Raw genomic sequence first — 57,671 nt, 5'->3', positions numbered from 1 at the left:
TACTAGTATATCCGTGACGATGTTATTATTAACGCTTATAGATGCTTTTGCAGATTTATATAACAATAGGATCAAGGCCGTTACAAAAAATGCACCGCTTAGCTTATATTTTCAAATATTAAAAATTATTGTCATAGTTATTGCAGCAATGGTAACTATTTCATATATATTAAATATTTCGCTTAGTACATTCTTAACAAGTTTAGGTGCAGCCGCAGCTCTTTTAACATTTGTTTTCAAAGATACCGTTTTAGGATTACTTGCAAGCTTGCAACTAACTACTCAAGAAATTATTAATATTGGAGACTGGGTACGTATAGGCGAAATTGAAGGAACAGTTGAAAAAATTACTATTTCCGTAGTAACAATTAGGAATTTTGACCAATCTATTTCTACAGTTCCTACTTACAGTGTTTTAAATTCTAACGTAACTAATTATAGAGGAATTAGTGAATCAGGAGCAAGAAGGGTAAAGAGAGTATTTAATATTAATATGGCAACTATTAACTTCTGTGATGCTACTATTTTAAAAGAACTAAAAAAATCTCCTTATATATCAAAGGATGTAATAGATAAAATAACTCTTGATAAAGAAGAGAAAGATTTAACCAACATTAAACTATTCAAATTATATATTCAGGAATATCTAAAAAATAATCCAGCAGTTTATACCGAAGGATTTACTTTTCTAGTAAGACAGCTTGAACCTACGATTAATGGGTTGCCTATAGAAATATATATCTTTGTTAAAGAAGTGAATTTAGTAGGTTATGAAAATATACAAGATAATATTTCTGAACATTTAATTTCTATACTTCCTGAATTTAAATTAAAAATATTTCAGAATGTAGGAGTGGTATAATATATCTGAAGTTAAATTTGTATCCAAGATAATGGTATGGACCTACCCTATATACGGAATCGATAAAAAATGTTATCGTTCTAGAGTAGGAAATTAATCCTAGATAACAATAAGGAGGTCCACAAATGGAAGTTAGCACAATTGGCATAGACATTGCAAAAAGAATTTTCCAAATTCATGGAGTAGATAAAAACGGGAAGACAGTATTAAAGAAAAAATTAATGAGGGATCAAGTATTAGGTTTTATGGTTAATCTGCCAAAATGTTTAGTAGGTATAGAAGCTTGTGGCGGGGCTAGTTATTGGGCAAGGGAGATAGTAAAATTAGGGCATGAAGTTAGGTTAATAGCACCGCAATTTGTAAAACCATATGTAAAAACTAATAAAAACGATCAAGCTGACGCAGAAGCAATTTGTGAAGCAGTGACAAGACCAAATATGAGATTTGTACCAATCAAGAGTATAGAGCAACAAGATATTTTTATCAATTCATCGGGTGAGAGCTAGATTAGTAAAAAACCGTACTGCACTAGCCAATGAGATTAGAGGCTTGTTGCATGAATTTGGTTTAATCATTCCCCAAGGGATAAATAAAGTTATCAGTACATTAACAGAGATTTTAGATAGTGGAGCTTTAAGCCAACTTAGCTATCAAACGTTTAGCGAGTTGAAAGAAGAATTTATAGATAATAATAAAAAAATAACAGAGTTAGAAAAACGATTAAAAATAATAGCTGGTGAATTGGATAAATACAAACAATTAACAGTTATACCTGGTATAGGTTTAATTACCGCTACGGCATTAATAGCAGTGATAGGTAATGCTAAATATTTTGAAAACGGCAGACAATTCAGCATGGCTTGGCTTGGTACCAAGACAGTATTCAAGCGGAGGTAAAGAAAAATTATTAGGTATTAGTAAGAGAGGTGATATTTACTTACGTACTTTATTAATTCAAGGAGCAAGGGCGGTTCTAAATGCTAAGCGAAGAGTTACAACTGAAGTACAAAAGACTAATAAAGATTTTAGTAAATTTACTGACTGGATGTTTAATTTATTAGAACGACGTGGACATAATAGAACTACTGTTGCAGTAGCAAATAAACTGGCACGGGTAGTATTTGCAGTATTACACACCGGTAATGATTATGATGAAACTAAAGTTTGTAGCTAATAAATTAATAATGCTTAGTTAAATATTAATAACGAATATAGGATAATATAGAGATTCTAACCTTGAATATGCGTGAGACGATAATATTGATGGTAAATAAGACAAACCTTAACCTACAAAAAAACTGAGGGCATCCAAGGCTCTAATGAAGTCGACAAGATGATAAGTTAAAAGTTTGTAGGTAGCGGATTCCATCAGGGCTATAGGGTTATTGATTTACTAGCTATAAGCCGGATACATGGCTGCATTTGATTTTTTTACTATATTATTTTTTTCTTGCATTGCGGGATAGGTCCATACATGGAATCTTGGATACTCACTACTTTTGAAAGAAAAGAAGTATATATACTACTTGATTATTTTCTCTAAATGCTTTAAAACTTAAAGCTTTAAAAATATGAAAATTTAAGACCTAGGAATGAATAATAATATAATTAATTTAATAGCCGCTATTATACTGTCTTTAAGTATAATTTTCGGTTGGCAATATTTTGTTGTAAAACCTGAACAAAAAAAACAGCAACAGCAAATAGCAGTGCAGAAAGCAGAAAATTTAAAGAAACAACAGTTAAAAGCTTTAGTAGAACCTGCAACTGATATTGTTGTTCAAGAAGAAAGTCAAGTACAGCGTATTAAAATAGAATCTGAATCACTCACCGGTTCTATTTCATTAAAAGGACTTAGATTTGACGATTTAATATTAAAGAAATATAAGCAAGATTTATCTAACAATAGTCCTGAAGTGAGATTATTTTCACCGGCTAATACAGAAAATGCATATTTTGCTGAAATTGGTTTAGTTAGTAATTTATCTAGTGTAAAACTCCCTAACAACGATACTATATGGAATAGTGATAGTGAAATATTAAGCCCTGAAAAACCTGTTAATTTATTTTGGGTTAATGAAGACGGAGTTAAATTTTTAGTTACTATTACTGTCGATGAAAACTATTTATTTACTATAGGACAAACCATAGTTAATAATAGTGATAAAGAACTTCCTGTGCAATCTTACGGTTTAATAAACCGTAAATATATTGCCGTAGAGAAAGCAGTGAATATATTACATCAAGGACCTATCGGGTGTATAGACGAGAATCTTAAAGAATATTCGTATGATGATATTAAAGATAAGAAAAGTGAAAAATTTGCAGCAAGTAAGGTTGACTGGATAGGAATTACCGATAAATATTGGTTATCTTCCTTGATTCCGGATAAATCAAGTAATTACAGCTCGAATTTTAATTATGCTCTTAAGCAAGGGACTGAAAGATATCAGGTAGATTTTATTTCACCGGTACAAATAATAAAGCCCGGTGAAAATTTCTCCATTAAAAGCAGAATTTTTGCAGGAGCAAAAAAAGTAGATTTGCTTGATAAATATGAAAAGCAATATGATATTAAATTATTTGATAGAGCTATTGATTTCGGCTGGTTTTATATAATTACCAAACCGGTTTTCTACGCCATGAATTTTTTCTATGGCTATGTCGGTAATTTCGGTGTTAGTATATTAATTGTTACGGTTATAATTAAGCTATTAATGTTTACTTTAGCCAATAAGTCTTATCGTTCGATGAAAAAAATGAAAAATTTACAGCCGGAAATCGATAGGATAAAAGATTTATACAGTGATGATAAAGCACGTTTAAATCAAGAAATAATGGCTTTATATAAAAAAGAAAAAGTAAATCCGGTAGCGGGTTGTTTACCTATACTTGTTCAAATTCCGGTATTTTTCTCTATCTATAAAGTATTGTATGTAACTATTGAAATGCGGCAAGCACCGTTTTACGGCTGGATTAAAGACTTATCTGCCCCTGACCCTACTACTATTTTTAATTTATTCGGCTTATTACCGTTCTCGCCGCCATCATTTTTAATGATTGGAGCATGGCCTATTTTAATGGCTATTACTATGTTCTTACAGCAAAAAATGAGTCCTGAACCTGCAGATCCGATGCAAGCTCAAGTAATGAAATTTATGCCACTAATTTTTTTATTTATGTTTAGTAGTTTTCCTGTTGGGCTTTTAATATATTGGTCTTGGAATAATATTCTATCCATAATTCAACAATATTATATTAATAAATTTAATTAATTAATGAGAATAGATAAAAATTTACCTAATTATCTAACTATTGCTCGAATAATGGTAATTCCGGTTATTATACTGGCATTTTATATAAATAATTCACTTGCACGTAAACTTGGAGCATTATTATTTGTTTTAGCTAGTATTACGGATTTTTTTGACGGTTATATTGCAAGAAAATATAATTTAGTTACGAGCTTTGGCAAGATATTTGATCCTATAGCAGATAAGCTACTAGTAGGTTGCGTTATTATAATGCTACTAAAAAAAGATAACGTAGATGAGATACCTTGTCTATTAATTTTAGCACGAGAATTTTTAGTTAGCGGTCTTCGGGAATTTTTAGTTTTAGTAAAGGTTAGTGTGCCTGTATCGAGACTCGCTAAAGTAAAAACGTTTTTACAAATGTTTGCTTTATCGATATTGATACTAGGCTCCAAAGGTTCAGGAATTATTTATTTAGATATAGTAGGGGAAATAATTTTATGGATTGCCGCTTTTTTAACAATCATTACAGGTTATTCTTATTTTAAAGCATGTAAGAAATATTTTTAAATAGGAGAATTTTATGATATATGTAAAATATATAATTTTAGGGTTTATTATGGTGTCTAGTTTAAATCTTTACGCTGCTAACAATGATATAATTGCCAATAAGAAAGTTGTAAAGGTAGAAGTAAGTAATGAACATTTAAAAACATTAAATGAAGCTTCTACTCTTTTAATTAGTTGTGTAGATTTTAGATTAATAGATGAAACAGATAAATTAATGAAGCAATTAGGGTTAGAAGATAATTTTGATAAAGTATCACTGCCCGGTGCATCGCTTGCCCTCGTTAACAACAAATATACTTATTGGGGAAAAACAATAGAAGATACTATCGAGATTTTACAAGAATTACATAACATCAAACAAATTGTTTTTCTTGATCATAGAGAATGTGGAGCTTATAAAATACTTATAGGTCAGGAACAGCTAAATACCAAGGAAAAAGAAACGGCAGCACATGCAGAAATTTTAAACAAGGCCCGTGATATAATAAAAGAAAAATTCCCCCAATTAAAAGTTTATACTTTTTTAATGGGTCTTGATGGTGTAGTAGAGCAGATTTATGAAATACCTAGCTAAAAGCGGAGTTGTTGTATGACTCGCTCTTATGTCATTCCTACGAAAGCAGGAATCTAGGCTTCACCACTGTCACCCTGTGGCTTGACCTATATATAGTACCGGGCAGTTTTTAAAAAACTCTCGATGTCATCCCCGCGAAAGCGGGGATCCAGGCTAAAAAATCTTAATTTTAAAGATTTTTTATTATATCATTTTTTCAAGGTAAAACTTTAAAAAAGCTTTAAAGTACTGGATTCCCGCTTTTGCGGGAATGACATAGGAACAGGTTTTATCTACCCATACCATACAACTACAAGTTCACAAAAATAACAGATTTTATTTTGTATCTGTATCCTTATTATCTTTAGAATTAGCAGTATTATTTGGAGAGTCGTCTTCTGTAGGTAGTTTAGAGATGGATAGTTTTTGTTTATATTTTTGCTGCTCTGCTAAAAAATTTTGAGCCTCTTTGGAAAGGCTATTATATAGTTCACGTTTCTTCTTATTAATATCGACTATTTCTACTCTATATTCTTGTATTTCCTTGCGTACTTCCGGTTTTATAGTACCGGCATAAGCAGAAAAATCATCTATAATTTTTTGTGTTGTAGCGTCGTTGGTTTTTGCTGCATCTTTTTTTGAGTCGTCAGAAGTTGTACTATTGGCAAAGCAGCTTGTACTAAGTAAAATAGCTATTCCAAATATTATTTTTTTTATCATATAAACCTTAAGCCTTATTCTTAATAAGTGATATTGTTGTGTGGATACCTATGTCATTCCCGCAAGGCATTGTTGCGTAGACTGGTAAAACCTACTGTGTCACCCCGTGGCTTGCTAACTAGGTCCGTAAAAACAATAAAAAATACTAATAATTTTAGTATTTTAACTGGATACCGTGGTCAAGCCACGGTATGACAGAGGTAAAACTGATCCACGCAACAACACTTTCCCGCGAAAGCGGGAATGACATAAGAACCACGCCTATGCTTGTACGCAATGATGACTACGGTATCTACGCAAAAACTTCTTAATAAGTAGACCATTTTTAAGTCTAATAGTCAATGAAAAGATATAATAGAAATTATTTGTATTTTATTGTTTGGTGAGTATAAATATACTAATAGTTGGGAATAAATATAAAATTATGAAAAATATACAATATTATAATAATAATGCTCAAGAGTTTTATAACAGAACAATCAATGCAGATTTATCTGATAATTATAAAGAATTTATTAGCTATTTGCCGAATAAAGCTCATATTCTAGATGCTGGTTGCGGAGTTGGTCGTGATACAAAATATTTTTTAAGTCAAGGCTACTAAGTTACTGCTTTTGACGGTTCAACCGAAATGGTGAAATTAGCCACAAAAGAAACCGGAATAAACGTACTGCACTCAACTTTTCAAGATATCGATTTTAAGGAGTCGTTTGATGGTGTTTGGGCTCAAGCAACTCTCCTTCATGTACCTTATAATGAAACAACCAATGTTTATAAAAAAATTCACGCTGCATTAAAGCCAGAAGGAATTTTTTATGCTTCTTACGGATATGGTTCAGATATTATACAACGTGATGCTCGCGATTTTTACAATATGAATGAAGATACAATAAAACCTTATTTTGGTGGGCTGTTTGATATAGTTAAAATATGGACGGAAAAGAGTAAGAGATTCTCTCCAAGTAAAGAAGCATTATGGTTAAATTTTATTGTAAAAAAAAGTAAAACAATATGATTAGATTAGTTTATTTATTTCTTGCTTTAATAATCAGTTTTAAAATATACGCAAAGGAACATGAAGGCTTAACCTATAATCGTTATGAGCAAGATAAGCATGTTATTCATGTGTTAACTATTGATCCTAAGAATTTTGAGTTAAAACTAGTTAAAGCTCACAATCAGGTTATAGGCAGAGAAACAGTAGACGCTATAGCACGCCGCACTAATGCAGTTGCTGCTATTAATGCCGGATTCTTTGAGATTGCAGGTAGCGATGACGGTAGACCTAGCCTTACCTTAATGGTTGACGGTAAGCTATTTAGTCTTAGAAAACAACTACAAAGCTTGCTAATTATAGCTCAGGACAATATTCAAATTACCAAGGCTAGTGCAAAAATTTCTGTAGATATAGGAGATAAATCGATTATTCCAAATCAAGTTAATTATTTTTCAAATCCAAAAGATATTACCTTCTATAATGATGTGTGGGCATCTACTACATTAACTCCATAACTAATAAGGAAATCTTGATTGATCAGAATTTGATTATTATGGACATAAGCAATCATGGTGATAATCAAATTCCGCAAAAAGGTTTTGTAGTATCTTTTCCAAAAGAAATAAGTTTGCCGATAGTAAAAATAGGGGATGATGTAAAGCTAAATTTAGAATTTATCGATAAAGACGGTAAGCCTATAAATTTAAGCAAAACTGCTTCAGTAGTAACCGGTATTCCCATATTGGTTCAAAACGGTAAAAATGTTATAGATAATCCAAAGCAAAATAATCCGGCTCATGCTCGTACTGCTTTAGGAGTGCGTAATGACGGTACTATAGTTATAGTTGTAGCCGAGCATATTTATAAGCAACACATAAAAGACCTTAAACTTGCACAAGTTAGATCAATTCTACAAAAAGAGAAAGGTATAACTTTTGAAAAATTAACAATTCCCGAAGCGTTAAAAATTTTAGAAAAACATCTTGTTAATGATACTGTGATAGGGCTAACTAAAACAGAGCTTGCAGATTATATGTTAAACCTTGGATGTGAATCGGCAATCAATTTGGACGGCGGCGGCTCTTCCACGTTATTTATGGGCGGAAAAATTATAAATAATGTTACAGGCGATGAAGATGAAGCTTTAGGCGAACATACAATACGTCCCGTATCCGATGCAATAGTTATTATACCAAATAATATAGACTGAATTTATGCGTTTCCTAATTATAACTTTATTTTTAACACAAACAGCTATAGCAAGGGATTGCTCGTTACCGAATCAGTGGCATAAATTATGTTCCATCTTAAACTTACGAGTAAAGCAAACTGCTCGAAAAATGAAATTACAAGAATCGAGTGTAAAAAGCTTAGAGAAATTTTTAAATGCTACTAATTATAATTTTGTATATTTACCTATTTTACAAAATAACTTGCCGAAAACTACCTTAGAGTTATTAATAGCGATCAATAAAAGTGGCTTAGACATAAAAGAAGCCGATTTAATGGCAAAATATCTACAGGAATTAGTAGGATTTTATAATTTCCAAAATGTTGCAGCATTTGATGAAAATACTTCTCATATTATAGGGCGGCAGTGGCATGAGATTGATTATTCAGGCGAAGGCATGACTTGGCAAGGTCGAAAAGCCAAATATGCTCGTTACGGTATAACAGATTTCAAATCTGTAGATTGCCTGAAAAAGTTTTTTAAAGTAGAATCAAAGCTGCCGTATTTTACAAAAATATATAAGCCTCAAATATTAAAGAAATAGGCATTATTGCTGTGTAGATGTATATGCCGTCATTGCGAGAAGCCGTAGGGGTTGTTGTGTGGATCGTTTTATGTCATTCCCGCGTAGGCGGGAATCCAGCGTAAAGCGAGATAAATCGAGCTTTTAATTTCAAAAATTTGCTGTATTTATACTTTTTTTTCTGGATTCCCGCCTACGCGGGAATGACATACTAAATTTTAGCTAAAATGATATTTATAAAGCTTAGAGAACTCAGACAAGCCTAAGATTTTATATTTTCCTGCTCCATAGCTTTTTTACGTTTTTCTAAATATTTTTCTTTTGTCATTATTTTTTCGGGAGCTACATAATCTAAAAATACTTTTCCGTTTAGATGATCGATTTCATGCTGGATAACTCTTGCTAAAAATCCTTCTGCGATGCCTTGGATTTGATTTCCATTTATATCATATGCGTGATAATGAATCTTTTTGAATCTTGCAACTGGACCTGTAGCATTTTCAACAGAAAAGCATCCTTCGTAATCTTCATGTTTATCAATACCTATCGGTTTATATGAGGGATTAATCCATATAGTTTTAGGTATTGTATCCGTAAGGTCAGGACGCCATTTTTTTAACTCTTCATTTTCATGTACTGCAAATATTATTATACATTTTGATATGCCTATTTGCGGTGCGGCAAGCCCTGCACAATTTTCTTCTTGATCATATTTCTTCTCTAATATAGATACATCACGTAAGTCTTCTGCAGATAAAGGGAAATCTAAAGTTTTTGCCTTTATTCTAATAGTTTTATCTTCTGAACTATTTAAGGTTTGAACATTCAAAGTTACATATTGCGGTAATGAAATATTATTTTCATTTTTCATATTACTTTTACAACCTGTTATGAAAATTATAGCAGTTAATAATAGAGCTATTTTTAATTTGGACATATATTTTATGGGAATTATATATTTGTATAACCTATATTTTCTTTTTATTTACCCAAGATGTAAATTCAGACATACTAAAAACTTCTATTAAATTACTGCCAACTTGAGCCTTTAGCCATTTCAAGGCTTCTTTTTTATATCCATTACCATCAATTATTATTATAGTATCGTAAATTCCTTGTTCTTTTATGTTTAACACAAGATAAGGATATTTTTCATCAACTGAACCTCCTGATTGTTGCCACTTAGATTCTATTACTAGGCAATTGGGGTGACGTTCTGGATGATATAATATAAAATCGCATTTCCATTTAGTACCATAAATACTTTTGCCAACTTCAAACTGTCTAGTATAATAGGCTGTTTAAGGATCTTAGCTGCACTAAATCTTTTATTAGGTACAAAACAATACCCTTCTCTTTTTAGTCGATCCTGTATAAAAATCTCAAGTTCGTTTCCAGTTTTATTAGCTTATAAAATTTCAATTTGTTTTACCATTGTACTAATAATTTCTTATTAAAACTTCATTAGTTCTTTGCCTACTGTCGGATTTACAATTTATGCTTCTTGGTGCATTTACTATATCTATACTAAAAGACTTATATAAGTTCTTTATAAAATCGCTATCTGAATTTGAAAGCATAAAATATACACCGTTCTTATGTAATTCTCTGCATTTTTCATAAAGCTTAATCTGATCTGCTTCTGTAAAGTCAAGCTTTGTATATTTTGTAAATGAAGTATGATTAATAGGTTGATATGGCGGGTCTATATAAACGAAATCTTTAGGCTTAGGCGAAATATTGCCGAAATCCTGATATATTATTTCAGCATTTTGCAAAGCTTTACTACACGCAATTATATTATTCTCATCAAGAATATTAGGATTAATATAAGCTCCCATCGGGACATTGAATTCTCCTTTGCTATTTACTCTATAAAGACCATTATAACAGGTCTTGTTAAGGTATATGAAACGTGCTGCTATCTCAATAGGGTTATCGCTATTTGCGTTCTTTCTAACAGCATAATAATAATCTTGAGAGTGATTAGCTTTATGCTTAGCTAATAGCTCAATTAATGCTCGAGCTTCATCCTTAATCACCTTGTATGTAATAATCAAATCTAAGTTTATATCTGATATAATAGTTTTGTCCGGAACGAGTGCAAAAAAAGTGCTCCTCCTCCTACAAAAGGCTCATAATAATTATTGTAACTAGCGGGTAAGCGTAAGCACAACTCTTTGATAAGGCTTCTTTTTCCCCCTGCCCATTTTATAAATGGTTTAGGGATTGTATCTTGAAGCAAGTATTGAAAAGAGTATAGAGTAGAAAATAAGGAGTGATACCGTTTAACTGGATGGATCATAAAAGATCGAAGGAATCTAGGTACACACCTCATAATCTACAAAGTGTTGTAGTACGAACGGTAGGATGGTCCTGAAGAGATCGAATTTATAATCCTGTAATCGCACTTTGAACAACGTTAACAAGGTATCAGAAATGACAGAAGAAAACAAGTTATTTATAGGTATAGATGTATCAAAAGCAACATTAGATATATCTATGAATAAAAAACATTATAAAATTAAAAATACAGATGAAGCAATAACTGATTTTATAAAATCAGTTATTGCTTCTAATAAAATTAAGCTTTGTGTATTAGAATCGACGGGAGGTTATGAGCGTCTTGTAATGAAGAAGCTTCAAGAGTGGGATATTGCGGTACATAGAACACACCCAAATAAGGTATATGCTTTTGCTAAAGCTAGTAACCATTTTGCAAAGACTGATAAATTAGATGCGATATTACTAGAGAAATACGCTATTTTTGTTTCTAATGAAGAAAAAGGCGATGCTATTCTTTCTGATTTACAGTGTGAATTGCAATCCCTAAGGCTAGTAGAAAAGAGCTTAGAAGAAGAGCTACATGCTAATCAATGTAGAGTTAAGATTTGCACGGGTAAGAGTAAAAAATATTTAGATAAACAAATAGAATTTATCAAAGAGCAACTTAAGAAAATTAAAGCTGATATTAATAAGTTGATAAAAGAAGATGAGGATTTAAGCTCTAAAAGCAAATTATTAACAAGTTATAAAGGCGTAGGAGAAAAGACTGCAAATACTTTATTAATAGACGTACCTGAACTTGGTAAGTTAAATAATAAAGAGATTGTAAGCTTAGTTGGGGTAGCACCTAAAACTAACCAAAGCGGTCAAAAAACTAAAATAGCTAAGATTAGCGGTGGTAGGTTTGGTGCTAGAAAAGCTTTATATATGGCGGCACTGGTTGCTATGCGATATAACTGTAAAATGAAGCAGTTATATGAACGTTTAATTGCTTCAGGCAAAAAAGCTAAAGTAGCTTTGGTTGCCGTCATGCGTAAAATTATTATTTGTTTAAATTCTATGCTAAAACATAACGAAATTTATCAAATTTAACGCTTTTTACTCTTGACTCTTAAGACGGTAGATTCCGTCTTCTTCAATCTCTGGAGAATTAATTTTTAACGGAGCTTGACCTATCATTGCTAAAGCCTCGTTAAAAGATAATTCTTCGTTTTTAACTACTTTGAGTTTGATACCGAACTACCAAGGGTTTATAAGATAAATAATGAAAAATCTTTTGGTTGCCGCAATGTAGACAATAAGCTCCGTTAGCCTAACGTATATAAGTAAAATAATCTATGCACTTTTATTCAGTTAGGTAATTTTTCTAATAAATCAACAACACTTTTAAAATCTAACACTTAACTATACTCGTACAGTATTATATCGAAAAAATTTAGGTTATACAAATATATAACTGCCTAATTTTATTGTAATAATTTATAAATAGAAAATTATAGATAGAAATTAAAATCAAGTAAATAAATTATCATATTTCTTTTATACATCTCAGAGTTAATACATTTTATTTAATTTCCTTTGAGAAAAAATCAATAGGTTTGACTTTTCTAACATATTCTAGTATAATATTTATCTTCAAAATAAATAGAAAAATTTAATTTATGAGTACTCCCAAAAGTGACAATTATCTCTCGGAACTAAGAAAGGTAATTTGGCCTATAGAAAGATATGAAAATAAGAAGTTTCTTCCTATGGCGTTTATGATGTTCTGTATTTTATTAAACTACTCAACGCTTCGTTCAATTAAAGACGGATTTGTAGTAACGGATATAGGGGCAGAAGCAATAAGTTTCTTAAAAACATACATAGTACTACCTTCTGCCGTAATCGCTATGGTAATTTATGTTAAGCTCTGCGATATTTTAAAGCAAGAAAACGTATTTTATGTTATTACTTCATTTTTCTTAGGGTATTTTGCGTTATTTGCGTTTGTTCTTTACCCCTACCCTGATTTAGTTCATCCTGATCCTGAAACCATAGAATCTTTAAGTTTAGCTTACCCTAATTTTAAATGGTTTATAAGAATAGTTGGGAAATGGAGCTTTGCATCTTTTTATACTATGGCAGAGCTTTGGGGAACAATGATGCTAAGTTTATTATTTTGGCAGTTTGCTAACCAAATTACTAAAACCGATGAAGCTAAACGTTTTTACTCAATGTTTGGTTTACTTGCTAATTTAGCATTGCCTGTAACATCCGTGATTATTGGATATTTCTTGCATAAAAAAACTCAAATAGTTGCAGAACATCTAAAATTTGTGCCTTTATTTGTTATAATGATAACAAGTAGCTTTTTGATAATATTAACATATAGATGGATGAATAGAAACGTTCTAACCGATCCTAGACTTTATGATCCGGCATTAGTAAAAGAAAAGAAAGCTAAAGCTAAAATGTCATTAATAGACAGTTTTAAAATGATCTTTACCTCTAAGTATGTAGGTTATATTGCATTGTTACTTATTGCTTATGGTATTTCAGTAAACTTAGTTGAAGGCGTTTGGAAATCCAAAGTAAAAGAATTGTATCCGACGAAAGAGGCTTATACTATATATATGGGTAAGTTCCAATTTTATCAGGGTTGGGTTGCAATTGCTTTCATGCTTATAGGTAGTAATATTTTAAGAAAAGTATCATGGTTAGCTGCAGCTATGATAACTCCATTAATGATGTTAATTACTGGTGCAGCGTTTTTTGCATTTATCTTTTTTGATAGTGTTATTGCTATGTATTTAACAGGTATTCTTGCTTCAGGTCCTTTAGCACTTGCTGTTATGATCGGTATGATTCAAAATGTTTTAAGTAAAGGTGTAAAATATTCTTTATTTGATGCCACTAAAAACATGGCATATATTCCGCTTGATAAGGATTTACGAGTAAAAGGACAGGCTGCTGTTGAAGTTATCGGAGGAAGATTCGGTAAATCGGGTGGTGCTATTATTCAATCCACATTCTTTATTTTATTTCCCGCATTCGGTTTTGTTGAGGCAACACCATGTTTTGCTTCTATATTCTTTGTAATAGTAATATTATGGATATATGCCGTTAAAGGTTTAAATAAAGAGTATCAAGTTTTGGTAAATAAAACTGAAAAATAGAGTTTGTTAAAATAAAAAAGCAAGTTTCTAAGAAACTTGCTTTTTTATAGTCGGAGAGTTTATAATATGATAGATACAAAACCCAAAATTAAAACTCCAAGGTCGCCATATGTAAAAAAATATAATAGTTGGCGAATAAGGATTTTGTATTCTATTATTATAGGTTATGCGACTTTTTATTTTTGTCGTCAGAATTTTAATATAGCAACACCTGCTATAAGAGAATATTTTGGGGTTACTAAAACACAAATTGGTTGGATATTAACTGCTTCATCTATTATGTATGGAGTTAGTAAAGCTTGTAACGGGTTTATTAGCGATAAAGTTAATGCTCGGATATTTATGGTTTTGGGTCTTTTATTTGTTGGGGTCATTACTATTCTAATAGGTTTTGCAGATTCTTTATGGCTTATAGGAATTTTATGGATAGCCAGTAACTGGTTTCAATCTATGGGTTGGCCTCCTGCAACAAAAATGCTTACTCACTGGTTCGCTTCAAAAGAACTTGGAACTAAATGGGCTATGGGTGCAACTTCTAATCAAATAGGTGGTGCCCTTGCTATGATAAGCTGCGGTTATTTAATCGATAAATTTGATTGGAGAGCCGCTTTTTTCGTTCCCGGTGTAGTTGCTTGTGTAGTATCGCTTTTTTTATATAATAGGCTTCGTAATTCTCCAAAAGAAGTAGGTTTATCTACCGTAGAGGAATATAAAGAATATCCACCTGAAGCTATAGGGGATTATGAGAAGCTATTAACTCCTCAATTACTTAAAATGGTCTTTTGTAATAAGCTAATATGGTATGTTTGTTTAGCAAACATGTTTGTTTATATAATACGTTCCGGAGTAATTTATTGGGCTCCAACATTTTTAAAAGATTTACGTAATATAAGCCTTGCAAATGCAGGCTTACAAATCGGTTTATATGAAATGATAGGTATCCCAGGGGCATTAATAGCAGGTGTTTTATCTGATAAACTATTTCAAGGTCGTCGAGGTCCTGTTGCATCCATATGTATGGTATTGCTTAGCTTATTGTTAATCTTGTTTTGGAAAATTCCTATTCAAAGTGAATTATTAAGTATAGTAATTCTTTCTTTAATAGGCTTTTTTGTTTCAGGACCTCAGCTTCTTGTAGGTATAGCAGCTGCTGATTTTAGTACTCGTCAAGCTGTTGGTACGGCTAATGGATTATCAGGGTTATTTGGTTATTTAGGAGCGGCTATTGCGGGAGTCAGCATAGGATGGATTAGCGATAATTACGGTTGGAATGGGGTATTTATATTTTTCAGTATTTCTGCTCTTTTAGGAGGAGGGTTATTTGCTTTAACATGGAATCGTTCAGCTAAAAAATAAATTTAACAATTATATAAATAGGTTACAAAATGACAATACAATATACTTTTTCAATGATTAAGCCTGATGCTATCAAGAGGAATAAAATAGGACAAGTTGATACTTATTTGGAAAATGCAGGCTTAAAGATAGTAGCTCAGAAAATGAAATTTTTAACTAAATATGAAGCTGAGTGTTTCTACGATGAACATAGAGCAAGACCGTTTTTTAATAGCTTAGTTGAATATATTACTTCAGGAGCAGTAGTACTTCAAGTTCTTAAGGGGGAAGATGCTATAATTTTAAACCGTACCATTATGGGTGCAACTAATCCTGCTGAAGCTGAAGCAGGAACTATTAGAAAAGATTTAGGCGAATCAATTGAGGCTAATAGTATTCATGGTTCAGATAGTGAAAGCAGTGCGAAAAGAGAAATCGAATTTTTCTTTAACAAATCTGAAATTATAGAATAATTAATGCTAAAATATGACGTAATAGTTATAGGTGGTGGACATGCAGGCGTAGAAGCAGCAGCCGCTTCTGCACGTCTTGGAGCTTCTACTCTCTTAATTACGTTAAAACCGGAAAATTTAGGTGAAATGTCTTGCAATCCAGCAATTGGTGGAATTGCAAAAGGCACATTAGTTAAAGAAATCGACGCCCTTGATGGGCTAATGGGTTATGTTATAGATCAAGCCGGTATACATTATAAAATGCTGAATGAGACTAGAGGACCGGCAGTTTGGGGACCTAGAGCTCAAGCTGATCGAAAGCTTTATAAAAAAGCGATGTATCAAATATTAACAAATTACCCTAATCTAGATATACTATATGGAAAGGTGGAAGATATAGAAATTAAATCTTCTAAAGTTAAAGCGGTTATTTTAAATAACGATAGCAAAATTCCTTGTCAAAAAATTATATTAACTACTGGTACTTTTCTATCAGGTCTTATTCATATTGGACAAAAAAAAATTCCTGCCGGTAGAGTAGATGAAGAGCCTTCGTATGGATTATCAAATACACTAAAACAAATAGGTTTTAAACTGGCTCGTTTAAAAACAGGTACACCGCCTCGAGTTGACGGACGTACTATTGATTATAGTAAAACAGCTTTACAGCCCGGCGATAAAACTCCTCGTCCTTTTTCTGAATTAACAAGTGTTGTCAATGTTCCTCAGATAAATTGTTTTATTACAAAAACAACCTCAGAAACTCATGATATTATACGTGAGAACCTTAATAAATCCGCAATGTATTCAGGACAGATAGAAGGAATAGGACCGCGATATTGTCCTTCTATTGAAGATAAAATAGTCAGATTTAGTACAAAATCAGAACATCGTATATTTTTAGAACCTGAGGGGTTAGATGATTATACGATTTATCCAAACGGTATTTCTACTTCTTTGCCTGAAGATGTACAACATAAATTAATTAAAACAATACCAGGATTAGAAAATGTAAAGGTTTTACGTCCAGGTTATGCTATAGAATATGATTATGTTGATCCACGTGAAATAAGTGTTACGCTAGAGACAAAAAAAATAGCTGGATTGTATTTTGCCGGGCAAATTAACGGTACTACAGGATATGAGGAAGCCGCAGGGCAAGGTATAATAGCCGGTATAAATGCTGCTTTAGCAGTAAAAGATCAAGCACCGTTTATGTTAACAAGAGCAAACAGTTATATTGGAGTAATGATTGACGATTTAACAACATTTGGTACTATAGAACCTTATCGTATGTTTACTTCTCGCTCAGAATATAGATTATCTTTAAGAGCAGATAACGCTGATTTACGTTTAACGGAATTAGGGATAAACATTGGTGTTGTATCAGAAAAACGTAAAAAAATATTTACAAAAAAATATGAAGATATAGAAAAAACAAAATCATTATTAAATACTTTGTCTTTAACTACTAGTAAACTTGCTAAAATGGGTATACAGGTTGCACAGGATGGTACATATAAAACAGTATTAGATTTATTTAAAATACCTAGTTTTAATGTTGAACAAGCTATTAAAATTTTTCCTATGCTTAAAGAAACGCAAAATAATAATATTTTGCAATTACTCTATATTGAAGCAAAATATGCTTCATATTTAACTAGACAACACGCAGATATTAATTTATTTCAAAGTGAAGAGGCACAGTTAATACCTAAAAATATTGACTATTTTAAAATACCAAGTATATCATTAGAGATACAGGAAAAACTTTCTTCCCATAAACCTACTACTATTGGTGTAGCACGTCGAATTTCAGGGATTACACCTGCAGCAATTACGGCTATTATAATTTATTTAAAAACTAAATATAGTGATGGAAGTTCCACGTGAAATAATTGAAAAGTTAGAAATTTTTCAAAAGTTAGTTAAAAAATGGAATAAATCAATTAATCTTGTATCGGATAATACTATACATAATTTTTGGCAACGTCATATATTAGACTCATTACAATTAATGCAATATATTGATAATAAAGAAATACACTTGGTTGATATAGGAAGTGGGGCCGGTTTTCCCGGTATAGTATTATCTATAGCAGGGGTAGCAAAAGTAAGTTTAATAGAAGCTGATTTACGTAAATGTATATTTTTAGAAAAAGCATCAAAGATATCAAATAATAACATACAAATAATCAATCAAAGAATAGAAAAAGTAGAAATAGATTGTAGTATATTGACTTGTAGAGCTTTCTCTAAATTAAATACAATATTTAATTGTATAAAAAATATTTCAGTACAAGAAAAATTTTTATTATTAAAAGGAAAAAATTATTTAACAGAAATAGTAGAAGCTAAAGAGATGTGGTTATTTGATTATTTAATACATCAAAGTATTACTTGTGAAGAAGGGAAAATTCTAGAAGTTAGTAATTTAACAAAAATTATATGAGAGTAATTGCTATTGTTAATCAAAAAGGAGGGGTGGCTAAAACTACAACCACTGTAAATTTAGCTACAGCTTTTGCTGCTGTAAATAAAAAAATTTTAGTTATAGATCTTGATCCTCAAGGGAATAGTAGTACCGGTTTTGGAATTAGCCAGCAACAACGCAAAAATACTATATATCAAGTATTAACAAATTTAATAAAATTGAAAGATGCAATAATTTCTACAGACATACCAAATTTAGAAATAATTACTTCAAACACTAATCTATCTGCTGCTGAATTAGATTTAACAAAATTAAAGGACCGAGAATATATTTTAATGAAGCTATTGGAAGAAATAAAGATATTATATGATTATATAATTATTGATTGCCCTCCTTCATTAAATTTATTAACAGTAAACGCTTTAGTTGCAAGCGATGAAGTGTTGATTCCAATGCAATGTGATTTTTATTCATTAGAAGGATTAAGTCACTTGCTAAAAACAATTGAAATTGTAGAGAAAAAATTAAATCCTAAGATAAAGATTGCAGGTATATTATTTACAATGTATGATAAGCGTAATCGTTTAACTGAACAAGTAGAAGATGATGTTAGAAAATGCTTAGGAGAATTAGTATTTAAAACCGTTATCCCAAGAAATATTAAATTATCTGAAGCACCTTCATATGGAAAACCGGCTATTATATATGATTATAAATGTTCGGGAGCAGTTGCATATATAGAACTTACAAAAGAAATCTTAGAAAGATATGGCGAAAAATAAAGGACTAGGAAGAGGGTTATCTTCATTACTTGGGGAAGAAGTTATTTCTATAGAATCAGAAATAATACAAATAATAAATATTGATAAAATAAGGCCGAATGAGAATCAGCCTAGAAAAAACTTTGAATATGATAAAATAAAAGAATTAGCAGATTCTATATTGAATAATGGTTTATTACAGCCTATTATCGTTGATAATAATTTCCAAATTATAGCAGGAGAGCGACGCTGGCGTGCATGTAAATTAGCAAAAGTTTTAGAGATACCAGTAATTATAAAAAATTTAGATGCTAGAGAGAGTATGGAAATAGCATTAATTGAGAACATACAAAGAACTGATTTAACAGTTATGGAAGAAGCTCGTGGCTTTAAATATTTGGTAGAAAATTTTAATTATACGACAGAAAAATTAGCTGAAAGGCTTGGCAAAAGTCGTAGTCATATAGCTAATTTATTGAGGCTTAATAATTTGCCACAATCTATTCAAGATAAAGTAAATGAGAATATATTAAGCATGGGACAAGCTCGATGTTTAATAAATCATGAACATGCAGAAGTAATGGCCGATCATATTATAAGTAATGATTTAAATGTACGTCAAACAGAAGAGCTAGTAAGACAATGGTATAAAAATGAATATACGAAATCTCCTAACAATAATAACAAAATAGGAAAGCGTTTTTTAAAAGACAATGCTACCGATAATGATCTTGAATCATTAGTAAAAGTTTTATCAGAAAAATTTGGTATAAAAGTAACCATAGAAAATTATTCTTTAGGTGGGAAATTAATATTTCATTATAAAAATTTAGAAGAATTAGACTTGATATTATTAAAATTAAATTAAAAAAACTGTTAAAATGTAAAGTATATATACAGTATTTTATTTCTTAAGATAAATACCCAAACAAGAAAAATAATGATAGAAATTACAATGTCTAATTTTGAATTATATGATCATAGAGCAATAAATTCATACAATGCAGTAGTAAATATATTTATCGGTGTAAAATAATAATATAAGGAAATAAGTAATTTATGTCATATCAATATGTTTATGAAATGGTTGGTTTAAGCAAAATTATAAATGGTAAACGAATTTTAAAAGAAACAAATTTATCATTTTTACCAAAAGCTAAAATCGGTATAATAGGTCCAAATGGAGCAGGCAAATCGACTTTATTAAAAATAATGGCAGGTATTGATAAAGAGTTTGAAGGTAAAGCAACAGCTAAAATCGGTATAAAAGTAGGATATTTACCTCAAGAACCGTATCTTGATTATAGTAAAAATGTTTTTGATAATATCATAGAAGGTCTTCATGAAAAGAAAAAACTTATTGATGAATTTAATTATATAAGTAACAAATTTGCTGCTGAAATCACTGATGAAGAAATGCAAAAGCTTTTTGATAAACAAGCAGAATTGCAAGAAAAAATAGACAATTGTGATGGATGGAATCTAGAACGTGAAATAGAGATCGCAATGCTTGCTTTACGTTGCCCACCAAAAGAAGCAGATATTACAAAAATTTCCGGTGGAGAAAAAAGAAGAGTGGCTTTATGTAAATTGCTTTTAGAGAAACCTGATATGTTGTTACTTGATGAACCTACAAATCATTTGGATGCAGAATCAGTTTCTTGGCTTGAAGATTATTTAAAGCATTATGAAGGTACTGTAATAGTAATTACCCATGATCGTTATTTTTTAGATAATGTTACAGAATGGATATTAGAAATAGATCGTGGAAATTGTATACCGTGGGAATCAAATTATAGTTCTTGGCTTGAACAGAAGCAAAAAAAATTAGCTTTAGAAAGTAAAGAAGACGATGATAGAAAAAAACAATTGAATCGTGAACTTGAATGGATTCGTCAAACACCAAAAGCTAGACAATCAAAAAATAAAGCACGTATTACAGCATATCAAGAATTATTAAATAAACAACAAGAACAAAAAACTGATCCTACTCAAATAATTATACCTAACGGACCTCGTTTAGGGGATCTTGTTATTGAAGCAGAACATATAGCTAAAAAATTTAATAATAAAATATTATTATCAGATTTTAGTTTTAAAGTTCCACGTGGAGCTATTGTAGGAATTATTGGACCGAATGGAGCAGGTAAATCTACTTTGTTTAATATTATTACAGGTAAAATAACGCCGGATAGTGGTTCTATTAAAATTGGTCAAACGGTAAAATTAGGTTACGTTGATCAATCACGGGATCATTTAGATGATAATAAGACTATATGGGAAGAAATTTCAGAAGGTCTAGATGAATTACAACTTGGTAATAGAATAATTAAAAGTAGAGCTTATTGTGCAGCTTTTAATTTTAGAGGCGGTGCTCAACAAAAAAAAGTTGGACAACTTTCAGGTGGAGAACGTAACAGAGTACATTTGGCGAAATTACTAAAAGAAGGAGCAAATGTTATATTATTAGATGAGCCGTCTAATGATTTAGATATTGATACGTTAAGAGCACTTGAAGATGCTATTTTAGATTTTGCAGGTTGTGTATTAGTAATTAGTCATGATAGGTGGTTTTTAGATAGAATAGCCACTCATATTATATCATATGATAAAGAAAATAATGCTACATGGTTTGAAGGAAATTATCAAGATTACCATGAATATATGCTAAGTACTAATGGGGAAAGTATTTTAAATCCAAAATATAAACATAAGAAATTAATATAAATATGTCTTTAACACAAATATTATTAATTTTGTTTGTAGGAATATTGGTAACAAAACCGGATGATATTTTTATAATTATTAAAGAATTTAAAAAAATAAAAGCGTATTTAATTAATATTAAGTCGTCTATTATAAAAAATATAGATGAGCCGTTAGAAACAGAGCAGGTAAATTTTTATTTAAAAAAAATTATTAACCTAGAAGGTTATTATCATGGTAATTATGATTTAACGACAATAAAAGAAAAATATTATACGCTAATAATTAACAATTACTTAATAGAAAATGAATCAACACCTGATATAACAGAGAAACACTAATCCGTGCCTCGCTCAATTAATTAAATCTAAGAATTATGCAAAAAGTAGTAAAACTTAACAATATTAAAATAGGAAATGATTTACCGTTTATCCTAATTGCAGGACCTTGTCAGATTGAAAGCAAAGATCATACGTTGTTTATGGCAGAAAAACTTGTTAAATTAACTAGCAAACTTGAGATTCCATTTATTTATAAATCTTCTTTTGATAAAGCTAATAGAACTTCCGTAAATGGGATTAGAGGACTTGGTATTGAGAAAGGTTTAGAAATTTTATCAAAAGTAAAATCTGAATTCGATTGCCCTATTGTTACTGATGTTCATTCAGAGAGTCAATGTACTGAAACAGCCGAAGTAGCAGATATTTTACAAATTCCGGCGTTTCTATGTAGACAAACCGATTTGCTTCAAGCTGCAGCAAAAACAGGTAAAATAGTAAAAGTAAAAAAAGGACAGTTTTTAGCTCCGTGGGATATGAAAAATGTACAAACAAAACTAGAAGCTTTTGGGGTAAAAGATATATTATTTACAGAGCGTGGTGCATGTTTTGGTTATAATAATTTGGTATCTGATATGCGTAGCCTTGCAATAATGGCGGAGTTAAATGTACCTGTAGTTTTTGATGCGACGCATTCCGTTCAGCAGCCTGGAGGGCTAGGAGGTAGTACTGGCGGAGAAAGAAAATATGTAGAGCTGCTTGCAAAGGCAGCAACTGCTGTAGGTATCGCCGGTATGTATATGGAAGTACATCAAGATCCAGATAACGCTCCAAGTGATGGTCCATGTATGATTAAGTTGGATAATCTAGAGTCCATTCTTATCAAACTAAAAAAATATGATAAAATTACAAAAGAAAAATAATCTTAGAGATTATCTGTAAATAAATGTTAATTAGTAATTAAAGAGCTTTTTTAGCGAAAATTAATAAGATTTTTGCAGCAAAAAAGAATTAAATTATCGGTTAACATTTATTTACAGATAGCCTCTTAAACTTTACCTTTCAAAAAATATATAAAATATCCTCTATTAATTCAATTTAAAAATAGAAGTGATAATTTTTTAAAATATAAAAAATAGAACTTTCTTACCCTCAGAATTTCACCAATTCATCTTTAAATCCTTGTTGTAAATTTACTTATTCAGAAAACTTTTTTAAGTAGTGTTAATATTTATTTATTCAACTTACGGAGCAAAGTATGTTTTTATTTGGAGTAATATAAATTATTTTAGGTAAATATATATGTTTAGTTGGTGGGGGGGAGCCCCAAACAGGAACGAGGTTTAAAAAATATAAATGATTTTTTGACGGAGTATTTTAATAATATTTTGGAACAAAAAAACACTCCAAACTTAACTATTCTTGAAGAATGTAATATATTAATGAAATTACGTAATATTAAAGAGATATTAACTCCAAACACAAGCTTTATCTCTAAGTATGAATATAAAGATATTATAGCTTGGCTTTCTAATAATACTCGTTCTATATTTAATGAAATATTAGTAAAATCAAATAGCGGGCTTGCAGAGTTTATCCAGGTAACTGCTTTGGATTTTAGTAACTACCCCTTTATAACAGAAGATATACAATATATAGCAAATTATTTAAGAAATAATAAGACTATTGAGCGAGTATTTTTGGACAATTGCAGTATAAATGATAAGCAAACAAAAATTTTAGCCGAAATATTTAGGCTTAACAAAACAATAACTAAACTTTCTTTAGTAAGTAATAAAGCAATAACTAATATCGGAATAAAAACTTTATTAGAGATAAAACATAGTAAGCAACATAAGCTAACATAATTAGAAATCTCTCCTAATTTTAATGATAATTCAGAATTTCAGCTCATTTCCGAAATAGATATTTTAAATAAAAATTCTGTAAATACATATTTAAAGAAAACAAAAGCTCGAAACCTCGATTCTGAAATCAAAAATAAAAATTTACAACCTCTTAAAAATTACCATGAGTTGGAAAGGCCGTTCATAAAGAACGGTAATAAGCTTTTAAAATTAATTGCAGAAAGTCATAATGAAATTACTAAAACAGGAAATAGTATAAATAAACTAATTGTAATGGTAGGGATGAATGGAGTAGGCACTACTACTCTTAGCTGTTTTTTAAGCGGACAGAAATTAGAAGAAGATGAAGACCGCTCTTTATATGCGAAAGAACCGGAATATAATGAAAAAATACATAATCAAGCGAACAATGGATATAAGCTTGTTAATAATTTTTTTATATCTGATGATGAAGGTGGAATTAATATTATAGAATGTCCGGGGATTCATAATCAACCTATAAACTCTATTCAAACAATTCTTAATTTATATATTTTCTCTCAAATATTAGAATTAGCCGAAAAAGTTAGATTTTCAGTTGTGATTGGGGATAATAGCACACCGTATGTTTTCAAGTCTACATATAAACAATTTACTGATATTTTTAGAGATAGTAATGGTGAGTTAACTCCGAAAATTAAAGAACAATTAAAAGATACTATATCTTATATAATTTCTGCTGCCGATTATAAAAATGAAAAAGAAAAAGAGGCTAAAGTTAGTGTTGAAAAAAACAAACTTAATAAGTCTTTAAAAAGCACAGACTTGGATGAAGGACAAAAATTTATAATTGAAGAGCTAGGAAAATCTGTAAATTTATTTAAAAAACCTAGCGGTGATACTAAATCTTTTCTAGAAACACTTGATACCAAAGATTTTTTTATTGTTATAGATGCTATTTCGTTAGTAGTTAGAACAATCGCAAATAATGAAATAGAAGCAGAACGAGAACAAATCTTTTCTTATATCGACGCTATTTTCCAGAGTAAAAATGAAGAAGAAAAAAATGCTAATGTTGTTCTAATAGATGAACAGCAACGTAATATTTTGAATATATTTGCCTCTTCCAAAGATAAAGAAGCTGCTCTACCTCATTCTGTTTCCGATTCAAATCTTTCTACAACTATAGAGGTTATTTCTCAGAGTAAGAATGAAGAAGAAAAAAATACTAACATTCCTGTAATAGATGGGCAGAAACATCCTGATTTGGATGTACTTGCCCCTTCCAAAGGCACAGGAGATGTTCTGCCTAATTCTGCTTCCAATACAAATTCTACTATAACTGCTGAGGAACAGAAAAATATCATGACTACTGCGTTGAAATTTGAGCTACAAGATATTTTGAGTAAAAAAAACTTATATGAACCGCTTATTATTGAACAAGTAAAAAAATTGATGTCCCTATGTGTAAAACCTTTTTCAGACACGCTTAATATTAAGGACTTAAGTCAAGGACCTAAATCAAGTCAAGGACTCAAGCCAAAATAAATGGGCTACAATAAAAGAAATATATATAAAACCGCAAAAATCAGAAACACAGAAGCCAATTTTATCACAAGTTTTATCTAATCAAGTCAAGGAAAATATTTTAACTATAGGTAAAATTATTATAAATTTCTTTCAAGTCAATAAACATAATATAATAAGCCCATTTATTTCTTCTGATAATCTTAATTTACATCAAGAATTAGATTCAGACACGTTCTCAAACAATTATTCATTAATTCAACCTTATTTGCCAAAAAAAATATTAAATAAATCACTGGTACAAAAAACTGAAGAAAGTTTTTTTCCTGCTTTAAAAGAAATAGAAGAGCTTAATGAAATATATATTAAATATTCTGATGATCACCTAACCATGGTTACTTCATTTTTAGAAATTATAAGAAAGTTTTTTATGAGTCGAAAGATATAAGTGCTAAAATTCATTTCCAAGAAATATTAGGTAATTATGTATATTTCTTAAATCAGCAATGGAAAGCTTTATCTTTTTGTAAAAAACTTTATCCGCAATCACAAAAGTGGCAGCCGCTGACAGAGGCAGTTGACGAAGCAAAAAAAATCTTAATTGAAGAGAATTTATTAGATCAAGCTATATTAGATATAAAATTAAAAAATAACGGAACAACAGAGTATTATACCGAAGCTTTAGAATGGCTTGATAAACTTACGGGACCGCAAGTTGAAGTTGTTGTTATAGCTATAAATGAGATAAAAGCCAATGCTTATTATTATTTAGGTATGATCTATGAAAATAGTAAATCGGAATTAGACTGGTTTAAAGCGATAAGAGAATATATTAAAGCCCTAGAAGTTGATAAAGACTTTAACTTTCTCTATGGTCATGATACAATTCCGTACATTTCTAGCAATATTTGTAAAAAAATAGGTGACTTATTTTTAGTACTAGGGAAATGGTATAAAAGTAACAATGAAAATGTAAGTGCTATCAAGTTAATTCATGAAGCAATGAAATATTTTAAAGTAAGTTTAAGTATAGCCGATATTGAGGAGAGTAGTAATATTCTGCATGAAATTTTTAGTATTTTAAAAAATAAAAGAGAAACGAAAGCACATTATGTATCTTTAGAAAAAGATCTTCATATATCTGTAGCAGAATTTTTATTTAAATTAAATTTAATACAAAAAGCAGGGCTTGAATATTTGAGAGCTGCAAGTAGAATCGATAAAAATGATAAGGAAAAACAAGAATTAGTATCAAAAGCGTTAAAAGCTTTTGATACGGATATGGCAAAAAATATTGGTTTTATACGTGCAATGCTTGAAAAAGGCAAAATAGAAGATCTTAGTATGTTTACCAAAGAGGTTAACAGAACAAAATTTTTCAGCGATACCCAGACTCTAATAAATGATTTTGTACCACTGCTGGAGCCGCAAGCCATGGAGTGGCCAAAAGTACAACAAAATCAAAATGAGCAACTATCTAATGATCAAAAAGAATTAACCAAACAGAATGATGATACGCAGCCTCAAAAACAAGAAGAAGTTTTAGTTCAGCTGCAGCAAACACAGCAGCATCAACCACCACCGCTGCCACCGGAAAACAGCCCACTTCATACTGTAGAAAATATACAAAAACCGGATTACTGGTATACTAACGATGATATAAAAAATATATTAGAAGCAAATATAGAAAAAAATAAATTCTCTATAGTTACCCATGTTGATTTAGCACATCCTGAACAAGTAAGAGAGGCACTTAGCGAGGGAGTATATGAGGATTTAAAGAAAAAAGGTAAAGTTGTAATTATGCCCATTAATACCGGAGGATACTGGGTAAGTATGATTATTAGTAAAGATAATGATACAAATAAGATAATATTTACTTATAATGATCCTTTGGGCAGATCGTTAAATGATCGTCCTGACTTAGTAGCTCTTATTACCGAGGTTTGTTCTGATGCAGAAATAATAGATTTAAAAACTCAACAACAAGAAGAAGGAAATACTTCGGACTGTGGAGTTTTTGTATGTGATAATTTAATAAAACAATCTCAAGGTCTTGAAATTCTCTCTACGGAGCAATATAAAGGGCAAGGGCGAGATTTAAGAAAATCTCAAGCTGAAACACTAAAACAAAGTTTAATAGCTCAACAAGCTCAAGAACAACATATTTATATTATGGTAGATAGTAGTGCTTCAGATGACGAAGAAGATGAGAATAATAACGGTAATAATAATGAAGTAGCCCGCCTTCCTTATGGTGATAATGGTGAAGTTGATGGGCTTGGTATTGTCTCTCAACATCTAGAAGTTTGACGTTGCGATGTCATTCCTGCGAAAGCAGGAATCTATTTTGTCATCCCGTGGCTTGACTGGCGTTGTTACATGGATCGATTTTTCAGTTGTCATACCGCGACTTGATCGCGGTATCCAGCTTTAAATACTAATAATCATTAGTATTTAAATTATTTTTCTGGATCCCGTGGTCAAGCCACGGGATGACACGTTACACCGAAAAAGAATTACCGCAGCCACATTTTGCTTTAGCTTGTGGATTACTAATGTTGAAATATGAACTGCCGAGTTCCTCTATAAAATCTAAAGTACAATCTAGCATAAATTTTTGAGAGATAGGATCAATAATAATTGTAGCATTATGTTTAGTAATGACATAATCATCTTGCTCTATATTATTTTTTGAGACTAGTTCGTAATTATACATAAGTCCTGAACAACCGCCGCTATCAACAGAAACTCGCAGTACTAAATTCTTATCTTTTTCTAGCTCTATTAACTCGCAAACTCGTTGAAAAGCTCTATCCGTAATTGTTATCGTCACCAAAATTACCTTGTAAAAGTCTTGTAAATTATATAGAAATTATATAGTATAATGAATATTTTTTCAAGATGGCGTTGTGGTGTAGCTTTGGTACAGAGGTTCTATGTCATTCCCGCCTATGCGGGAATGACATAAGAGACTCATAATAACGCCTTTCAAAATAAAGGATAACGATGCTTGCTTCATACGCTTCTGATCCTCTTAAAAGTAGGGGAAGATTATATAAAGAAATCCCTACCTCTTATAGAAATGAGTTTGAACGTGATCGTGATCGCATTATTCATACCAATGCATTTAGGCGTTTGCAATATAAAACTCAGGTTTTTATTAATCATGAGGGAGACCATTACAGAAATAGGCTAACTCATTCCCTAGAGGTTTCGACTGTCGCACGTTCGGTTGCTAATACTTTAAATTTATCAAGTGATTTAGCTGAGACAATAGCACTTGCTCACGATCTTGGGCATACGCCTTTCGGTCATGCGGGAGAGAGAGCTTTAAATGAATGTATGAAAGAGTATAACGGCTTTTCCCATAATGCTCAATCTTTGAAAATATTAACACTACTTGATAAGAGATATGCGGCTTATAACGGAGTAAATTTAACATGGGAAGTTTTAGAAGGAATCGTAAAACATAATGGTCCTATAACTGGTGAAATAAATGAATATATAGCGGAGTATAATAAACAAAATGATTTAGAGCTTAGTACTTATGCGTCGGCAGAGGCTCAAATAGCAACACTTGCCGATGATATTAGCTATATTTCGCATGATTTAGAAGATAGTATCGGTGCTAAAATTATTAATTTTAATAGTCTTGCTGAACTTAAATATATTGACCAACATGTTTTTGAGATTAAAACAAAATTTAAGAATATTAGCTCCTCTTGTCTGATTTATGAGGTAGTACGTAAGCTAATACATGAATTGATTACCGATTTATTATGGCAAACAAAAGAAAATTTAAATAAAGAAAAAATTACTAATATAGACGAAATACGTAACTTAAATTATCAGATAGTGGATTTTACCGAAAAAACTAATGACCGTATTAAGGAAACTAAAAAGTTTCTGCATGAGCGAGTTTATAAAAGTAATAAAATTACGGCCATCAGCCTTAAATGTACTAAAATTGTTCAAGGTCTGTTTAAGGTTTATATGGATGATATTAATTTATTACCGGTTAATTGGAAAATGCTAATAGATTCTAATGAAACATATAGTAAAGCTAGAGTTATTGCTGATTATATAGCAGGTATGACCGACCGTTTTGCCATTCGAGAATATAATCAGCTTTGTTCGCTGAATTTTAATAATATCTAAAAACTTAATTATGAATATATTTAATCAATTAAAACAAGATATAATTGTGGCAAGTAGGCAATTATATAATAATCAAGAAATAGCAAATAATGCTACTATTGAAACTCCGAAAGATAGTTTTAACGGCGATTTATCAAGTAATATTGCAATGATTATTGCTGCTAAAGAAAATATTTCTCCTCGGGAAGTGGCTTTAAAGTTTAAAGAAATTCTTATAACATTACCTTATATTGCAAGTATAGAAATAGCAGGACCCGGCTTTATTAACTTTACTATAAAAGCCGAAACTTGGCAGATAGCAATTAAAGATATTCTACAGCACGAAGAAAAGTTTTTTGAAATTGATATAGATAAAAGCAGAAATATTAACATCGAGTATGTTTCGGCAAATCCCACCGGTCCAATGCATATAGGGCATGCTAGGGGTGCGGTATATGGTGATGTGCTAGCTAGAATTTTGCAAAAAGTAGGTTATTCCGTTACAAAAGAATATTATGTTAATGATGCAGGTTCGCAAATAAATGATTTAGTTAGTACGGTATTATTACGTTATAGAGAAGCTCTGGGCGAGAAAATTACTATCCCTACCGGTTTATATCCGGGCGAGTATTTGATTCCGCTTGGGCAAATTTTGGCGAAAGAATACGGTAATAAATTATTAACTATGAACGAGAATGAAAGATTCAAAATAGTCAAAAATTTTGCCGTAGAAAAGATGCTTGATTTAAATAAAAAAGATTTAGCGGATCTCGGTATTAAACATGATATATTTTTTTCTGAACAGTCATTGCATGATAAAGGCGAAATAGAGGAAACGGTGAAATTACTTACCGGTATGGGGCTGATTTATGAAGGAACACTCCCTGCTCCTAAAGGTAAAGTTCACGATGAATGGGATAACAGAGTTCAAAAATTGTTTAAATCTACTGACTATGGTGATAGTCAGGATCGTCCTATAGAAAAAGCTGATGGAAGTTGGTCTTATTTTGCTTCCGATCTTGCATATGCTAAGGATAAAATAGATAGGGGAGCGAGCCACCTAATTTATGTACTTGGTGCTGATCATAGCGGGTATGTTAAAAGAATTGAGGCAATAGTTAAGGCTCTAGGCAAAGAGCAGGTTAAAGTAGACGTTAAAATCTGTCAATTGGTCAATTTTGTTGAAAACGGTGTGCCGGTTAAAATGTCAAAACGTCTTGGGAGCTTCGCTAGTGTACAAGATGTAAACCATGAGGTAGGGAAAAACATCATAAGATTTATGATGTTAACAAGGCAAAATGATAAGCCGCTTGATTTTGATTTAGTAAAAGTGAAAGAACAATCAAGAGAAAATCCTATCTTCTACGTACAATATGCTCATGTAAGAACAATATCGATTTTATCGAAAGCTATGGAACTAATGCCTGAATCTTATAATGACTTTGAAGAAGGCAAGTATGATTTATCGCTGTTATCGTCAGAAGAAGAAATTGAGATCATAAAACTTTTGGCTAGCTGGACAAAAACATTAGAAACATCTGCAAAATATTTTGAACCGCACCGCATTGCATTTTATTTAATAAACTTAGCTTCAAAATTTCATTCTATGTGGAATTTTGGTAAAGAAAATAGCGATTATAGATTTGTAATTGAGAGCAATAAAGAATTAACTACTGCTCGTCTTGCTCTTGCAAGTGCCATACAGAAAGTTATAGCTAGCGGCCTTGAAGTGATAGGTGTAGAGCCTATGAAAAGTATGTAGTTCTTTTCTTAGATGTTGTTGCGTAGATTGATGTCATTCCCGCGGAGGCGGGAATCCAGCAAAATATATAAAAAACTTGTTTTTTATATGTTTATTTTGTCAAATATGTAATTTTTTACCAATATTAAGATTATTTTTTCTGGATTCCTGCCTCCGCGGGAATGACATACAATATGATCAATAATATTTTTATTAAAATATTTCTAGTGTGCTTAATATGTATATCCGCTATTTATTTTGGTTATCAATATTACCAGAATAGCAAGCCGGTAATTACTATTTATCCTGATGAGCTGCCTACAAAAATAAAACCGTCTATAATAGAAAATAACCAAATAGCAGCAGTACATAGTAGTATATATGAAAATCTTATTGCTAAAGATACAAATATTAAAACCGTAAAATTGCTTCCTGACCCTGAGAAACCTATGAATATAGATTCTCGTAACCAAAGTCAAAGCAATGAATCTTTTGATGAAATATCTAACCTGATCGCATTAATAGAGCCAAATAATAACGCCAAAAATGAAACGGATTTAAATATAATAAAGCTTGAAAAAGGAAGTAAGGATAAGGTTAGTAATGCTAAAAATTGTAAAAATAATGAGAGTTATAAAATACAGCTTGGTTCGGTAAAATCTGAAGCAGAAGCAATGCAAGAAGGGGAAAGAATAAAAAAGAAATTCCCAAAAATTCTTAAAAATGTTGTTATTACAACCAAAAAAGTTAAATATGACGATGGCAAGTTTTTCTATTTAATCTTAGCCGGTGATTATGGTAGTCTTAGTCAAGCTAAAGCAGTTTGTAAGAAACTAGCTTATAATAAGCAAAGTTGTGTGTTGAAGTGATACTTTAGTGTCATACCGTGGCTTGTCCACGGTATCCAGTTAAAAATACTAAAATTATTAGTATTTTTTATTGTTTTTATGGACCCCGTGGTCAAGCCACGGGGTGACACAGTGGGTTTTACTGGTCCACGCAACAATGCTACGCGGGAATAACAAACGATCCATGCAACAACAACTGCTTGTAATGACGATAAATAAAAATTAAATAACTTATGAAAGAAGCTAAAATAGAAAATATTGACTTTGGTAATGCGTTATCGGAGCGTTATCTTGCTTATGCGTTGTCAACGATTATGTCACGTTCGCTTCCTGACGTACGCGATGGACTTAAGCCTGTACATCGTAGGTTGTTATACGCAATGCTACAGCTAAGACTTGAGCCGAATTCTGGTTATAAAAAATGTGCAAGAGTGGTCGGTGACGTAATAGGTAAATACCACCCGCACGGTGATGTGGCAGTGTATGATACCTTGGTACGTCTTGCTCAGCATTTTTCGCTTCGTTATCCTTTAATTGACGGGCAGGGTAATTTCGGCTCTATCGACGGTGATAATGCAGCAGCTATGCGTTATACCGAATCACGCATGACGGAAATATGTACTTTATTAATGGTAGACATTGATAAAGATACGGTAGATTTTCGCCCTACTTACGACGATTCAGATTTAGAACCGATAATAATGCCGGCAAGTTTTCCGAACTTACTAGCTAACGGTTCGGAAGGTATAGCAGTCGGTATGGCAACCAATATACCGCCGCATAATTTACATGAGTTATGTGATGCTCTAATGCATTTAATCGACCACCCGAAAGCTGAAATTAACGATATAATGAACTTTATCAAAGGTCCTGATTTCCCGACCGGCGGCATAATTATTGATAAAGCCGAACTTATAAATGCTGCATATACTACCGGACGCGGTAGTTTTAGAGTGAGAAGCAGATGGGAGAAAGAGGAGCTAAGTTACGGTACATATCAGATAGTCGTAATCGAGATACCTTATCAAGTTCAAAAATCAAAACTTATAGAACAAATAGCGATATTACTAAAGGATAAAAAAATCCCGCTTGTTAGCAATATTAGAGATGAATCAACCGACATTATAAGATTGGTTATAGAGCCGAGAGATCGGGGATGTGATCCACAAATAGTTATGGAATCTCTATTCAAGCTAACGAATTTAGAAAGCCGTATTCAGCTAAATATGAATGTGATCGGCAGTAATAACGTGCCGAGAGTAATGAATATTTTAGAGGTTTTACAAGAGTTTTTAGCTCATAGACAAAATATTGTTACTCGCAGGTCAACTTATCTTTTAAACAAAATCAAGCATCGTTTAGAAATTCTAGAAGGTCTTAGAATAGCTTATCTAAATCTTGATGAGATAATTAAAATTATTCGTGAAGAGGATGAGCCGAAAGCTATAATGATGAAGCGGTTTAAACTAACCGAAATACAAGTAGAAGCAATATTAAATACTCGTCTTCGCTCACTTCGTAAACTTGAAGAGCAGGAAATCATTAATGAGCATAGTAACTTGCAGAAGCAGCAAGCTATATTAGAAGAGATTTTAAATAATCCAAAAGAATTATGGAAAGTAGTAAAAAAGGAAATAAAAGCAGTACAAACGAAATTTGGATTAAATACAGTAATAGGAGCTAGACGTACAAGCTTTGAAGAAGTAACGCTTATGAATCAGGTAGTTGATATAACGGCGTTTATTACTAAAGAACCGATTACTATTATTTGCTCAAAAATGGGATGGGTGCGTTCATTAAAAGGTCATAACACCGATTTATCGACTATTAAATATAAAGAAGGTGATGCAGAGAAGTTTATTATAGAGGCTTACACGACCGATAAGATACTAATAGTAAGTTCGGAGGGTAGGTTTTTTACTTTGCTTGCCGATAATATTTCTAAAGGTAAAGGAACAGGAGAATCTATAAAGCTGCTTGTGGATATAGGCAATAACGATATTACTAATATTTTAGTCCATAAACCTGATCAGCTTTTATTACTCGCAAGTAGTGTAGGTAAGGGGTTTTTAGTTAATTCAAACGAAGTAATGGCTCAAACAAAAACAGGAAAGCAAATTATGAACATGCCTGATGGTCACACATGTATAGCGTGTTTACCTGTAAACGGGGATAGTATTGCTTGCATCGGTGAAAGCCGTAAATTACTGGTATTTAATATAGATGAGATACCGGAAATGAAAAAGGGGCAAGGCGTAACGCTGCAAAAATTTAAGAATGCAAAGTTACTTGATATTAAGATATTCAATAAAGAAGATGGTTTAAGCTGGAATAACAATGGAAAAGTAAAACTTGAGAAAAACATCATTGCATTTTTAGGAAAAAGAGGTAGTACCGGTAAATTACCGCCTATGGGCTTCCCTAAAAATAATAGATTTTCATCATAATTATAATAAAGATTGAGTGTATACAAAAAACAGCATATTTTATAGAGTCAATCATAAATTTTGTGTAAGTATCTAAAATTCATTTTCTAATAATTCATATTTAAAATCTCCGCAAAGTATCTCAAATTGATTTAAAGCAAGGGACCATTCTCTAATGGGCATGGTCCATTTTTTTGCAGCATTTTTTAGAGCCAGAAAGACGATTTTTGTAATAGATTTATCATCTGGAAAAACTCCCTTATTTTTGATAATTTTACGGATTTGACGATTTACCGATTCAATCGTATTAGTAGTATAGATGACCCTTCTAATTTCTTCTGGAAAGGCAAAAAAAGGCACTATTCCAGTTCAATTACGTTTCCATATATCAGAAATAACCGGATATTTGCTATCCCATTTTTTAGCAAACTCTTCTAATGCTAAATTTGCCATGCTCTCATTATTTGCTGTATAGATTTGTTTTAAGTCAGCCGTTACTTCTTTAAGATCTTTATAAGAAACATATTTTACAGAATTACGAACCATATGCACGATACAAAGTTGTACTATAGTATTTGGAAAGATACTGTTTATAGCATCTCTAAAGCCTTTAAGCCCATCAATACATGCTACATAAATTTGTTCTATACCTCGATTTTTTAGCTCGGTTACAACTTGCATCCAAAATTTTGCACCTTCATTTTTGCTAATCCAAATACCAAGCAACTCTTTCTTACCTTCTGTATTAACTGCAATAGCAAGGTAAACAGCTTTATTTATAACCATATTATTATCTCTTGCTTTTACCATTATACAGTCTAAATAAACAATCGGATATATCCTATCTAAAGCTCTGTTCTGCCATCTTATTACATCTTCCATTACTCCATCGGTAATGGTAGAGATAAGTTCCTTGGAAACTTCTGTATGGTAGATTTCTTCTAAATGTGATTGTATCTCGCTCATAGTCATACCTCGAGCGTAGAGGGAAATAACCGTATCATCAAATCCGGAAAATCTTCTAACTCCTTTAGGGATTAGTTGCGGTTCAAACTCACTATCTCTATCACGTGGTACATCAATTACTATTTTTTGACCGCTCTCGTCTATTATTGTTTTTTCTGTTGTACCATTCCTACGATTGCTATCTATCTTCGCTACTTTGCTATGCCTAGAATATCCTAATTCATGATTTAGTTCACTTTCCAATATTCTTTCTACTAGACGCTTCTTTAGTTGCTGAAACAGTCCATCTTTACCAAATAGCTAAGAAGGATTAGCTTGCGATAATAGCTCTTCTACTAGTTCATTATTTATATTTGTTTTTGCTGTCTCTTGTTCTAATTTTTTAGCCATATTTTCCTTTGGTTAAGTCGTTATTTCTTACAGTAATTCTTTATCTGCTTTTTTTTTAACTTACACAAATTATATGACTGACTCATTTTATATGGTTTGATACAAGCGAATTATCTATAAATTCGCTTGTATCGTTCTATTATTAAAAGTTTTTAAATTCATCTTGCCTATTTAAATTAATAGATGTTATTATCTCCTACTCCTATAATATCAACCTGATTATCCTGATGACCTTCCTCTAATTGATAATATGTAAAATCCTCATTATTATTATCGAAAAGATTATAAACCCCGGTTAAGAACTTATTACTATCTTTAAAAAATTGAATTATAGTAGAACAATCCTCTCTAATTGTATCTATTAAAGGTTTTCCGATAGCGGTAGCAGCCGCCATAAGTGCTGGAACCTTTATTGCATCAAATTTGCTTATAACGTGGTTGGGGCTTGAAATTTTTTTTAAGGTAAAACCTATACTCATTAAATGAGGGATTGCAGTAATATATTTATCTATAATATTACTTGTTTCCATCATGTTTTTAAATACGTTTAATATAGGAGAGAAAAAATTTTCATTGTCCTCTGATGCGGATTTTTCGATGTTCTGAGTTACATTCTATCTTTATCTTGAGAGAATTATCCTGTTTCATATTAAAAAACTTTAATGCTGCCTCAAAATCTCCGTCTTTTGTATAGACTTTCTGAATATTTAAAGCATGTAATATTGTAAATATTTTTTTTAAGTTGGAACTAGAAACAAAATTATATGCATCTTTAAATAATAATTTAGAAGCGGTTGCATATCTTGTAACTGCTTTTAATCCATTTACAAAGGAATATCCTGAGCTTGTAAATTGAGCATGATTCATAGTGTTACTCCTGTTTTAAAATAATAAAAATCATATATCACATGATTACCATATATTATGGTTGCATCACAATATATGGTAATTAAAGAAAGTCAATATCTAAAAATAAAAAAAGTAAAATATATAATTTTATTTAATCAAAAGGCAGTATAGTACGAATTTTTTAGGATTCGCCGATACTTATGTAATTTATGCTGTGTAGACCAACTTTAAATTTATCTTGGCTGCAGCATTTTTAAGTAAATGATACACATAATTTGACAAGAATTAGAGAGCTGTAAGCTAATAGAATGGGTTTAAAGATTAGCAGAAGAGAAGACAAGATTATTACAACAATGGAAAATGGAACTATAAAATTTATTGATAATTCAATTAAGAAAATGAAATAATCAAGGCATAAAATTGCTCTAAGCCTTGATTATAATAGTGGTGGAACTTAATTTGTGGGTAATTAAAACTTAAGTTTTGTACCTATAAGACCAACAGTACCTCGTGTTGTTTTACTAGGTGCTTCAGGGTAATATACAGGTTTACCTTTAGCTTGGAAATGAGAAATTTCAGCATATGGTAATAAACCAGGCATGATCTTATATTCAGTAGCTAAGCTTACAGCATCGACGGTGTTTTTATATCTTGAAGTTTTAAGATATTCAAGACTTGTTTTTATAGGTCCTTGTCCATAAGCAACTGCTCCATTGTAATAATAGGTATCACGACCGACTTTATAATATTCCTTAGCGGTTAAGCTTTTACCTAAATTACCGTAAGAAGCTCCACAAGAGAAATTACCATAAGTAAATACGGCTCCAAGATTATATGCTTTTAAATTAGAAAGCTTATAGGTATTCAATACTTCTATTACCTTAGTTCCTTCCATTTTAGCATGAACAAGACGACGAGCAGGTTTACCATACTCTCCGGTAACGGATAATTTTAAGTCTGCATCTTCGCTAATTTCATGTTCATAAGTTAAGCCGGCAGAAAAAGCATCTCTAATATTCTGATTTATAGTTATAGTTTCGCCGTTTCCTAAGGAAACCGTCTTTATTCCGGTTCTAGAAACACTAACTCCGTTTCTTCCTGAGCTTTCAAGCGTTAAATTATTTATATCTTTGTTACCGCCCGTATTAGCAGTATCGGGAGTATAAGAGATACCGGCCTGGAAGCCTTTCATTTTAGGTGTGAAAAAGTTGAGTCTTCTAGCTTTTTCAGTTTTTTCATTGATTTGATCAAAAGAGTTCGAGTATGATTCAAGATAAAAGCTAGCACTAGTATCGAAATCCGGTTTTAAACCGTTATACCTCATATATTGACCGTCAAGTAGAGCATATCTATACCATCCTCCGGTACCTGCGGTTACTTGAGAGCCGGTAACACGCAATTTAGCACTTGCATCGACAGGAGAGCCTAATTCTACTTTACCGTAACTAGTTTCAATAAAGATATGTGATCCGTTATAACTTGCAGAGGTTTTTGCTCTTGTAGTAGGCTGAAGCACTATTTTAGCACCTGCTATTACATCATTGATAGTTTTAGAAATAGTTGCCGCAAACGCTGCTTCCGTGTAAAACCCTAGCTTTTTCCTGTTATCAGTTACATTTTTATCAAATAAAATTAAATGATCCTGTTTAATATAACCGCTTTCAAATAAATAAAATCCTTCTAATTTTATTTCAGTATCAGAATTAGAAATAACAGGTGTTGGATTTTCTTCGGCAAGACCAGCCGATGCAAGGCAAATAATACTTGCAGCTAATAATAATTTTTTCACTTTAATAAAGCCCCTATAAACTTAAATAATAAAATTTACTATACATAGTATTAATAAATATAAATCAACTACGCTAGAATATAAATATAATAATACTTTTCAGAATTGACAATAAAAAACTATTTTAATTTGTAATAATTTAATTTAAAGTATACAATGTTGTATTATTATCACTATCATTATTCAAGCAGCCTCAGACTTATAGTTTTAAAGAAAAATTTTGTATTGTAAATAATTATGAGTTATAATCATTAGTTTATTAATTAAATTAAGTTTTGATTATGGCTATAATGTCAGATAAGTGGATAAAAGAAGCTGTTATAAATCAAAGTATGATAAGACCCTTTGCGGAAAAGCAGGTAAGAGTTCATAATAAAGAAAAGATTATTTCTTACGGCTTATCTTCTTACGGCTATGATGCTAGAGTATCTAATGAATTTAAAATATTCACCAATATAAATTCTACTACGGTTGATCCAAAAAATTTCAGTGAATATAATTTAGTTGATAGAGAAGTAGATGTGTGTATTATTCCACCTAATAGTTTTGCCCTTGGCAGAACTATAGAATATTTTAAAATACCGCGTGATGTATTAGTTATTTGTGTCGGCAAGTCCACTTATGCAAGATGCGGTATAATAGTAAATGTGACTCCGTTAGAACCGGAGTGGGAAGGACATGTAACTTTAGAGTTTTCTAATACTACTCCATTACCTGCTAAAATATATGCAAATGAAGGAGCTTGTCAGTTTTTATTTTTAAAAAGTGATCAAATTTGTGATACTTCATATGCCGATCGCCAAGGAAAATATATGAAACAAGTAGGCGTAACTTTACCGTTAACATAACTTTTTTATGTAAGAACCTGTTCACGATCTTAATTTTAAAGCTAATTAAAATCTTTTTAGCCGCAAATTATAAGATTTTTTTGAAATAAGAATATTATTCCTACAAAAATCTTATTAATTTTCGCTTAAAAACCTGTTTAATTATCAATCAAAATAAAATCGTGAATAGGCTCTAAAAAATTATATTAAATTTTTAATAAGGATTTTTATGAGTACAATAAACACCGATACTAATGAGGCAATGCCGCATATTTCCGTTAATGCACAATATATAAAAGATTTATCTCTTGAGAACCCTTCTGCCCCGTCTTCTCTTGCGGCTTTAGATCAACGCCCTCAAATTGATTTATCTCTAGATATAAATATTACTAATTTATCGGAAGAAAATTTCTATGAAGTAGAGTTAAATATCGAAGCAACTGCAAGAAATGAAAAATATAAATTATTTCAGATAGAATTAAAATATGCCGGAGTATTTAATTTAATTAATATTGATTCTGAACAACATCCGATTTTATTATCTGTTCATTGTCCGGCAATGATATTTCCATTTGCTAGAAAAATTATAGCTAGCTGTACTCAAGATGCAGGATTCCAGCCTTTAATGATTGATCCTATAGATTTTGGTGCCTTATATCATAAGAAAATGTCAGAGCATCAAAACTAAGAAAATCATTTAATTATTTAATAAATTTCGTTTTAAACGCCATGGTTTTTAAATCACAGATAGAGCTTAATAGTAAAAATTTTATCAATTTGATTAAATATTCGTTACTTATGTAATTAATGAATGTATAAAGCACCAGATAAAAAATTATAATTTAGTTAACAATAATTAACTGTAATTAAATTATAGCACAATATAAAAATTGAATTTTATGGAGAAAAATAATGAGAGTTTTGTTAATTGAAGACGAGCCGGAAATGGCTAACTTAATTGAGCTAACTTTAGCTTCAGAAGGTATAGTTTGCGATAAAGCTTCAGTTGCTGTGGAAGGTTTAAGGCTTGGTAAAGTCGGTGGTTATGATCTAGTGATTTTAGACCTTATGTTACCGGATATTAATGGTTTTGAGATATTATTAAGATTGCGTGCTGCAAAAATAAAAACCCCAATCTTAATTTTATCTAGCTTAACGGATACGGATCAAAAGATTACCGGTTTCTCTTCTGGAGCCGATGATTATTTAACCAAGCCATTTGTAAGAGAGGAATTAATTGCTAGAATTAAAGCTATAGTTAGAAGTTCTAAAGGTCATGCAGCATCAGTATTTAGGTTTGATAAGGTGAGTGTAAACCTAGATACTAGAACTGTAGAAGTTGACAGTAAAAAAGTACATTTGACGAACAAAGAATATGCTATTTTAGAGCTATTAATACTCCGAAGAGGAACTATCTTAACTAAAGAAATGTTCTTAAATCACTTATATAGTAGTGTTGACGAACCAGAAATGAAAATTATTGATGTATTTATTTGTAAACTTCGTAAAAAGTTAAGTGATGCTGCTGGCGGTAGAGATTATATCGACACTGTATGGGGACGCGGTTACATGCTAAAAGAATATGATGAATTACAACAAAAAGAAATTTTAGCACAAGGAGCATAATTAATGCCTTTATCTACTTCTTTACTTGGTAAAAAAAGTACTTATAAAGATAGTTATGATGCGACTTTATTATTTAAAATTTCACGTATAAATAATCGAAACGAACTTGGAATAAATAGTAATAATCTTCCGTTTTACGGTGTAGATATTTGGAATACATATGAACTATCTTGTCTTAATAAGAACGGTAAACCATGGGTTGGAGTAGGCACTTTTTATATACCGACGTATTCTGAAAATATAGTAGAATCAAAATCATTTAAACTATATCTAAATTCTTTTAATAACTTTGTTGTTGAATCAGTAGAAGAACTAGAAAGAATTATCTTGCAGGATCTAAGTAATGTTACACACGCTAAAGTAACAGGACGTATATTTCCTATAAATACAAAAATAGAATTTGGTATTCCAAGCGGTAAAAATATCGATGATTTAGATATAGTATGCAATAATTACGGTCCACCCGATAATAGTTTAATTGAGTATGAAGATGTTTTGGTAGAAGAAGAGATTAATTCTAATTTACTCAAATCAAATTGCTTAGTAACCGGTCAACCGGATTGGGGTACAATCGTTATAAAATATAAAGGAAAAAAGTTAAAACATGATTCTTTTCTGAAATATTTGATATCTTTTAGAAATTGTAATGAGTTTGCAGAGCAGTGTGCTGAGCGTATTTTTACAGATATTAAAAACGCTATAAATCCTGATTTTCTTTCTATTTATATAGTATATACTAGGCGTGGAGGGATTGATATTTGTCCCTATCGTTCTACCGATAAAAGTTATACTTTACCTAGTGATAAACGATTTATTAGGCAATAATCACTTTTCTAATCCATAAAAAAATCCATTCGATGCATACCGTGGCTTGACCACGGTATCCAGTTAAAAATATTAAAATTATTAGTATTTTTTATTGTTGTTATGGACCCCGTGGTCAAGCCACGGGGTGACACAGTGGATTTTACCGGTCTACGCAACAATGCCTCCTCGCAATGACAATTAAGATATCTACGCAACAATGCCATGCGGGACTGACATAAATGCGTTTTTTGAGTCATGCAACAAGACCTAGAAGTGAACTAATAGAAGTTAGTATAATTTTATGATTCTTTTGTAGGATTTTGTGGAGGCTTTAGGCTTTCTACTATTTTATTCAGGTCTATTTGACTACAGATTCCTAGTAATACGGGATCACGAGGACGAATAGAATTCATATTCCAATGGCTACGAGTTCTAATAGCATCTATAGTAGTCTTAGTAGTGCCTATTAATTTAATTATTTGATGGTCTTGGATGTTCCGATAATTAGACAATAACCAATATATAGCATCCGGTTTATCTTGACGCCTTGCTATAGGAGTGTATTTAGCACGCTGTTTTTTCTGATTTTTCATCAATTCATCAGTAGGGCTATATGAAATTTGTAAATTAGCATTAGGATCTTTACTGCAACGTTCAATTTCCTCTAAAGTTAACTGACCGTTTGCAACTGGATTTAAACCTTTTATAGATTGTGCTACTTCACCGTCAGCCATACCTTTTATTTCAAATTCATGAATACCACAAAAATCGGCAATTTGTTTAAAAGTTAAAGAAGTATTTTCAATTAACCACATAGCCGTGGCTTTTGGCAGAAGCGGTAATGTTTTTTGCGAATTCATGATAATTGTTTTTTGGCTTAATTTAAGAAGTTATAACAAATAGAGTTATTTAAGTCAATAGACCTCTTGCATAGCGAAGCTAATAAAGAAGAATTTGAAAGAGACACGGAAGTGCTTGCTACCGCAGCGTACACTTTAGTACGTGAGGATGCGAGTACCGGATTGACATATAAATTACCTTTAGAAGCAAGTTATGCAAGAGGTCTAATCTTCATTTAGAAACTTAACTATATCCTCAACTACTTTCTTAGCATCGCCGAATAACATAAAAGTATTATCGTGATAAAATAGCTCATTTTCTATACCTGCATATCCTGAAGCCATAGAACGTTTAATAAACAAAATAGTACGAGCTTTCTCAACATCGAGTACCGACATACCATAAATTGGACTGTTCGGATCATTTTTGGCAGCAGGGTTAGTTACGTCATTTGCCCCAATCACAAGCACTACGTCAGTGGTAGCGAAATCTCTATTAATTTCTTCAAGCTCAAGTACTTTCTCATAATCTATATTAGCTTCTGCAAGTAAAACATTCATATGCCCCGGCATTCTACCTGCTACCGGATGTACGGCAAAACGTACATTAATATCTGAACGTTCTAATATATCAACCATCTCTTTTATGATATGCTGAGACTGGGCTACTGCCATACCGTAACCTGGAACAATTATCACCGATGATGCATTAAGTAGTAAATGTGCCGCATCTTCAGGGCAGCTTGTTTTTGCTATTTTATCGTCGTCTATATCCTTGTTAATCCCGGTAGGTGCAGGCAAAAACGCCCCAAAAATAACCTTGATTAATGAACGATTCATAGCCCTACACATTATATAGCTAAGTATAGCTCCGCTACTACCGACTAATGCTCCGGTAATAATAAGTAGGCTATTGCTAAGCGTAAAGCCGATACCGGCTGCTGCAAAACCTGAATAAGAATTTAGCATTGATACTATAACAGGCATATCTGCACCGCCCACCGGTATTATTAGTAATACTCCGATGAACAGCGATAAAAAGACTATTAGATTAAATAAAAATATATTTTCTGAACGAATAAAAGATATTACTAGAATAACCAATATTATTGCCGTTAATAAGCATATATATTGCTGACCGTAGAATTTTAGTGGGCTACTTTTCATTAAGCCTTGTAGTTTTAGAAAAGCTATAACCGAACCGCTAAAAGTTAACGCTCCTATAGAAACTCCAAGCGATATTTCTATTAATAAATTAATCGGTAAACTTCCTGCTATTCCTATAGAAAAATTTTCAGGAGCAAGTATCGTAGCGTAAGCTACAAATACCGCAGCAAGACCAACAAAAGAGTGAAATCCGGCAACTAATTGAGGCATTGCCGTCATGGAGATTTTAAGTGCAATAATCCCTCCGATTATACCGCCTAATAATATGGTTGCTATAATGGGTAATTTATGAGCAAAATCCGGGAGGAAAAAAGTAACGCCGACTGCTATCGCCATTCCCAAGATACCTATGGTACTACCTAAACGTGCTTGTTTCTGTGAGGATAAAAACTTTAGCGACAGAATAAAACAAACAGCCGCAACTAAGTATAATAACTGGATAATTTGTAGGGACATAGGGGAATTACTTTTTTAATGTCATTTTAGCTAAAAGCGATTATTACTAGGCTACCGATGTCATTCCCGCGAAAGCAGGAATCTAAGAAAAAATAAACTTAAATATTGGCATAAAAACTGCATATCCGACAAAATAAACATATAAAAACGAGTTTTTATATGTTTTACTGGATTCCCGCTTTCGCGGGAATGACATAAAGGGAGTCGTATATTCTCTAAAAAGTAAATCCTATACCTACAGAAACTATTAAAGGATTAAGTTTAACTTTAGAGGTCACGGTTTTATTACCTACTAAATTCGGTTTATACTCAAGTTTAGGATTTAAGAAAAATTGTCTTACGTCAATATTGATTAAAGTATCATCTTTAGCATAAAAATCTACACCTATTTGTCCTACGGCACCGTGTCCGTTTCTAATTTTAAGACCAGTAGCTTGCGTAAGCATATAAGAACCGTGATAACCTATGCCTATATACGGTCTTATTCCACCGTAAGGAGCTATATGAAATTGTCCGGTAACCGTTGCAGGAATCATATAAATAGGTTTGTTTTTTCCTAGTTTGACATTATCAACGCCATAATTATGAGCAACGGCTGCAAGGGATGTATATTTAGTGCGTAAAACATTAAAACCAAGCGATAATTCAGTAGCTAAATAATTGTTAAAGAATATAGTAGTGGATGCATCACCTCCATAACCGTTTTTTGCAACTTCTCCTACTGGAACAGGTTGAGGAGAAGTAGGAGTAGGTAATCCTTTTTGCTTAGCACTTGAAAAAACACCTCCTAGACGCATCTTGAAAACTAAACTTCCTTCGTTTTCGTAATACGGTGTACTATCATAGTCAGGAGCAGAATCTACATCATCATACATGCTTTTAGCAAAACTATTAATACTTATGCTGGATACAAACAAAATTATCCCTAATTTTTTCACTATTCTTAACATATTAATTATAACCTTTACTTGCTTAAAATTGATTACCGTATTATTATATAAAATTTTTGTTTATATATTTATACCATTTTCATAAAAGATAGAATTCTTTTATGCTAAAAGTCAAGACATTTAAGTAAAATTATAGAAATTATTGGAGCATATTAATGAATGATGCATTAAAAACATATTTAACCGGTATAGGTTGGTTTTTACTTAGTTTAGTAAGTAGTAGTGCCAATGATGTAATGTCTAAATATCTTGGTACTCGTTTACATAGCTTTGAAGTAGCTTTTTTCCGCTTCTTTTTCAGTAGCATAGTTTTACTACCTTTTGTTTTTTATTACGGTAAAAATACCTTAAAAACAAGTCGTCCTTTTGTACATATATTAAGAGGATTATTATTATTTTTCGCTATGACTTCTTGGACTTACGGTCTTACCATAGCTCCCGTTACTACCGCAACCGTTGTAAGTTTTTCTATCCCTTTATTTACTTTAATACTTGCCGTATTTTTTCTTAACGAAAATATTATTTGGCAAAGATGGGTAGTTACCGTAGTAGGATTTATAGGGCTTGTTGTTACGCTTAAACCTCATGCCGAGGATTTTAACCCCGAAATTTTGTATTTTGTATTAGCGGTTATTTCATTTGCTATGCTTGACATTATTAATAAAAAATTCGTAATAAAAGAATCGATGATCAGTATGCTATTTTATTCGGCAATAGTAACTGCTGTAGTATCATTGCCTGTTGCATCGCAATATTGGCTAACCCCTAGCGGTTTTGAATTAGCTTTATTGTTTGTACTCGGTAGTAGTGGAAGCTTAATATTATTCTTTCTACTTAAAGCTTTTTCCATGGTAGATGCAACCGCTACCGCTCCTTATAGATATTTAGAGCTGGTGATTTCGGCAATAGCGGCATATTTCATATTTAATGAGTTTCCCGATAAAAGCACACTTCATGGAGCAGTAATAATAATTCCTGCTACCTTATTTATAATATACTCCGAAAAAAAAGCTATGAGTAGAAAACATGAATCGCAGTAAACTAGTATTTTCAAGCGGTATCGCTAACACTTTTGAATGGTATGATTATGTATTATTCGGTTATTTTGCACCCATAATAGGAGCAAAATTTTTTCCGAATGATGATGCTAATACTTCTTTACTGCAAGCTTTTTTAGTATTTGCTATAGGTTATTTGGCAAGACCGTTGGGCGGCATATTTTTTGGTGTTATTGGTGATAGATTTGGACGCAAAGTAGCCTTAACTAGTGCGTTATTTTGCATGTCTGCCCCAACCGTATTAATAGGAATATTACCAACTTACCATACTATAGGTATAACTGGGACTATATTAATGATTTGTGTACGAATTCTGCAAGGATTATCAATGGGAGGAGCTTTGACCGGTTCTATTTCTTTTGTTATTGAACATACTAGCCATAAACACCGAGGCTTTACCGGTAGTATTTCAATGTCTAGTATATGCTCCGGTTTATTGCTTGGTTCTTTTGTTTCTTATATCGTTAAGAATATCCTAACAGCTTCACAATTTGATAGTTTTGGCTGGAGAATACCTTTTTTACTTGGATTTTTTATTCTTTTTGCAGCATTTTATATTAAAAAAAATACACACGAAACACCGAATTTTAAAAATCTAAGAGAGCAGAAAAAGATTTTACAATCACCGTTAAAAAAAGTCATTACCAATCATTGGTTTGATATATTAATCTCGATTTTTATCAATGCTCCCGGTTCGATAATATTCTATTTAACTACAATTTACTTGGTATCGTTTTTAAAAATCAGCCGTAACTTTACTGAAAATGAAGTAAATAGCCTCGCTAACGTATGTTACGTGATTATGATAGCTGTAACTTTATTAAGCGGTTATTTATCCGATATTATAGGTCGCAGGAAAATTTTTGTAATTAACCTGATAATAATTATTATAACAACGCCGTTTTTACTTAATAATTTTGAGAACGGTGACTTTACAAGCGTAATTATCTCACAATTTATACTAGCTATACTTGCCGCTAGCTATATCGGTCCTGAACCGGCATTACAAGTAGAGTTTTATCCTACAAATATACGTAACACCGCTTTGTCTATTTCATATAACACTGCTACAAGTATTTTCGGAGGTACTACGCCTCTTGTCTTTGAATATTTAGTACAAAAAACAGGGCATGTAACCTCGGCAGTTTATTACGTCATATTAAGCTGTATTTTTGCATTGATCGCCTTATATTTTTACAAAAATAGAAGTTTAGATAAAATATGAAAAAAATTACAAAACCTGCAAACCTAGTTGAATTTAATGATAAAATTGTAGTCTTGACACCTAAGAGTTCTTACTATGGCAATGCTTACGAACACAAAATAACTAAAAAAGGATTAGTTTTTGCTTGTATCTCACAGGATAGCATAAATCACTCCAAAACTGTTGAAAAAATAACTAGTAACGAGGCAATTTCAAGGATAGATATAGACTTATTCGGTACGTGTCATAGAGTTACTACGACTGTAACGACCGACCGATTACGGCAAGAAGAAAGCGGCTCTTTAGAAATGAGACCTGCTTCTGCAAAAGAGATAGCCCAATTACAAAAGTTAGTACAAGATAATAAAATGATATTAGCATGCCAAACCAAAGAAAAAACACTAAAGATTTTAAGTGATTATTTACATAAAGAATTTGGGATGCATGCTAATGAAGCTACAGTAGCATCTTCTGATGAGGTACATATAAGTGGAGAGAATGAAAAGCTAGAAAAGAGCTTTTTAGTAATATAGTAAACGAATTTCTAAAATTCTTCTTGATTTAATAGCAAATATGTGGCAAAAAGAGTTTGAAATAAAATTCTAGACTATATGAAAGACAATTAAATTAATCTATTTTTACTTTTTTTAGCTACAAATTATCAAATTTTTTTGAAATAGGCACAGTTATTACCGCAAAAATCTTATTAGTTTTCGGTTTAAAATATTTAAAAATATAAATAATTTAATTGTCTTTCATATAGTCTTGCTACTATAGCTCAGGGGTAGAGCACTTCATTGGTAATGAAGAGGTCGGGGGTTCAATTCCCCCTAGTAGCACCACTATACATCCTAAGCTTTGTGAATTTTTAACCTTTCTTGAAAAATTCATATGCTGATTTTAGTCTAGTTTCTGTCAGATACTATTATAGTATTATGTTTATTTTATAAAGCTAAGTTGCAAATAATATAAAACTAATGTATGATTTACATTTAAAATACGGTAATGATTATTTTATTATATGATAGACATTCTTCTTTTTGTACATATTACTATTGCAATATTGCTAATTATAGTTATTCTGATGCAGCGTAGCGGATCGGATGGAATTAGTAGTATAAGCGGCGGTAATAATATGGGAGTAGTCAGTGCTAAAACAGTCGGTAATTTTCTTACTAAAAGCACTATAATACTTACAATATTATTTTTAATAAACGCAATAGTACTTGCTAACCTTTCCTCAAAAAAGAAATCAGATTTAGTTTCTAAAATTAATGAAATTGAAGAAAATCAAGCAGAAAATAGTTTACCTATAGCTAAATAGTTACAGCTTTATCTTAGTAATATCTCTCATACTTGTCATTGTTTATCTTTGTTGTCATTGTTGTATGTATACCCGAACAGTCATTGCGAGGAGGCATTGTTGCGTAGACCGGTAAAACCTACTGTGTCACCTTGTGGCTTGCTAACTAGGTCCATAAAAACAATAAAAAATACTAATAATTTTAGTATTTTTAACTGGATCCCGTGGTCAAGCCACGGGATGACAGAGGTAAAACTGATCCACGCAACAACACCTTGCGAGGAGCAAAGCGACGTGGCAATCCAGAAAAATAATTAAAAAAATTCTGATTTACAGAATTTTTTTTCTTCCTTGCTTCGTTGAAATTTACAATTTCTTCTCGCAATAACGAAAAAATCGGGTCATGCAACAAAGCCGTATGACAATAATTCACAAAATAATTTTAGAAATGTCTATAGAATTTAATATAAAAGAAAAAATTTATATCATTTTATGTACGTTTTTACAGTCCTTATTATAGTAGGAAACTTAATATATCAAAAATTTGTTTACCTTAATATTCTTAATTTTTATATTCTTGAATTATCTATAGGAGCAATTTTTTACCCGTTAACTTTTTTATTAACGGATTTAATAGCTGAGTTTTACGGTAAAGAAAGAGCCAATTTTTGTGTAAAACTTGCTATTATTTTTAATATAATAGTAGTTTTAATAATAAGTCTCATGGATAAATTGGAAGCTACTAATTGGTCTAATGTTGACAACATAACTTTTCATAAAGTCTTTGGTTCATACCATATATCTTTTTTAGCATCAACTTTTGCCTGTTATATAGCTCAACTTGTTGATATTAATATCTATTTATGGATACGTAAAATTACTAAAGGTAAATATTTATGGATAAGAAAAAAAGGCTCTGGATATATAAGTGTGTAAATTCTAAAATAGGCATTAAATTCGCCCCTCAAATTTTATCAAAAAGTGAGCCATGGCCTCTCCCCAATTTTGGATAGGCATATTTCATTTTCGCGTAATATAGTCAATTGTCAAGTACAAAGTCTTAAATACAGAGTCGTCGTTAGGAAAACCCCTTTTGTTATTAGTAACCTTGCGTAATTGACTATTGACTATTTAAACCTTCGATTGCATTGGTTGTATAAATGATACGCCTAATCACTTCTGGGTATTGTAAAAAAATTATCAAATTCTGCCAATTATTTTGCCATGATTTTGCAATATGTGGGTACTGTTTGCCCCATTTCATATCAAAATCAGATAAGGCAGTAAGTGCTTCATCCTCAGTGATAGAGCTGTATACTAGCTTCAAATCTGCTGCAAGTTCTTTACGGTCTTTATAGCTTACATATGACAAACTATTTCTGATTTGATGTACAATGCACAGCTGATGCTCAGTTTGTGGATATACTGCAGATATCGCCTCACTCATGCCCGTTAGATTATCGCTACAAGCAATTAAGATATCTTTTAATCCCCTGTCTTTCATTTCAGTAAAATTATTTAACCAAATTTAGCTCCCTCATTCTCGCTAATACACAAGCCTAAAATATCTTTCCTTCCGGTTAAATCTACACCTAAAGCTACATATACTGCCTTATTGATAATTCTCTTATCTTGACGTACTTTAACTATAAGTGCATCAAAATATACTATAGCATATATGGCTTCCAGAGGCCTATTCTGCCAACTCCTGACCTCATCCATAACATTATCGGTAACCCGACTAATAAGGTTTTCACTGTTCTCTGCACCATATAGCTTATGAATCTGAATCTTAATGTCAGAGAGGCTCATCCCTTTAGCATATAAGGATAATATCTTCTGATCTAATCCATCTAATCCTAGTCTGACGCTTTGGCACTAGTACAGGAGAAAATTCAGCATTTCTATCACGTGGTACTTCAAGTTCCAATACTCCACCTTCAGTAATTAGGCTTTTTTTGCATACACCATTTCTACTATTGTCAGTCTCTATCCTGCCATATTTGTTATAGACAAGATGCTCATCCATCTCAGCTTTTAAGGCTCTTTCAAATATATTTTTAGTTAACTGCTTTAATATCCCGTCTTTGGCAAAAAAACTCGTTAAATCAGTATCTTTATCTATTAGCAAATCTACTGCTTGTTTTATCTTCTCTTGGTTACTGTTACTCATGTTATTCCTGATAAATTATATTATTGTTAATATAACCTATCCTAGAAATTTACACACTTAGTGAGACAGCACCTTTATAAAGTTAGATAAAAGTTGTGTTCATATTTATACAGGCTCTTTTTTAGTTAACATAGCAATTATGATACCTGAATTAAGAAAAAAAGTAATGCCTTTTTTGAAAAAAGCAAAATCAACCTTATCTAAAAGAAATACAAGCCTTAAATCATTGAATATTGCTTTATTGCACTTTTATATTCAACTTCTTAAGCCGAATAGCAGATTATGTAATAATTCGCTATTCGTGTTAATTAACTATTATCTTTTTTCTTGGAGGAATATAGATTGTTTCATCTTCAGCATGCGAAATCTTTTCTAAAAGTCCGATAAAACGGTCTTTATTATGTACTAGCTTTACTATTGCCCACCCTTCTTCTATTGATTTCTTTATGCGTTCTATATCAGATTTATGCTCTGAAAAAGATATAACTTTTTGTGCTGGATTTTGCATATTGATAAATCAATTATAGTTAATAAATGTTAATATTATAGTAAATATTTTTTAATAAATCAATCACATATTTATTATTTGCTAAATATAAATAAAATGATTACCATATATTAGGTCTTGTCTACTTATATCCTAATAAATAGTTTAATTAAAAATTAAAAGTTGTACAACAATTTTTTATTTTAAACATATATTTTTATTTTACTTATTAACTTTATTTAATTTAAACTGTATAATTTAATTATGTCAAATGATAATTTACAACCGCCTGCTCTTTCTAAAAAGCAATTATTTGCTTTTTTTGGTATGGTTGTCGGGATGTTTATGTCGGTACTTGATATTCAGATTGTCGCTAGCTCATTATCCGTAATAGCTGCAGGTCTTGCTGCATCAAGCGATGAGCTTTCTTGGGTTCAAACATCTTACTTAATAGCTGAAGTTATCATTATTCCTATTACCGGCTTTTTAGCAAGGTTACTTTCTACCAAAATTTCTTATTTTATTGCAGCTCTAGGATTTACGGTTATGAGCGTATTATGTTCGCTCGCAACTAATATTGAATCAATGATTATCTTTAGAGCATTACAAGGATTTTTTGGTGGTGCTATGATACCGACGGTATTTAGTACCGTTTTTATAATTTTTCCTGCATCACAACGTCCTACCGTTACTATCTTAATCGGTCTTGTGGTAACCGTTGCCCCTACTTTAGGACCTACACTCGGTGGATATATTACGGAGATTTTATCATGGCATTTTATGTTTTTATTAAACGTCATACCTGGTATTTTCGTATGCACGGTAGTATTTTTATATGGGGATTTTGATAAACCAAATTATAAATTACTGAAAAATTTTGATTTTCTCGGTATATTATTAATGGCTTTAACGCTCGGCTTATTACAATATGTTTTAGAAGAAGGAAACAAAAAAGGTTGGCTTGAGGATAATTTAATATTATTTTTAAGTATTGCAGTAGCTTTAGGTTTTGTTTTATTAATCATTAGAGAACTAACCTTTATTAATCCAATTTTAGATTTAAAAACATTCCTTTATAAAGACTTTACTTTTGGTTGCCTTTATTCATTCGTTATGGGTATCGGATTATACGGGGCAGTATATATATTACCGCTATTTCTCTTTACTATTGCCGGATATGATACATTACAAATCGGGGCTACTATGATGGTGACGGGCGGAGCACAATTTTTATCTGCACCACTTGCCGGTAGGATGTTAGGGCTAGGGGTAGATTTACGCCTGATGCTTATTATAGGGCTTGGAGGGTTTGCTCTCGGATGTCATTTGAATAGTTTTCTAACGCCTGATTCTAAATTTGCTGCATTTGTGCTTCCTCAATTTGTTAGGGGGCTTTCATTAATGTTTTGTTTTATACCGACTAATAATATAGCTCTTGGCAATATGCCAAAAGAAAGAGTAGGTAACGCTAGCGGGCTTTATAATCTTACTCGTAATTTAGGAGGAGCTGTAGGACTTGCGGTAATCAGTACTATACTTACTAATGATACTAAAATCTTTATGCAATATTTATCGGAAAATATCTCGTCTACTTCTATAATGGCATTAGAACAACTAGATTCTTACACTGAATTATTAAGCGGGAAAGTCCTTAATCCTGAAAAAGCATCCTATTTGTTATTAGCAAACAAATTAAATAATGATGCTTTTGTAATTGCAATAAATAATATATTTAATATGATAGGGCTGTTATTTGTATTTATAATGCTACTAATACCTTTTACTTCAAATATCAAATTAACCGGAAATGTTAATGCTCACTAAAATTAAATTTATATTATATTTTCCTTGGTTATTATTAGAAATATGGAAATCAGCTTTCTCGGTTATCAAAATAATTTGGCAAAGAAAGATAGAGATAGAGCCGGTTTTTGAATGGATTGACGCAGAAGGGTTAGAAGAAATCGGTGAAGTAATTTATAGTAACTCGATTACATTAACACCCGGTACGGTAACACTTGATATAAATAATAATATGCTATTAGTACATGCACTCAATAAATCATCGATTACCGATCTACAAAGAGGTAGAATGATTAAAAAAATTAAGCAAATATTAAAAACAACTTGGGGGTAGAAAATGATATCAGATATAAACGCTCTAAAGTATAAAAAAGTTTTGCTTAAAGTTTCAGGAGAAGCTTTAATGGGAGACAAGCAATTTGGACATGAATATGAGGTAATAAAAAAGATTGCCGGCGATATTAAGGAGGTCATTGATTTAGGAGTAGAAGTCGCTATTGTAGTCGGAGGCGGGAATATTTATCGAGGGATCAATGCAGCACTTGTCGGTATGGACCGAGCTTCAGCGGATTATATAGGTATGCTTGCAACGGTGATTAATGCTTTAACATTACAAAACGTTATGGAAAGCCTAGGTATCTATACAAGAGTTCTATCGGCTGTTCCTATGATGAGCGTGTGTGAGCCTTATATTCGCCGCAAAGCTAAAAGACATATGGAAAAAAAGCGTGTAGTAATTTTTGCTGGCGGCACGGGTAACCCTTTTTGTACAACCGATAGTGCCTCAGTACTTCGTGCAATCGAAATGAATTGCGATATTTTATTAAAAGCAACTCAGGTTGACGGCGTATATGATTCCGACCCTAAAAAAAATCCTGATGCTAAAAAATATTTCACTATTAGCTATAAAGATGTTATAACTAACAACCTGCAAGTCATGGATACGGCAGCTATTGCAGTTGCAAGAGAAAATAAGTTACCTATAAGAGTATTTTCGATAAAAGAACAGGGAAATTTTGCTAGAGTAATACAAGATAAAGGCGAATATACGACAATTGAGGAATAATATATTGTAGTGTGACTCGGTTTTTCGTCATTGCGAGGAGGTCTTGTTGCGTGGACTGGTAAAATCCACTGTGTCACCCCGTGACTTGACCACGGGGTCCATAAAAATAATAAACAAATACTAATAATTTTAGTATTTTAACTGGATCCCGCGATCAAGTCGCGGGATGACAATAGAAAACCGATCCACACAACAATGTACTTGGTTCATGTACTAATAATAATATACAGATAAAATAAATATATGGATGAATACATATGGACACAGAAACGTTAAAGAAAAACTTACAAGAAAAGATGGATAAAGCTCTGAAAGTTTTAGATCATGAGCTTAAAGGGCTACGTACCGGTAGAGCTTCGGTTAATTTGCTTGATAGCGTAACCGTGGAAGCTTACGGGAGTAAAATGCCGCTTTCACAAGTTGCTTCTCTATCCACCCCGGATGCACGAACAATTAACGTGCAGGTTTGGGATAAATCTATGGTGTCCTCGGTAGAAAAAGGAATTACGATAGCGAATCTTGGCTTAACTCCAGCAACAGACGGGCAATTAATCAGACTACCGATACCGGCTTTAACTGAAGAAAGACGTAAAGAACTGGTAAAGCTTGCTCATAAATACGGTGAGGATACTAAAATTTCATTACGTAATATTAGAAGAGACGGCAATGAAGAACTTAAAAAGCTAGAAAAAGATAATATTATTGCAAAAGATGAGCATCATAGCTTATCTGAACAAGTACAAAAACTAACCGATGATTATAGTAGTAAAGTTGGCTCGGCAATAAAACAAAAAGAACAAGAGATAATGACTGTTTGATTCTAATCGTCATTGCGAGCAGCCATAGGCTGCGTGGCAATCTCGTCAAATACCCTGAGATTGCTTCGTCAAAATTTTCAATTTTTCCTCGCAATGACGCCAACGCCTAAAAATACCCGAATGAAGAACATAAAACTATGATTACAAAAGAAGAAGCACAGAAAATAGCAAAATTAGCTAGATTAAAATTTGAAGAAGATACTGTAGAAAAATTTTCTGCTCAGCTTAGTACTATTATGAATATGATTGATATTTTAAATGAAATAGATTGCAAAGATATAGAACCTTTAACTTCGGTTTCTAATATGAATGCTAGAATGCGAGAGGACGCCGTTACGAGTTCTGATTTATCAAATAAATTATTTGATAATGTAAGCGGAAATAGTGCCCAGCTTGCTAAAGAAGTAAAATATTTTATCACTCCAAAGGTTGTTGAATAATTATGACGGAATTAAACAAATTAACAGTAGCAGACAGTGTAAAAGGTCTAAAAAATAAAGATTTTACAAGTAAGGAATTAGTTAATGCACATATTAAACAAATAGAGAAACATAAAAACCTAAATGCTTATGTTACCGAAACTTTTGATTTAGCTTTAAAACAGGCTGAAGCAGCCGATCAAAATTATGCTAAAAATCAACCGCGAACACTTGAGGGTATACCATTTGCCGCTAAAGATCTTTTCTGTACGAAAGGAATTAGAACTACGGCATGTTCTAATATACTGAAAAATTTTATACCTAATTATGAATCAAGCGTTACACAAAATATTTTTGATAAGGGCGGTGTGATGCTCGGCAAAACCAATATGGATGAATTTGCGATGGGTTCGGCAAATATCACTAGTTGTTTTGGAAATGTAATTAGCCCTTGGAAAGCAAATGATGATAATGCAGATTTAGTTCCGGGCGGTTCTTCAGGCGGTTCAGCTGCAGCAGTTAGCGGGTTTATGGCATCTGCTGCTCTTGGTAGCGATACTGGAGGCTCGGTACGTCAACCTGCAAGCTTTACGGGTTTAGTCGGATTTAAACCGACATATGGTCGTTGCTCAAGATACGGAATGGTATCGTTTGCTAGCTCACTTGATCAAGCAGGGATATTTACTAGAAGCGTTTTAGACAGTAGCATTATGCTTGAAGCGATGATGGGGTTTGATGAAAAAGATTTTACTTCGATTAAAGCAGAAGTTCCCGAACTACAATCCGCTATCGGAAGTTCTATGAAAAATATGAAGATAGGTGTACCTCTTAGCCTTGGTGAAGGCGGTATTATTGAACCTGATATTATGAAAATGTGGCAGGATACCATAGAGCTACTTAAAAACGCCGGTGCTGAAATAGTTGATATTACGCTGCCGCATGCTAAATACGGTGTTGCCGTTTATTACGTAATAGCACCGGCTGAAGCTTCTTCAAATTTATCTAGATATGACGGCGTTAGATACGGTCTTCGAGTAGAACGTGAAAATATGATGCTTGACGAAATGTATGAAATGACTAGATCAGCCGGATTTGGGGAGGAAGTAAAGCGTCGTATTATGATTGGAACATATGTGCTTTCATCTAGTTGTATGGATGCATATTATCTAAAAGCTCAAAAAGTACGTCGTTTAGTTGCAAACGATTTTAATAATGCTTTTGCAAAAGTTGACGCCATTTTGTTACCTGCAGCACCGACCGAAGCTTTTAAGATCGGTGAAAAACAAAATGATCCGACTATTATGTATTTAAACGATTTATTTACTATTCCTGCAAGTTTAGCCGGTTTACCTTGTGCATCGGTTCCTGCCGGATTATCGGCACGAGGTTTACCTCTTGGGATGCAGATTATAGGTAAACAATTAGATGAATATAATGTTTTGAAAGTAGCATCGACAATTGAGTCAGGTGTAAAACATATTAAATTTGAGCCAAAGGGTTTTTAATTATGGTATATATTGAAGGTAATACGGGGAAATGGGAATATGTAATAGGGCTTGAAATCCATGCTCAAATTTCCTCAAAATCTAAGCTTTTTTCAGGAAGTAGTACTATTTTTGCAGCAAGTCCAAATTCGCAGGTTTCCTATGTTGATGCAGCAATGCCCGGGATGTTACCGGTATTAAATAAGCATTGTGTACACCAAGCAATTAAAACAGGGCTTGGGCTTAAAGCTAAAATAAATAAATATTCGGTATTTGATCGTAAAAATTATTTTTATGCCGATCTGCCCCAAGGTTACCAAATCTCACAATTTTACTATCCTATAGTACAAAACGGGACTATGGAAATACCGACTAGTACCGGCGATCTTAAAACTATTCGCATTAACCGTTTGCATTTAGAGCAGGATGCAGGTAAATCTATACATGATCAATCACCACATTACAGCTTTATCGATTTAAATCGTGCCGGTATTGGGCTTATGGAAATTGTAACCGAGCCTGATATATCTTCGCCGGAAGA

The 57,671-nt window shown here is 31.9% G+C and carries 58 protein-coding genes, 1 tRNA gene and 7 pseudogenes (2 of these 66 only partly in view); 50 read left to right on the top strand and 16 right to left on the bottom strand.

Annotation, left to right across the window (positions count from 1 at the left end; translation table 11 throughout):
• The 6 genes and pseudogenes from AC5587_RS08005 to AC5587_RS07980 form a co-directional block, all read left to right on the top strand.
• Positions 1-862 carry the 3' portion of a mechanosensitive ion channel family protein gene (locus AC5587_RS08005; protein WP_499162395.1) on the top strand. 305 nt of this gene lie to the left of the window's left edge, so 862 of the gene's 1,167 nt are visible here — the last part of the coding sequence; the start codon falls outside the window, past its left edge; its stop codon occupies positions 860-862.
• A gap of 125 nt (positions 863-987) precedes the next feature.
• Positions 988-1,438 (top strand): annotated as a pseudogene (locus AC5587_RS08000) (IS110 family RNA-guided transposase); the annotation flags it as partial.
• Between the two features lie 234 nt (positions 1,439-1,672).
• Positions 1,673-2,036 (top strand): annotated as a pseudogene (locus AC5587_RS07995) (transposase).
• A 418-nt stretch (positions 2,037-2,454) separates the two neighbouring features.
• The gene (yidC, locus tag AC5587_RS07990; protein ID WP_499162394.1) at positions 2,455-4,137 is read left to right on the top strand and encodes a membrane protein insertase YidC; all 1,683 of its coding nucleotides are present in this window, start codon (positions 2,455-2,457) and stop codon (positions 4,135-4,137) included.
• Between the two features lie 3 nt (positions 4,138-4,140).
• Positions 4,141-4,686 (top strand): CDP-diacylglycerol--glycerol-3-phosphate 3-phosphatidyltransferase, encoded by a 546-nt coding sequence (gene pgsA / locus AC5587_RS07985; RefSeq protein ID WP_499162393.1) that lies wholly within the window; start codon positions 4,141-4,143, stop codon positions 4,684-4,686.
• A gap of 13 nt (positions 4,687-4,699) precedes the next feature.
• Positions 4,700-5,260, top strand: a complete 561-nt coding sequence (locus AC5587_RS07980) for a carbonic anhydrase (RefSeq protein ID WP_499162392.1) — start codon at positions 4,700-4,702, stop codon at positions 5,258-5,260.
• A gap of 315 nt (positions 5,261-5,575) precedes the next feature.
• Here AC5587_RS07980 and AC5587_RS07975 read toward each other — a convergent pair whose 3' ends face one another.
• Complete coding sequence (locus tag AC5587_RS07975; RefSeq protein ID WP_499162391.1) at positions 5,576-5,959, bottom strand: hypothetical protein; 384 nt, start codon at positions 5,957-5,959, stop codon at positions 5,576-5,578.
• Positions 5,960-5,992: 33 nt separating this feature from the next.
• On the opposite strand from AC5587_RS07975, the gene AC5587_RS07970 reads away from it, so the two are divergent.
• The 6 genes from AC5587_RS07970 (at position 5,993) to AC5587_RS07945 (ending at position 8,731) form a co-directional block, all read left to right on the top strand.
• Positions 5,993-6,154 carry a hypothetical protein gene (locus AC5587_RS07970; RefSeq protein WP_499163046.1) on the top strand — a complete coding sequence of 54 codons (162 nt, stop codon included), beginning with the start codon at positions 5,993-5,995 and terminating at the stop codon, positions 6,152-6,154.
• Between the two features lie 229 nt (positions 6,155-6,383).
• Positions 6,384-6,563, top strand: a complete 180-nt coding sequence (locus AC5587_RS07965) for a class I SAM-dependent methyltransferase (RefSeq protein ID WP_410527621.1) — start codon at positions 6,384-6,386, stop codon at positions 6,561-6,563.
• 27 nt (positions 6,564-6,590) lie between these two features.
• Entirely contained in the window at positions 6,591-6,974 is a 384-nt protein-coding gene (locus AC5587_RS07960) for a methyltransferase domain-containing protein (RefSeq protein ID WP_499162390.1), read from the top strand.
• A complete protein-coding gene (locus AC5587_RS07955; protein WP_499162389.1) occupies positions 6,971-7,471 on the top strand; it encodes a hypothetical protein in 501 nt (166 codons plus the stop codon). Before AC5587_RS07960 ends, AC5587_RS07955 begins: the two co-directional genes overlap by 4 nt.
• 14 nt (positions 7,472-7,485) lie before the next feature.
• Complete coding sequence (locus AC5587_RS07950; protein WP_499162388.1) at positions 7,486-8,166, top strand: phosphodiester glycosidase family protein; 681 nt, start codon at positions 7,486-7,488, stop codon at positions 8,164-8,166.
• A gap of 4 nt (positions 8,167-8,170) precedes the next feature.
• A complete protein-coding gene (locus AC5587_RS07945; protein ID WP_499162387.1) occupies positions 8,171-8,731 on the top strand; it encodes a hypothetical protein in 561 nt (186 codons plus the stop codon).
• A 241-nt stretch (positions 8,732-8,972) separates the two neighbouring features.
• Here the strand turns inward: AC5587_RS07945 and AC5587_RS07940 are convergent, their stop codons facing one another.
• From AC5587_RS07940 to AC5587_RS07930, 3 genes and pseudogenes are all read right to left on the bottom strand, one after another.
• Complete coding sequence (locus AC5587_RS07940) at positions 8,973-9,647, bottom strand: peptide deformylase (protein ID WP_499162386.1); 675 nt, start codon at positions 9,645-9,647, stop codon at positions 8,973-8,975.
• Between the two features lie 31 nt (positions 9,648-9,678).
• Positions 9,679-9,948 (bottom strand): annotated as a pseudogene (locus tag AC5587_RS07935) (PD-(D/E)XK nuclease superfamily protein); the annotation flags it as partial.
• 201 nt (positions 9,949-10,149) lie between these two features.
• A pseudogene (locus AC5587_RS07930) lies at positions 10,150-10,886 on the bottom strand (DNA adenine methylase).
• A 263-nt stretch (positions 10,887-11,149) separates the two neighbouring features.
• Here AC5587_RS07930 and AC5587_RS07925 point away from each other — a divergent pair.
• The 15 genes from AC5587_RS07925 (at position 11,150) to AC5587_RS07855 (ending at position 27,807) form a co-directional block, all read left to right on the top strand.
• The gene (locus tag AC5587_RS07925; protein ID WP_499162385.1) at positions 11,150-12,088 is read left to right on the top strand and encodes an IS110 family RNA-guided transposase; all 939 of its coding nucleotides are present in this window, start codon (positions 11,150-11,152) and stop codon (positions 12,086-12,088) included.
• Positions 12,089-12,657: 569 nt separating this feature from the next.
• Positions 12,658-14,154 (top strand): ATP/ADP exchange transporter Tlc1, encoded by a 1,497-nt coding sequence (gene tlc1, locus AC5587_RS07920; RefSeq protein ID WP_499162384.1) that lies wholly within the window; start codon positions 12,658-12,660, stop codon positions 14,152-14,154.
• Between the two features lie 66 nt (positions 14,155-14,220).
• The gene (locus AC5587_RS07915; protein ID WP_499162383.1) at positions 14,221-15,510 is read left to right on the top strand and encodes an MFS transporter; all 1,290 of its coding nucleotides are present in this window, start codon (positions 14,221-14,223) and stop codon (positions 15,508-15,510) included.
• A 29-nt stretch (positions 15,511-15,539) separates the two neighbouring features.
• The gene (gene ndk, locus AC5587_RS07910; RefSeq protein WP_499162382.1) at positions 15,540-15,962 is read left to right on the top strand and encodes a nucleoside-diphosphate kinase; all 423 of its coding nucleotides are present in this window, start codon (positions 15,540-15,542) and stop codon (positions 15,960-15,962) included.
• Between the two features lie 3 nt (positions 15,963-15,965).
• The gene (gene mnmG / locus AC5587_RS07905) at positions 15,966-17,834 is read left to right on the top strand and encodes a tRNA uridine-5-carboxymethylaminomethyl(34) synthesis enzyme MnmG (protein ID WP_499162381.1); all 1,869 of its coding nucleotides are present in this window, start codon (positions 15,966-15,968) and stop codon (positions 17,832-17,834) included.
• A complete protein-coding gene (rsmG, locus tag AC5587_RS07900) occupies positions 17,818-18,393 on the top strand; it encodes a 16S rRNA (guanine(527)-N(7))-methyltransferase RsmG (protein WP_143549664.1) in 576 nt (191 codons plus the stop codon). Before mnmG ends, rsmG begins: the two co-directional genes overlap by 17 nt.
• The gene (locus tag AC5587_RS07895; RefSeq protein ID WP_410527652.1) at positions 18,390-19,157 is read left to right on the top strand and encodes a ParA family protein; all 768 of its coding nucleotides are present in this window, start codon (positions 18,390-18,392) and stop codon (positions 19,155-19,157) included. Before rsmG ends, AC5587_RS07895 begins: the two co-directional genes overlap by 4 nt.
• Positions 19,144-20,004: a ParB/RepB/Spo0J family partition protein gene (locus AC5587_RS07890; RefSeq protein ID WP_499162380.1), complete on the top strand. Its 861-nt coding sequence runs from the start codon at positions 19,144-19,146 to the stop codon at positions 20,002-20,004. The genes AC5587_RS07895 and AC5587_RS07890 overlap by 14 nt, the downstream gene beginning before the upstream one ends.
• A 191-nt stretch (positions 20,005-20,195) precedes the next feature.
• Positions 20,196-21,863: an energy-dependent translational throttle protein EttA gene (ettA, locus tag AC5587_RS07885; RefSeq protein WP_499162379.1), complete on the top strand. Its 1,668-nt coding sequence runs from the start codon at positions 20,196-20,198 to the stop codon at positions 21,861-21,863.
• 2 nt (positions 21,864-21,865) lie between these two features.
• Entirely contained in the window at positions 21,866-22,183 is a 318-nt protein-coding gene (locus AC5587_RS07880) for a DUF2672 domain-containing protein (RefSeq protein ID WP_499162378.1), read from the top strand.
• 35 nt (positions 22,184-22,218) lie between these two features.
• Positions 22,219-23,043 (top strand): 3-deoxy-8-phosphooctulonate synthase, encoded by an 825-nt coding sequence (kdsA, locus tag AC5587_RS07875; RefSeq protein ID WP_410527649.1) that lies wholly within the window; start codon positions 22,219-22,221, stop codon positions 23,041-23,043.
• Positions 23,044-23,508: 465 nt separating this feature from the next.
• Positions 23,509-23,988 carry a hypothetical protein gene (locus AC5587_RS07870; RefSeq protein WP_499162377.1) on the top strand — a complete coding sequence of 160 codons (480 nt, stop codon included), beginning with the start codon at positions 23,509-23,511 and terminating at the stop codon, positions 23,986-23,988.
• 168 nt (positions 23,989-24,156) lie between these two features.
• Positions 24,157-25,515 (top strand): hypothetical protein, encoded by a 1,359-nt coding sequence (locus AC5587_RS07865; RefSeq protein ID WP_499162376.1) that lies wholly within the window; start codon positions 24,157-24,159, stop codon positions 25,513-25,515.
• Between the two features lie 247 nt (positions 25,516-25,762).
• The gene (locus AC5587_RS07860) at positions 25,763-25,942 is read left to right on the top strand and encodes a hypothetical protein (protein ID WP_499162375.1); all 180 of its coding nucleotides are present in this window, start codon (positions 25,763-25,765) and stop codon (positions 25,940-25,942) included.
• Between the two features lie 326 nt (positions 25,943-26,268).
• On the top strand, positions 26,269-27,807 hold the full coding sequence (locus AC5587_RS07855) for a Ulp1 family isopeptidase (protein WP_499162374.1): 1,539 nt from the start codon (positions 26,269-26,271) through the stop codon (positions 27,805-27,807).
• 190 nt (positions 27,808-27,997) lie between these two features.
• Here the strand turns inward: AC5587_RS07855 and AC5587_RS07850 are convergent, their stop codons facing one another.
• Complete coding sequence (locus tag AC5587_RS07850; protein ID WP_499162373.1) at positions 27,998-28,330, bottom strand: iron-sulfur cluster assembly accessory protein; 333 nt, start codon at positions 28,328-28,330, stop codon at positions 27,998-28,000.
• A 173-nt stretch (positions 28,331-28,503) separates the two neighbouring features.
• Here AC5587_RS07850 and AC5587_RS07845 point away from each other — a divergent pair, with 173 nt between their 5' ends.
• The 3 genes from AC5587_RS07845 to AC5587_RS07835 all read left to right on the top strand — a co-directional run bounded on the left by AC5587_RS07845 (position 28,504) and on the right by AC5587_RS07835 (position 32,244).
• Positions 28,504-29,655: a deoxyguanosinetriphosphate triphosphohydrolase gene (locus AC5587_RS07845; protein WP_499162372.1), complete on the top strand. Its 1,152-nt coding sequence runs from the start codon at positions 28,504-28,506 to the stop codon at positions 29,653-29,655.
• Between the two features lie 10 nt (positions 29,656-29,665).
• The gene (argS, locus tag AC5587_RS07840) at positions 29,666-31,396 is read left to right on the top strand and encodes an arginine--tRNA ligase (RefSeq protein WP_499162371.1); all 1,731 of its coding nucleotides are present in this window, start codon (positions 29,666-29,668) and stop codon (positions 31,394-31,396) included.
• Positions 31,397-31,569: 173 nt separating this feature from the next.
• Positions 31,570-32,244 carry an SPOR domain-containing protein gene (locus AC5587_RS07835; RefSeq protein ID WP_499163024.1) on the top strand — a complete coding sequence of 225 codons (675 nt, stop codon included), beginning with the start codon at positions 31,570-31,572 and terminating at the stop codon, positions 32,242-32,244.
• Here AC5587_RS07835 and AC5587_RS07830 read toward each other — a convergent pair.
• Entirely contained in the window at positions 32,214-32,381 is a 168-nt protein-coding gene (locus AC5587_RS07830; RefSeq protein ID WP_499162370.1) for a proline/betaine transporter, read from the bottom strand. The genes AC5587_RS07835 and AC5587_RS07830 overlap by 31 nt on opposite strands.
• A gap of 75 nt (positions 32,382-32,456) precedes the next feature.
• On the opposite strand from AC5587_RS07830, the gene parC reads away from it, so the two are divergent.
• Positions 32,457-34,670 carry a DNA topoisomerase IV subunit A gene (parC, locus tag AC5587_RS07825; RefSeq protein ID WP_499162369.1) on the top strand — a complete coding sequence of 738 codons (2,214 nt, stop codon included), beginning with the start codon at positions 32,457-32,459 and terminating at the stop codon, positions 34,668-34,670.
• 72 nt (positions 34,671-34,742) lie between these two features.
• Here parC and AC5587_RS07820 read toward each other — a convergent pair.
• The 4 genes and pseudogenes from AC5587_RS07820 to AC5587_RS07805 all read right to left on the bottom strand — a co-directional run bounded on the left by AC5587_RS07820 (position 34,743) and on the right by AC5587_RS07805 (position 38,643).
• A pseudogene (locus AC5587_RS07820) lies at positions 34,743-36,005 on the bottom strand (IS256 family transposase).
• A 176-nt stretch (positions 36,006-36,181) separates the two neighbouring features.
• Positions 36,182-36,538, bottom strand: coding sequence for a hypothetical protein (locus tag AC5587_RS07815; protein WP_499162368.1), 357 nt, complete (start codon positions 36,536-36,538; stop codon positions 36,182-36,184).
• 37 nt (positions 36,539-36,575) lie between these two features.
• The gene (locus AC5587_RS07810; protein ID WP_499163045.1) at positions 36,576-36,872 is read right to left on the bottom strand and encodes a hypothetical protein; all 297 of its coding nucleotides are present in this window, start codon (positions 36,870-36,872) and stop codon (positions 36,576-36,578) included.
• Between the two features lie 451 nt (positions 36,873-37,323).
• A complete protein-coding gene (locus tag AC5587_RS07805; RefSeq protein WP_499162367.1) occupies positions 37,324-38,643 on the bottom strand; it encodes a porin in 1,320 nt (439 codons plus the stop codon).
• A 281-nt stretch (positions 38,644-38,924) separates the two neighbouring features.
• Here AC5587_RS07805 and dcd point away from each other — a divergent pair, with 281 nt between their 5' ends.
• The 4 genes from dcd (at position 38,925) to queF (ending at position 41,921) form a co-directional block, all read left to right on the top strand.
• Positions 38,925-39,491: a dCTP deaminase gene (gene dcd / locus AC5587_RS07800; protein ID WP_010420471.1), complete on the top strand. Its 567-nt coding sequence runs from the start codon at positions 38,925-38,927 to the stop codon at positions 39,489-39,491.
• Between the two features lie 208 nt (positions 39,492-39,699).
• Positions 39,700-40,158 carry a protein-export chaperone SecB gene (secB, locus tag AC5587_RS07795; protein ID WP_041078145.1) on the top strand — a complete coding sequence of 153 codons (459 nt, stop codon included), beginning with the start codon at positions 39,700-39,702 and terminating at the stop codon, positions 40,156-40,158.
• Between the two features lie 224 nt (positions 40,159-40,382).
• Positions 40,383-41,096, top strand: a complete 714-nt coding sequence (gene ctrA / locus AC5587_RS07790; RefSeq protein ID WP_499162366.1) for a response regulator transcription factor CtrA — start codon at positions 40,383-40,385, stop codon at positions 41,094-41,096.
• A 3-nt stretch (positions 41,097-41,099) separates the two neighbouring features.
• Entirely contained in the window at positions 41,100-41,921 is an 822-nt protein-coding gene (queF, locus tag AC5587_RS07785) for an NADPH-dependent 7-cyano-7-deazaguanine reductase QueF (RefSeq protein WP_499162365.1), read from the top strand.
• 8 nt (positions 41,922-41,929) lie between these two features.
• Here queF and AC5587_RS07780 read toward each other — a convergent pair whose 3' ends face one another.
• Both AC5587_RS07780 and AC5587_RS07775 read right to left on the bottom strand, forming a co-directional pair.
• Positions 41,930-42,160 (bottom strand): hypothetical protein, encoded by a 231-nt coding sequence (locus AC5587_RS07780; RefSeq protein WP_499163044.1) that lies wholly within the window; start codon positions 42,158-42,160, stop codon positions 41,930-41,932.
• 42 nt (positions 42,161-42,202) lie between these two features.
• On the bottom strand, positions 42,203-42,763 hold the full coding sequence (locus AC5587_RS07775; RefSeq protein ID WP_499162364.1) for a cell cycle transcriptional regulator TrcR: 561 nt from the start codon (positions 42,761-42,763) through the stop codon (positions 42,203-42,205).
• A gap of 39 nt (positions 42,764-42,802) precedes the next feature.
• Here AC5587_RS07775 and AC5587_RS07770 point away from each other — a divergent pair, with 39 nt between their 5' ends.
• Positions 42,803-42,982: a palindromic element RPE1 domain-containing protein gene (locus tag AC5587_RS07770; RefSeq protein ID WP_499163023.1), complete on the top strand. Its 180-nt coding sequence runs from the start codon at positions 42,803-42,805 to the stop codon at positions 42,980-42,982.
• Here the strand turns inward: AC5587_RS07770 and AC5587_RS07765 are convergent.
• The gene (locus tag AC5587_RS07765) at positions 42,968-44,365 is read right to left on the bottom strand and encodes an NAD(P)(+) transhydrogenase (Re/Si-specific) subunit beta (RefSeq protein WP_499162363.1); all 1,398 of its coding nucleotides are present in this window, start codon (positions 44,363-44,365) and stop codon (positions 42,968-42,970) included. The two genes, AC5587_RS07770 and AC5587_RS07765, sit on opposite strands and share 15 nt — an antisense overlap.
• 215 nt (positions 44,366-44,580) lie before the next feature.
• Positions 44,581-45,315 (bottom strand): OmpW family outer membrane protein, encoded by a 735-nt coding sequence (locus AC5587_RS07760; RefSeq protein WP_499162362.1) that lies wholly within the window; start codon positions 45,313-45,315, stop codon positions 44,581-44,583.
• 155 nt (positions 45,316-45,470) lie between these two features.
• Between AC5587_RS07760 and AC5587_RS07755 the strand changes: the two genes are divergently transcribed.
• The 7 genes and pseudogenes from AC5587_RS07755 to AC5587_RS07725 form a co-directional block, all read left to right on the top strand.
• Positions 45,471-46,355 carry a DMT family transporter gene (locus tag AC5587_RS07755; RefSeq protein WP_499162361.1) on the top strand — a complete coding sequence of 295 codons (885 nt, stop codon included), beginning with the start codon at positions 45,471-45,473 and terminating at the stop codon, positions 46,353-46,355.
• A complete protein-coding gene (locus AC5587_RS07750) occupies positions 46,342-47,598 on the top strand; it encodes an MFS transporter (RefSeq protein ID WP_499162360.1) in 1,257 nt (418 codons plus the stop codon). Before AC5587_RS07755 ends, AC5587_RS07750 begins: the two co-directional genes overlap by 14 nt.
• Positions 47,595-48,110, top strand: a complete 516-nt coding sequence (locus AC5587_RS07745) for a hypothetical protein (protein ID WP_499162359.1) — start codon at positions 47,595-47,597, stop codon at positions 48,108-48,110. Before AC5587_RS07750 ends, AC5587_RS07745 begins: the two co-directional genes overlap by 4 nt.
• A 234-nt stretch (positions 48,111-48,344) precedes the next feature.
• Positions 48,345-48,419 (top strand) — tRNA-Thr (locus AC5587_RS07740).
• Positions 48,420-48,598: 179 nt separating this feature from the next.
• Positions 48,599-48,901, top strand: coding sequence for a preprotein translocase subunit SecG (secG, locus tag AC5587_RS07735; RefSeq protein ID WP_032073806.1), 303 nt, complete (start codon positions 48,599-48,601; stop codon positions 48,899-48,901).
• Between the two features lie 57 nt (positions 48,902-48,958).
• Positions 48,959-49,198, top strand: coding sequence for a hypothetical protein (locus tag AC5587_RS07730; protein ID WP_499162358.1), 240 nt, complete (start codon positions 48,959-48,961; stop codon positions 49,196-49,198).
• Positions 49,199-49,328: 130 nt separating this feature from the next.
• Positions 49,329-49,813 (top strand): annotated as a pseudogene (locus AC5587_RS07725) (queuosine precursor transporter); the annotation flags it as partial.
• Between the two features lie 18 nt (positions 49,814-49,831).
• On the opposite strand, the pseudogene AC5587_RS07720 reads toward AC5587_RS07725, so the two are convergent.
• Both AC5587_RS07720 and AC5587_RS07715 read right to left on the bottom strand, forming a co-directional pair.
• Positions 49,832-51,053: pseudogene (locus AC5587_RS07720) on the bottom strand (IS256 family transposase).
• 304 nt (positions 51,054-51,357) lie between these two features.
• The gene (locus tag AC5587_RS07715; protein WP_499162357.1) at positions 51,358-51,561 is read right to left on the bottom strand and encodes a DUF2674 domain-containing protein; all 204 of its coding nucleotides are present in this window, start codon (positions 51,559-51,561) and stop codon (positions 51,358-51,360) included.
• Between the two features lie 243 nt (positions 51,562-51,804).
• Between AC5587_RS07715 and AC5587_RS07710 the strand changes: the two genes are divergently transcribed.
• The 7 genes from AC5587_RS07710 to gatB form a co-directional block, all read left to right on the top strand.
• Positions 51,805-53,364, top strand: coding sequence for a DHA2 family efflux MFS transporter permease subunit (locus AC5587_RS07710; protein WP_488267172.1), 1,560 nt, complete (start codon positions 51,805-51,807; stop codon positions 53,362-53,364).
• Entirely contained in the window at positions 53,348-53,677 is a 330-nt protein-coding gene (locus tag AC5587_RS07705; protein ID WP_499162356.1) for a monovalent cation/H+ antiporter subunit E, read from the top strand. Before AC5587_RS07710 ends, AC5587_RS07705 begins: the two co-directional genes overlap by 17 nt.
• A 3-nt stretch (positions 53,678-53,680) precedes the next feature.
• Positions 53,681-54,409: a UMP kinase gene (gene pyrH / locus AC5587_RS07700; protein ID WP_499162355.1), complete on the top strand. Its 729-nt coding sequence runs from the start codon at positions 53,681-53,683 to the stop codon at positions 54,407-54,409.
• Between the two features lie 257 nt (positions 54,410-54,666).
• Positions 54,667-55,227, top strand: a complete 561-nt coding sequence (gene frr / locus AC5587_RS07695; protein ID WP_499162354.1) for a ribosome recycling factor — start codon at positions 54,667-54,669, stop codon at positions 55,225-55,227.
• A gap of 137 nt (positions 55,228-55,364) precedes the next feature.
• Positions 55,365-55,667 (top strand): Asp-tRNA(Asn)/Glu-tRNA(Gln) amidotransferase subunit GatC, encoded by a 303-nt coding sequence (gene gatC, locus AC5587_RS07690; protein WP_041077478.1) that lies wholly within the window; start codon positions 55,365-55,367, stop codon positions 55,665-55,667.
• 2 nt (positions 55,668-55,669) lie between these two features.
• The gene (gatA, locus tag AC5587_RS07685; protein ID WP_499162353.1) at positions 55,670-57,151 is read left to right on the top strand and encodes an Asp-tRNA(Asn)/Glu-tRNA(Gln) amidotransferase subunit GatA; all 1,482 of its coding nucleotides are present in this window, start codon (positions 55,670-55,672) and stop codon (positions 57,149-57,151) included.
• Positions 57,152-57,153: 2 nt separating this feature from the next.
• Positions 57,154-57,671: the 5' portion of an Asp-tRNA(Asn)/Glu-tRNA(Gln) amidotransferase subunit GatB gene (gene gatB / locus AC5587_RS07680; RefSeq protein ID WP_499162352.1), read on the top strand. 934 nt of this gene lie beyond the right edge of the window; only the first 518 of its 1,452 coding nucleotides appear in the window; its start codon is at positions 57,154-57,156; the stop codon falls past the right edge of the window.

It is taken from the genome of Rickettsia endosymbiont of Hedychridium roseum, from assembly GCF_964028255.1.
Taxonomy (GTDB): Bacteria; Pseudomonadota; Alphaproteobacteria; order Rickettsiales; family Rickettsiaceae; genus Rickettsia; species Rickettsia asembonensis.
The sequence above is the reverse complement of the archived record's forward strand: the minus strand, read 5'-3'. Positions and strand labels throughout refer to the sequence as shown.

Coding starts and splice junctions, on each gene's coding strand:
- AC5587_RS07945 (WP_499162387.1), top strand. CDS start 8,171: ATGCGTTTCCTAATTATAACTTTATTTTTAACACAAACAGCTATAGCA.
- parC (WP_499162369.1), top strand. CDS start 32,457: ATGAAAGAAGCTAAAATAGAAAATATTGACTTTGGTAATGCGTTATCG.
- AC5587_RS07975 (WP_499162391.1), bottom strand. CDS start 5,959: ATGATAAAAAAAATAATATTTGGAATAGCTATTTTACTTAGTACAAGC.
- AC5587_RS07745 (WP_499162359.1), top strand. CDS start 47,595: ATGAAAAAAATTACAAAACCTGCAAACCTAGTTGAATTTAATGATAAA.
- AC5587_RS07815 (WP_499162368.1), bottom strand. CDS start 36,538: ATGATGGAAACAAGTAATATTATAGATAAATATATTACTGCAATCCCT.
- dcd (WP_010420471.1), top strand. CDS start 38,925: ATGGCTATAATGTCAGATAAGTGGATAAAAGAAGCTGTTATAAATCAA.
- AC5587_RS07890 (WP_499162380.1), top strand. CDS start 19,144: ATGGCGAAAAATAAAGGACTAGGAAGAGGGTTATCTTCATTACTTGGG.
- AC5587_RS07750 (WP_499162360.1), top strand. CDS start 46,342: ATGAATCGCAGTAAACTAGTATTTTCAAGCGGTATCGCTAACACTTTT.
- AC5587_RS07955 (WP_499162389.1), top strand. CDS start 6,971: ATGATTAGATTAGTTTATTTATTTCTTGCTTTAATAATCAGTTTTAAA.
- AC5587_RS07845 (WP_499162372.1), top strand. CDS start 28,504: ATGCTTGCTTCATACGCTTCTGATCCTCTTAAAAGTAGGGGAAGATTA.
- AC5587_RS07780 (WP_499163044.1), bottom strand. CDS start 42,160: ATGACTCAAAAAACGCATTTATGTCAGTCCCGCATGGCATTGTTGCGT.
- ndk (WP_499162382.1), top strand. CDS start 15,540: ATGACAATACAATATACTTTTTCAATGATTAAGCCTGATGCTATCAAG.
- rsmG (WP_143549664.1), top strand. CDS start 17,818: ATGGAAGTTCCACGTGAAATAATTGAAAAGTTAGAAATTTTTCAAAAG.
- queF (WP_499162365.1), top strand. CDS start 41,100: ATGCCTTTATCTACTTCTTTACTTGGTAAAAAAAGTACTTATAAAGAT.
- AC5587_RS07715 (WP_499162357.1), bottom strand. CDS start 51,561: ATGCAAAATCCAGCACAAAAAGTTATATCTTTTTCAGAGCATAAATCT.
- AC5587_RS07775 (WP_499162364.1), bottom strand. CDS start 42,763: ATGAATTCGCAAAAAACATTACCGCTTCTGCCAAAAGCCACGGCTATG.
- ctrA (WP_499162366.1), top strand. CDS start 40,383: ATGAGAGTTTTGTTAATTGAAGACGAGCCGGAAATGGCTAACTTAATT.
- ettA (WP_499162379.1), top strand. CDS start 20,196: ATGTCATATCAATATGTTTATGAAATGGTTGGTTTAAGCAAAATTATA.
- AC5587_RS07755 (WP_499162361.1), top strand. CDS start 45,471: ATGAATGATGCATTAAAAACATATTTAACCGGTATAGGTTGGTTTTTA.
- AC5587_RS07765 (WP_499162363.1), bottom strand. CDS start 44,365: ATGTCCCTACAAATTATCCAGTTATTATACTTAGTTGCGGCTGTTTGT.
- AC5587_RS07915 (WP_499162383.1), top strand. CDS start 14,221: ATGATAGATACAAAACCCAAAATTAAAACTCCAAGGTCGCCATATGTA.
- gatA (WP_499162353.1), top strand. CDS start 55,670: ATGACGGAATTAAACAAATTAACAGTAGCAGACAGTGTAAAAGGTCTA.
- AC5587_RS07835 (WP_499163024.1), top strand. CDS start 31,570: ATGATCAATAATATTTTTATTAAAATATTTCTAGTGTGCTTAATATGT.
- secB (WP_041078145.1), top strand. CDS start 39,700: ATGAGTACAATAAACACCGATACTAATGAGGCAATGCCGCATATTTCC.
- AC5587_RS07925 (WP_499162385.1), top strand. CDS start 11,150: ATGACAGAAGAAAACAAGTTATTTATAGGTATAGATGTATCAAAAGCA.
- AC5587_RS07760 (WP_499162362.1), bottom strand. CDS start 45,315: ATGTTAAGAATAGTGAAAAAATTAGGGATAATTTTGTTTGTATCCAGC.
- AC5587_RS07855 (WP_499162374.1), top strand. CDS start 26,269: ATGATCTATGAAAATAGTAAATCGGAATTAGACTGGTTTAAAGCGATA.
- mnmG (WP_499162381.1), top strand. CDS start 15,966: ATGCTAAAATATGACGTAATAGTTATAGGTGGTGGACATGCAGGCGTA.
- AC5587_RS07980 (WP_499162392.1), top strand. CDS start 4,700: ATGATATATGTAAAATATATAATTTTAGGGTTTATTATGGTGTCTAGT.
- pyrH (WP_499162355.1), top strand. CDS start 53,681: ATGATATCAGATATAAACGCTCTAAAGTATAAAAAAGTTTTGCTTAAA.
- pgsA (WP_499162393.1), top strand. CDS start 4,141: ATGAGAATAGATAAAAATTTACCTAATTATCTAACTATTGCTCGAATA.
- argS (WP_499162371.1), top strand. CDS start 29,666: ATGAATATATTTAATCAATTAAAACAAGATATAATTGTGGCAAGTAGG.
- AC5587_RS07895 (WP_410527652.1), top strand. CDS start 18,390: ATGAGAGTAATTGCTATTGTTAATCAAAAAGGAGGGGTGGCTAAAACT.
- AC5587_RS07965 (WP_410527621.1), top strand. CDS start 6,384: ATGAAAAATATACAATATTATAATAATAATGCTCAAGAGTTTTATAAC.
- frr (WP_499162354.1), top strand. CDS start 54,667: ATGGACACAGAAACGTTAAAGAAAAACTTACAAGAAAAGATGGATAAA.
- kdsA (WP_410527649.1), top strand. CDS start 22,219: ATGCAAAAAGTAGTAAAACTTAACAATATTAAAATAGGAAATGATTTA.
- tlc1 (WP_499162384.1), top strand. CDS start 12,658: ATGAGTACTCCCAAAAGTGACAATTATCTCTCGGAACTAAGAAAGGTA.
- secG (WP_032073806.1), top strand. CDS start 48,599: ATGATAGACATTCTTCTTTTTGTACATATTACTATTGCAATATTGCTA.
- gatC (WP_041077478.1), top strand. CDS start 55,365: ATGATTACAAAAGAAGAAGCACAGAAAATAGCAAAATTAGCTAGATTA.
- AC5587_RS07810 (WP_499163045.1), bottom strand. CDS start 36,872: ATGAATCATGCTCAATTTACAAGCTCAGGATATTCCTTTGTAAATGGA.
- AC5587_RS07880 (WP_499162378.1), top strand. CDS start 21,866: ATGTCTTTAACACAAATATTATTAATTTTGTTTGTAGGAATATTGGTA.
- AC5587_RS07940 (WP_499162386.1), bottom strand. CDS start 9,647: ATGTCCAAATTAAAAATAGCTCTATTATTAACTGCTATAATTTTCATA.
- AC5587_RS07705 (WP_499162356.1), top strand. CDS start 53,348: ATGTTAATGCTCACTAAAATTAAATTTATATTATATTTTCCTTGGTTA.
- AC5587_RS07710 (WP_488267172.1), top strand. CDS start 51,805: ATGTCAAATGATAATTTACAACCGCCTGCTCTTTCTAAAAAGCAATTA.
- yidC (WP_499162394.1), top strand. CDS start 2,455: ATGAATAATAATATAATTAATTTAATAGCCGCTATTATACTGTCTTTA.
- AC5587_RS07960 (WP_499162390.1), top strand. CDS start 6,591: ATGGTGAAATTAGCCACAAAAGAAACCGGAATAAACGTACTGCACTCA.